This window comes from Aquicoccus sp. SU-CL01552, from assembly GCF_040365005.1.
GTDB lineage: Bacteria > Pseudomonadota > Alphaproteobacteria > Rhodobacterales > Rhodobacteraceae > Antarcticimicrobium.
In genome coordinates this window covers 111,808-158,570 of the sequence record NZ_BAABWV010000014.1, presented here as the reverse complement: position 1 = coordinate 158,570, position 46,763 = coordinate 111,808, and the positions used below count along the sequence as shown (strand labels likewise).

At 66.9% G+C, this 46,763-nt stretch carries 44 protein-coding genes, 1 other RNA gene and 2 pseudogenes; 22 read left to right on the top strand and 25 right to left on the bottom strand.

Annotation, left to right across the window (positions count from 1 at the left end; genetic code table 11):
• Positions 1 to 181 precede the first annotated feature (181 nt).
• Entirely contained in the window at positions 182 to 823 is a 642-nt protein-coding gene (locus ABWV23_RS16275) for a DsbA family oxidoreductase (protein ID WP_353349648.1), read from the bottom strand.
• 170 nt (positions 824 to 993) lie between these two features.
• Here ABWV23_RS16275 and ABWV23_RS16270 point away from each other — a divergent pair, with 170 nt between their 5' ends.
• From ABWV23_RS16270 to ABWV23_RS16260, 3 genes are all read left to right on the top strand, one after another.
• Positions 994 to 1,887: a LysR substrate-binding domain-containing protein gene (locus tag ABWV23_RS16270; RefSeq protein ID WP_353349646.1), complete on the top strand. Its 894-nt coding sequence runs from the start codon at positions 994 to 996 to the stop codon at positions 1,885 to 1,887.
• A gap of 107 nt (positions 1,888 to 1,994) precedes the next feature.
• Entirely contained in the window at positions 1,995 to 2,624 is a 630-nt protein-coding gene (wrbA, locus tag ABWV23_RS16265) for an NAD(P)H:quinone oxidoreductase (RefSeq protein WP_353349644.1), read from the top strand.
• A 58-nt stretch (positions 2,625 to 2,682) separates the two neighbouring features.
• The gene (locus ABWV23_RS16260) at positions 2,683 to 3,555 is read left to right on the top strand and encodes an EamA family transporter (protein ID WP_353349642.1); all 873 of its coding nucleotides are present in this window, start codon (positions 2,683 to 2,685) and stop codon (positions 3,553 to 3,555) included.
• A 40-nt stretch (positions 3,556 to 3,595) separates the two neighbouring features.
• Here ABWV23_RS16260 and ABWV23_RS16255 read toward each other — a convergent pair whose 3' ends face one another.
• On the bottom strand, positions 3,596 to 5,185 hold the full coding sequence (locus tag ABWV23_RS16255) for a GMC family oxidoreductase (RefSeq protein ID WP_353349640.1): 1,590 nt from the start codon (positions 5,183 to 5,185) through the stop codon (positions 3,596 to 3,598).
• A 139-nt stretch (positions 5,186 to 5,324) separates the two neighbouring features.
• Between ABWV23_RS16255 and lptF the strand changes: the two genes are divergently transcribed.
• The 4 genes from lptF to ABWV23_RS16235 all read left to right on the top strand — a co-directional run bounded on the left by lptF (position 5,325) and on the right by ABWV23_RS16235 (position 9,132).
• A complete protein-coding gene (lptF, locus tag ABWV23_RS16250) occupies positions 5,325 to 6,458 on the top strand; it encodes an LPS export ABC transporter permease LptF (RefSeq protein WP_353349638.1) in 1,134 nt (377 codons plus the stop codon).
• A gap of 160 nt (positions 6,459 to 6,618) precedes the next feature.
• On the top strand, positions 6,619 to 7,383 hold the full coding sequence (locus ABWV23_RS16245) for a glycosyltransferase family 2 protein (protein WP_353349636.1): 765 nt from the start codon (positions 6,619 to 6,621) through the stop codon (positions 7,381 to 7,383).
• The gene (locus ABWV23_RS16240) at positions 7,380 to 7,697 is read left to right on the top strand and encodes a lipid-A-disaccharide synthase N-terminal domain-containing protein (RefSeq protein ID WP_353349634.1); all 318 of its coding nucleotides are present in this window, start codon (positions 7,380 to 7,382) and stop codon (positions 7,695 to 7,697) included. The genes ABWV23_RS16245 and ABWV23_RS16240 overlap by 4 nt, the downstream gene beginning before the upstream one ends.
• Positions 7,663 to 9,132, top strand: a complete 1,470-nt coding sequence (locus ABWV23_RS16235; RefSeq protein WP_353349632.1) for an ArnT family glycosyltransferase — start codon at positions 7,663 to 7,665, stop codon at positions 9,130 to 9,132. The genes ABWV23_RS16240 and ABWV23_RS16235 overlap by 35 nt, the downstream gene beginning before the upstream one ends.
• 6 nt (positions 9,133 to 9,138) lie before the next feature.
• Here the strand turns inward: ABWV23_RS16235 and ABWV23_RS16230 are convergent, their stop codons facing one another.
• On the bottom strand, positions 9,139 to 10,794 hold the full coding sequence (locus ABWV23_RS16230; RefSeq protein WP_353349630.1) for an ArnT family glycosyltransferase: 1,656 nt from the start codon (positions 10,792 to 10,794) through the stop codon (positions 9,139 to 9,141).
• Positions 10,795 to 10,870: 76 nt separating this feature from the next.
• On the opposite strand from ABWV23_RS16230, the pseudogene ABWV23_RS16225 reads away from it, so the two are divergent.
• A pseudogene (locus ABWV23_RS16225) lies at positions 10,871 to 11,278 on the top strand (N-methylproline demethylase); the annotation flags it as partial.
• Between the two features lie 25 nt (positions 11,279 to 11,303).
• Here the strand turns inward: ABWV23_RS16225 and ccoS are convergent.
• The 5 genes from ccoS to ABWV23_RS16200 form a co-directional block, all read right to left on the bottom strand.
• A complete protein-coding gene (gene ccoS / locus ABWV23_RS16220; RefSeq protein ID WP_353349628.1) occupies positions 11,304 to 11,462 on the bottom strand; it encodes a cbb3-type cytochrome oxidase assembly protein CcoS in 159 nt (52 codons plus the stop codon).
• A gap of 4 nt (positions 11,463 to 11,466) precedes the next feature.
• Complete coding sequence (locus ABWV23_RS16215) at positions 11,467 to 13,650, bottom strand: cation-translocating P-type ATPase (RefSeq protein ID WP_353349626.1); 2,184 nt, start codon at positions 13,648 to 13,650, stop codon at positions 11,467 to 11,469.
• A gap of 2 nt (positions 13,651 to 13,652) precedes the next feature.
• Positions 13,653 to 14,111, bottom strand: a complete 459-nt coding sequence (locus ABWV23_RS16210) for a FixH family protein (protein WP_353349624.1) — start codon at positions 14,109 to 14,111, stop codon at positions 13,653 to 13,655.
• Between the two features lie 3 nt (positions 14,112 to 14,114).
• On the bottom strand, positions 14,115 to 15,545 hold the full coding sequence (gene ccoG, locus ABWV23_RS16205; RefSeq protein WP_353349622.1) for a cytochrome c oxidase accessory protein CcoG: 1,431 nt from the start codon (positions 15,543 to 15,545) through the stop codon (positions 14,115 to 14,117).
• A gap of 137 nt (positions 15,546 to 15,682) precedes the next feature.
• Complete coding sequence (locus ABWV23_RS16200; RefSeq protein ID WP_353349620.1) at positions 15,683 to 16,585, bottom strand: LysR family transcriptional regulator; 903 nt, start codon at positions 16,583 to 16,585, stop codon at positions 15,683 to 15,685.
• A 102-nt stretch (positions 16,586 to 16,687) separates the two neighbouring features.
• Here ABWV23_RS16200 and ABWV23_RS16195 point away from each other — a divergent pair, with 102 nt between their 5' ends.
• Positions 16,688 to 16,852, top strand: coding sequence for a hypothetical protein (locus tag ABWV23_RS16195; protein ID WP_353349618.1), 165 nt, complete (start codon positions 16,688 to 16,690; stop codon positions 16,850 to 16,852).
• Between the two features lie 182 nt (positions 16,853 to 17,034).
• Here ABWV23_RS16195 and ccoP read toward each other — a convergent pair whose 3' ends face one another.
• Genes ccoP through ccoN form a run of 4 tightly spaced genes read right to left on the bottom strand, consistent with a single transcriptional unit; the run spans position 17,035 to position 20,445 of the window.
• Entirely contained in the window at positions 17,035 to 17,904 is an 870-nt protein-coding gene (ccoP, locus tag ABWV23_RS16190; RefSeq protein ID WP_353349616.1) for a cytochrome-c oxidase, cbb3-type subunit III, read from the bottom strand.
• Complete coding sequence (locus ABWV23_RS16185) at positions 17,901 to 18,086, bottom strand: cbb3-type cytochrome c oxidase subunit 3 (protein ID WP_353349614.1); 186 nt, start codon at positions 18,084 to 18,086, stop codon at positions 17,901 to 17,903. Before ABWV23_RS16185 ends, ccoP begins: the two co-directional genes overlap by 4 nt.
• Before the next feature lie 11 nt (positions 18,087 to 18,097).
• The gene (gene ccoO / locus ABWV23_RS16180; protein WP_353349612.1) at positions 18,098 to 18,829 is read right to left on the bottom strand and encodes a cytochrome-c oxidase, cbb3-type subunit II; all 732 of its coding nucleotides are present in this window, start codon (positions 18,827 to 18,829) and stop codon (positions 18,098 to 18,100) included.
• A 14-nt stretch (positions 18,830 to 18,843) separates the two neighbouring features.
• Positions 18,844 to 20,445 (bottom strand): cytochrome-c oxidase, cbb3-type subunit I, encoded by a 1,602-nt coding sequence (gene ccoN, locus ABWV23_RS16175; protein ID WP_353349610.1) that lies wholly within the window; start codon positions 20,443 to 20,445, stop codon positions 18,844 to 18,846.
• 208 nt (positions 20,446 to 20,653) lie between these two features.
• On the opposite strand from ccoN, the gene ABWV23_RS16170 reads away from it, so the two are divergent.
• Positions 20,654 to 21,493 carry a universal stress protein gene (locus ABWV23_RS16170; RefSeq protein WP_353349608.1) on the top strand — a complete coding sequence of 280 codons (840 nt, stop codon included), beginning with the start codon at positions 20,654 to 20,656 and terminating at the stop codon, positions 21,491 to 21,493.
• A gap of 58 nt (positions 21,494 to 21,551) precedes the next feature.
• On the opposite strand, the gene glyA is transcribed toward ABWV23_RS16170, so the two are convergent.
• Both glyA and fnrL read right to left on the bottom strand, forming a co-directional pair.
• A complete protein-coding gene (glyA, locus tag ABWV23_RS16165; RefSeq protein WP_353349606.1) occupies positions 21,552 to 22,874 on the bottom strand; it encodes a serine hydroxymethyltransferase in 1,323 nt (440 codons plus the stop codon).
• Between the two features lie 208 nt (positions 22,875 to 23,082).
• Complete coding sequence (gene fnrL / locus ABWV23_RS16160; protein WP_353349604.1) at positions 23,083 to 23,826, bottom strand: transcriptional regulator FnrL; 744 nt, start codon at positions 23,824 to 23,826, stop codon at positions 23,083 to 23,085.
• A 63-nt stretch (positions 23,827 to 23,889) separates the two neighbouring features.
• Between fnrL and hemN the strand changes: the two genes are divergently transcribed.
• Positions 23,890 to 25,245, top strand: a complete 1,356-nt coding sequence (gene hemN / locus ABWV23_RS16155; RefSeq protein ID WP_353349602.1) for an oxygen-independent coproporphyrinogen III oxidase — start codon at positions 23,890 to 23,892, stop codon at positions 25,243 to 25,245.
• 17 nt (positions 25,246 to 25,262) lie between these two features.
• On the opposite strand, the gene ABWV23_RS16150 is transcribed toward hemN, so the two are convergent.
• The 5 genes from ABWV23_RS16150 to ABWV23_RS16130 all read right to left on the bottom strand — a co-directional run bounded on the left by ABWV23_RS16150 (position 25,263) and on the right by ABWV23_RS16130 (position 31,670).
• The gene (locus ABWV23_RS16150) at positions 25,263 to 26,840 is read right to left on the bottom strand and encodes an ABC transporter ATP-binding protein (protein ID WP_353349600.1); all 1,578 of its coding nucleotides are present in this window, start codon (positions 26,838 to 26,840) and stop codon (positions 25,263 to 25,265) included.
• On the bottom strand, positions 26,837 to 27,949 hold the full coding sequence (locus ABWV23_RS16145; RefSeq protein WP_353349598.1) for an ABC transporter permease: 1,113 nt from the start codon (positions 27,947 to 27,949) through the stop codon (positions 26,837 to 26,839). The genes ABWV23_RS16150 and ABWV23_RS16145 overlap by 4 nt, the downstream gene beginning before the upstream one ends.
• A gap of 3 nt (positions 27,950 to 27,952) precedes the next feature.
• Positions 27,953 to 29,035 carry a microcin C ABC transporter permease YejB gene (locus tag ABWV23_RS16140; protein ID WP_353349596.1) on the bottom strand — a complete coding sequence of 361 codons (1,083 nt, stop codon included), beginning with the start codon at positions 29,033 to 29,035 and terminating at the stop codon, positions 27,953 to 27,955.
• A gap of 19 nt (positions 29,036 to 29,054) precedes the next feature.
• Positions 29,055 to 30,992: an extracellular solute-binding protein gene (locus ABWV23_RS16135; protein WP_502901662.1), complete on the bottom strand. Its 1,938-nt coding sequence runs from the start codon at positions 30,990 to 30,992 to the stop codon at positions 29,055 to 29,057.
• A gap of 171 nt (positions 30,993 to 31,163) precedes the next feature.
• On the bottom strand, positions 31,164 to 31,670 hold the full coding sequence (locus tag ABWV23_RS16130) for a c-type cytochrome (protein ID WP_353349594.1): 507 nt from the start codon (positions 31,668 to 31,670) through the stop codon (positions 31,164 to 31,166).
• Between the two features lie 119 nt (positions 31,671 to 31,789).
• Between ABWV23_RS16130 and ABWV23_RS16125 the strand changes: the two genes are divergently transcribed.
• Complete coding sequence (locus ABWV23_RS16125) at positions 31,790 to 32,623, top strand: prephenate dehydratase (protein WP_353349592.1); 834 nt, start codon at positions 31,790 to 31,792, stop codon at positions 32,621 to 32,623.
• A gap of 36 nt (positions 32,624 to 32,659) precedes the next feature.
• Here ABWV23_RS16125 and ABWV23_RS16120 read toward each other — a convergent pair whose 3' ends face one another.
• Both ABWV23_RS16120 and nudC read right to left on the bottom strand, forming a co-directional pair.
• Positions 32,660 to 33,130, bottom strand: coding sequence for an SRPBCC family protein (locus tag ABWV23_RS16120; RefSeq protein WP_353349590.1), 471 nt, complete (start codon positions 33,128 to 33,130; stop codon positions 32,660 to 32,662).
• A 40-nt stretch (positions 33,131 to 33,170) separates the two neighbouring features.
• Positions 33,171 to 34,154, bottom strand: coding sequence for an NAD(+) diphosphatase (gene nudC, locus ABWV23_RS16115; RefSeq protein ID WP_353349588.1), 984 nt, complete (start codon positions 34,152 to 34,154; stop codon positions 33,171 to 33,173).
• A gap of 190 nt (positions 34,155 to 34,344) precedes the next feature.
• On the opposite strand from nudC, the gene ABWV23_RS16110 reads away from it, so the two are divergent.
• The 4 genes and pseudogenes from ABWV23_RS16110 to ABWV23_RS16095 form a co-directional block, all read left to right on the top strand.
• Positions 34,345 to 36,174: a 5'-nucleotidase C-terminal domain-containing protein gene (locus ABWV23_RS16110; protein WP_353349586.1), complete on the top strand. Its 1,830-nt coding sequence runs from the start codon at positions 34,345 to 34,347 to the stop codon at positions 36,172 to 36,174.
• A gap of 59 nt (positions 36,175 to 36,233) precedes the next feature.
• Positions 36,234 to 36,330: signal recognition particle sRNA small type (gene ffs, locus ABWV23_RS16105), an RNA gene on the top strand.
• A gap of 214 nt (positions 36,331 to 36,544) precedes the next feature.
• Positions 36,545 to 36,934, top strand: coding sequence for a bacteriohemerythrin (locus ABWV23_RS16100; RefSeq protein WP_353349584.1), 390 nt, complete (start codon positions 36,545 to 36,547; stop codon positions 36,932 to 36,934).
• 87 nt (positions 36,935 to 37,021) lie between these two features.
• Positions 37,022 to 38,791, top strand: a pseudogene (locus tag ABWV23_RS16095) (DNA polymerase III subunit gamma/tau); the annotation flags it as partial.
• Positions 38,792 to 38,921: 130 nt separating this feature from the next.
• Here the strand turns inward: ABWV23_RS16095 and ABWV23_RS16090 are convergent.
• Positions 38,922 to 39,470 (bottom strand): cysteine hydrolase family protein, encoded by a 549-nt coding sequence (locus ABWV23_RS16090; RefSeq protein WP_353349582.1) that lies wholly within the window; start codon positions 39,468 to 39,470, stop codon positions 38,922 to 38,924.
• An 88-nt stretch (positions 39,471 to 39,558) separates the two neighbouring features.
• On the opposite strand from ABWV23_RS16090, the gene ABWV23_RS16085 reads away from it, so the two are divergent.
• From ABWV23_RS16085 to ABWV23_RS16070, 4 genes are read left to right on the top strand one after another with little or no spacing between them, the layout of a single operon-like run.
• On the top strand, positions 39,559 to 40,542 hold the full coding sequence (locus tag ABWV23_RS16085; RefSeq protein WP_353349580.1) for a GlxA family transcriptional regulator: 984 nt from the start codon (positions 39,559 to 39,561) through the stop codon (positions 40,540 to 40,542).
• A gap of 34 nt (positions 40,543 to 40,576) precedes the next feature.
• Entirely contained in the window at positions 40,577 to 40,921 is a 345-nt protein-coding gene (locus ABWV23_RS16080; protein ID WP_353349578.1) for a YbaB/EbfC family nucleoid-associated protein, read from the top strand.
• Between the two features lie 33 nt (positions 40,922 to 40,954).
• On the top strand, positions 40,955 to 41,548 hold the full coding sequence (recR, locus tag ABWV23_RS16075; RefSeq protein WP_353349576.1) for a recombination mediator RecR: 594 nt from the start codon (positions 40,955 to 40,957) through the stop codon (positions 41,546 to 41,548).
• Positions 41,549 to 41,556: 8 nt separating this feature from the next.
• Entirely contained in the window at positions 41,557 to 41,970 is a 414-nt protein-coding gene (locus tag ABWV23_RS16070; RefSeq protein WP_353349574.1) for a hypothetical protein, read from the top strand.
• Between the two features lie 34 nt (positions 41,971 to 42,004).
• On the opposite strand, the gene ABWV23_RS16065 is transcribed toward ABWV23_RS16070, so the two are convergent.
• Entirely contained in the window at positions 42,005 to 42,772 is a 768-nt protein-coding gene (locus tag ABWV23_RS16065) for a DUF1013 domain-containing protein (RefSeq protein ID WP_353349572.1), read from the bottom strand.
• 130 nt (positions 42,773 to 42,902) lie between these two features.
• Here ABWV23_RS16065 and ABWV23_RS16060 point away from each other — a divergent pair, with 130 nt between their 5' ends.
• Positions 42,903 to 43,541, top strand: coding sequence for a ribonuclease T2 family protein (locus ABWV23_RS16060; protein WP_353349570.1), 639 nt, complete (start codon positions 42,903 to 42,905; stop codon positions 43,539 to 43,541).
• Between the two features lie 48 nt (positions 43,542 to 43,589).
• On the opposite strand, the gene ABWV23_RS16055 is transcribed toward ABWV23_RS16060, so the two are convergent.
• A complete protein-coding gene (locus ABWV23_RS16055) occupies positions 43,590 to 44,573 on the bottom strand; it encodes a quinone oxidoreductase family protein (protein ID WP_353349568.1) in 984 nt (327 codons plus the stop codon).
• Positions 44,574 to 44,799: 226 nt separating this feature from the next.
• On the opposite strand from ABWV23_RS16055, the gene ABWV23_RS16050 reads away from it, so the two are divergent.
• Entirely contained in the window at positions 44,800 to 45,657 is an 858-nt protein-coding gene (locus ABWV23_RS16050) for a DUF2189 domain-containing protein (protein WP_353349566.1), read from the top strand.
• A gap of 55 nt (positions 45,658 to 45,712) precedes the next feature.
• Here the strand turns inward: ABWV23_RS16050 and ABWV23_RS16045 are convergent, their stop codons facing one another.
• Positions 45,713 to 46,696, bottom strand: a complete 984-nt coding sequence (locus ABWV23_RS16045; protein WP_353349564.1) for an NAD(P)H-quinone oxidoreductase — start codon at positions 46,694 to 46,696, stop codon at positions 45,713 to 45,715.
• Between the last annotated feature and the right edge of the window lie 67 nt (positions 46,697 to 46,763).

Genomic DNA, 46,763 nt, shown 5'->3' with positions numbered 1-46,763 from the left:
CCAACGCCCCAGCAGGTGCAACGAGTGGTTAAAATTACGCCAGCCCCTGTCCGACGATAGGGGAGGAGCTCAGCTTTCTGCGGGGGGCGGTCGTCCGTTATGCCCCTGTTGCACTGGGCGCCTTCCGGGACGGTTCAACACATCCGGCAAGGGGCGGGCCGCAGGGTCCGCCCCCTTTGCGTCAGGCCTCGGCCAGCAACAGGTTCGCGCGGATCTGCGCCCGCAGGTCGGCCATCTGCGCATTGACCAGCCGCGCGCCGGTTTCCTGCACGATCACCGTGGGCACGGCGACCACCTGGTACCCCCGCGCCCGCTTGCGATCGGCCTCGACCGCCGTGCGGGTGGCGTCCTGCGCCATCAGCCGGGCGAACTCTGCCGCGTCGAAGCCAGCCTCCCGGGCCACGTCGTTCAGCACCGCGGGATCCGCCACGTTGCGCGCCTGGCTTATATGGGCGTGTTGCAGCGCGTCGAACATGCGCCAATGGCCGTCCTGCCCCGCCAACCGCTCGGCCGCCTTGCAGGCCAGCGCCGCCGGCAGCCCGTGCGGATAATCGAACCGCGCCGCGCGCATGCCCTCGGCGTTGAACGCCCCGGGCGTGTCGCTGGCCGCGCGGCAGGCCACCCAATGGCCGAGGATGGTGGTTTTCGCCCGCGCCATCGAGCCGAACGCCGCCACCATCTGGCCCTGGTTCTCCTGCAGCACAAAGCTGCGGTGCCGGACCGCAAGGTCGAACTCCTCGGCCAGGCGGCGCAGCCGGGGCGAAAGGTTGAAGCACCACCCACAGACAACGTCGTGGTAGAAATCAAGGGTCAGACGGGCCATTTTCGGTCTCCTGTTTCGAAAAGCTGCCTCGGAACATGGCCCGCTTGGTGCCCCCGAATAACCGGGGCGCGCGCAACTCACTCTTAACGCCGGTTGAGGAATGCCCTGTCGCGCCAGCCCCGCCGATCTGCTAGCCTCTGGCCGGACAGGGGACGGACGGGAACCGGAACATGGACAGGCTGTCGGTGATGAAAGCGTTCTGCCGCATCGTCGAGCGCGGCAATTTCACCCGTGCCGCCGAGGATCTCGGTGTCTCCGCCGCCCTGCTCAGCCGCGATATCAAGCTGCTGGAACAGGGGCTGGGCTGCACCCTGCTCACCCGCACCACGCGGACCATGTCGCTGACCGAACACGGGCGGCTTTACTACGACGAGGCGACCCGCCTGCTGGAGCAGATGGCGCAGATGGAGGACCGGGTGCGCGCCGGTGCAGGCACCGTGGCCGGGCGGATCAAGGTCAACGCGCCGCATTCGCTGGGCGCCACCGCGCTGGCTCCGATCCTGCCCGATTTCCTGGCCCGGCATCCGGAATTGAACCTCACGCTGGTGCTGGATGACCGCATGGTCGACATGATCGAGGGCGGTTTCGACCTGTCGATCCGGGTGCGACCGGACCTGCCCGATTCCGGGCTGATCGCGCGCCGCATCGCGCCTGTGCGCCAGGCGCTGTTCGCCGCGCCCTCCTATCTTGAGGCGCGCGGCACGCCGAAGACCCCCGGCGCGCTGGCCGATCACGACACGCTGGAGTTCCTGCACTCCTCTGCTGCCGGCCAGTGGGAATTGACCGGCCCCGAGGGGATGACCCCGGTCACGCCGCATGCGCGCCACCTGATCGGGTCGAGCCTGGTGCTGCGCGACATGCTGATCGCCGGCATGGGCATCGGCTCGCTGCCCGATTTCATCTCGGATTCGCCGGAGGCGGCGGGCCGGCTTGTCCGGGTGCTGCCCGCCCATGAATTGCCGCCGCGCCAGATCTATGCGGTCACCGCCTCGCGACTGTCGGCGGATGCCAAGACGGCGGCCTTCCTCGATTTCCTGCAGGACGCGCTGCGCCGGCCCGCCTGACATTCTTCAACACCCGTTAAGAGTGACTTGCGCCTGGGCCGGTTATTCCCGCACCCGCCCCGGCGCATCCTTGTGGCAGTCGCATTTCACTGCCGCAGGAGGCTCCAATGACCAAGGTTCTCGTTCTTTACTATTCCAGCTACGGCCACATCCGCCAGATGGCCGAGGCCGAGGCCGACGGCGCGCGCAGCGTGCCCGGCGTTCAGGTCGACATCCGCCGCGTGCCGGAAACCGTCCCCGCCGAGATCCGCGCCAAGGCGGGCTTCGTCGAGGATGACTGCCCCGAGGCGCAGGTCGCCGACCTGCCCGGTTACGACGCCATCATCCTCGGCACCCCGACCCGTTTCGGCACCATGGCCGCGCAGATGAAACAGTTCCTCGACATGGCCGGCGGGCTCTGGGCGCAGAACGCGCTGGTGGGCAAGGTCGGCGCCGTCTTTACCTCGACCGGGTCGCAGCATGGCGGGCACGAGGCCGCCGTGCTGTCGACACAACTGCCGCTGATGCATTTCGGGATGCTGGTGACCGGCCTGCCCTACAGCTTTGCCGGGCAGACCCGCATGGACGAGATCGTGGGCGGCTCGCCCTATGGTGCGGGCACCATCGCCGGCGGTGACGGAACGCGTCAACCCAGCGCGACCGAACTTGACGGCGCCCGGTTCCAGGGCCGTCACGTCGCGCAGATCGCGGCGCGGCTGGCCGCCGCCGAGGCGCGACCCGAAACCGAGGCTGCCTGACCTGACGGCGGGGCGGGCCGATCCGCCCCGCGCATTCCCTGTCACCGGAGGCTGTCACATGTCCCGCACCACCGATTTGATTCTCACCGCGCTGGCCCCGGCAATCTGGGGCAGCACCTATTACGTCACCACCGAGTTCCTGCCGCAGGGTTACCCGGTGACGCTGGCAGTGCTGCGCGCCCTGCCCGCCGGGCTGCTTCTGCTGCTGCTGGTCCGCCAGCTGCCGCCGCGTGCCTGGCTGGGCCGCGTGTTTCTGCTGGGGGCGTTCAACTTCGCGATCTTCTGGGTGCTGCTGTTCATTGCCGCCTATCGCCTGCCTGGCGGGGTCGCCGCCACGCTGGGGGCAACACAGGCGCTGATCGTGCTCGGGCTGGCGCGGTTGGCGCTGGGTTCCCCGGTGCGCCCGCTTGCCGTTTTGGCCGCGCTGGCCGGGCTTGGCGGCGTGGCGCTGCTGTTGCTGCGGCCCGGCGCCGCGCTCGATCCGCTGGGGGTGGCGGCGGGGCTTGGCGGCGCCGTCTCGATGGCCGCCGGCACGGTGTTCAGCCGAAAATGGCAACCGCCGGTGCCGCCGCTGACCTTCACCGCCTGGCAATTGACCGCCGGCGGGCTGCTGCTGGTGCCGGTGGCCCTGTTAAGCGAACCGGCGCTGAGCGCGGGCAACATCGGCGGCCTGCTCTACCTCGGCCTGATCGGCGCGGCGCTGACCTACATGCTGTGGTTCCGGGGCGTCGCCCGGATCGAACCGGGCGCCGTCGCGATGCTTGGCATGATGAGCCCGGTGACCGCCGTGCTGCTGGGCTGGGTGCTGCTGGGGCAGGCGCTGAGTCCGGTGCAGATGACCGGCGCGGCGACGGTGCTAGCCTCGGTCTGGCTGGGCCAGCGGGCAGCGCGCGGCAAGCTGCCCCGCCCGCTGCGCGCGCGTCCCGCCTGAGTCCCGGCCTGAACCTCGCCTGAACCTCGCCTGTCCCCACTCAGGCCCGGCCGCGGATCATGTCCGCGGCCTTTTCCGCGATCATGACGGTGGGCGAGTTGGTATTGCCCGAGATGATCCGCGGCATCACCGAGGCATCCACCACGCGCAACCCCTTGACCCCGTTCACCCGGCATTGCGGATCGACCACCGCGCCCGCGTCCGCCCCCATCCGCGCAGTACCGACCGGGTGAAAGATCGTCGTGCCCACGTCACCGGCCGCATGCACCAACTCGGCGTCGCTCTGGTAGTTCGGGCCCGGGCGGATTTCCTCGGGGCGATACTTTGCCAGCGGCTCTGCCGCCATCACCTGCCGCGTCAACCGGATCGCGCGCGCCGCGACCTGTCTGTCCGTCTCCTCGGAGAGGTAATTGGGCGCGATCTCCGGCGCGGCGGAGGGGTCCTGCGACACGATCTCGACATGGCCCCGGCTTTCCGGGCGCAGGTGACAGACACTGGCGGTCACCGCCGGGAAATCATCCAGCGCCTCGCCGAAGGCCGGCAGCGACAGCGGCTGGACGTGGAATTCCAGGTCCGGCGTCTCCAGGTCGGGCGAGGAATAGGCGAACCCGCCCATCTGGCTGGGTGCCATCGACATCGGCCCCGAGCGGAACAGCGCGTATTCCAGCCCGATCTTGGCCTTGCCCCAGACGCTGGCCGAGAGCGTGTTCAGCGTCTTGGCCCCCGTCACCTTGTAGGCACAGCGCAGTTGCAGGTGGTCCTGCAGGTTGCGCCCCACCTCGGGCACCTCCTGCACCATCTCGATTCCGTGAGTCTGCAACAGCTCTCCCGGCCCCACGCCGGAAAGTTGCAACAGCTGCGGCGACCCGATGGCCCCGGCCGAGAGGATCACCTCGCGCCGCGCGTGCAACCGCTCGCCGCCGACCAGCTCGACGCCCGTCGCCCGGATCCCGTCAAAGGTGACGCGGGCACATTGCGCCTTTGTGCGCACCGTCAGGTTATCACGGTCGCGCACCGGCGAGAGGAACCCCTTGGCGGTGGTCCAGCGCCAGCCGCGACGCTGGTTCACCTCGAAGTAATTGACCCCGAAATTGTCGCCGGTGTTGAAATCGTCGCTGCGGGGAATGCCGGTCGCCTCGAAGGCCTCTGCCACGTCATCGAGGATATCCCACCTCAACCGCTGCTTTTCGACCCGCCATTCGCCGCCCGCGCCGTGATCGTCGCTGGCGCCGGCGTGGTGATCCTCGGACTTCAGGAAATAGGGCAGCACGTCGTCCCAGCCCCAGCCGTCGCAGCCCAGCTGCCGCCAGGTGTCGTAATCGCGGGCCTGCCCGCGCAGGTACAGCATGCCGTTGATCGAGGAACAGCCACCCAGCACCTTGCCGCGCGGATAGCCCAGCGCGCGCCCGTTCAGCCCCGGTTCGGGCCGGGTCTTGAAACACCAGTCGGTGCGCGGGTTGCCGATGCAGTGCAGGTAGCCGACCGGAATGTGAATCCAGTGATAGTTGTCGCGCCCGCCCGCCTCGAGCAGGAGCACGCGCACATCGCGGTCCTCGCTCAGTCGGTTCGCCAGCACGCACCCCGCGCTGCCCGCGCCCACGATGATATAGTCGAAGTCCTGCCCGTCCATTCCGGTCCTCCCGCCGCCCGATCTCGACCCCGTTTCTGAGCCACAAAGCCGGCGGGGTCCACCCCGATCGTGGCAGATTGCGGTTCCCACGGTACAACATCTACCATATGCTCCTTTACGCGCCGCCGCAGGGAAAGCCATGTCGAGATTTGACGGATACGTATTGCGCCAGCTTCTGGTGCTGTTCCTGTTCTTCCTTCTGGTCCTGGTGGGGGTGCTGTGGATTTCCCGCTCGGTCAGCCTGTTCGACAGGCTGATCGGGGGCGGCCAGTCGGGGCTCGTGTTCCTCGAGTTCACCGCGCTGTCGCTGCCCACGCTCATTCGCACGGTGATGCCGATGGCTGCCTTTGGCGCGGCAGTCTACGCGACCAACCGGCTGAACCGGGACAGCGAATTGACCGTGATGCTCGCCACCGGGTCCAGCCCGACGCGGTTGGGGCGCCCGGTGTTCTACTTCGGGTTGGCCGCTGCGCTGATGATGGGGGTGCTGACCACCTACCTGCGCCCGGCCTCGATCCTGCAGCTCGAATTGCGCCAAGCCGAGGTCTCGCGCGATCTGACCGCGCAGCTTCTGAACGAGGGGAGCTTCATGCACCCGGCGGACGGGGTGACCTTTTACATCGGCACCATCGCGGCGGACGGCACGTTGCACGACGTGTTCCTGTCGGACCGGCGCGACCCGGACAGCACGATCACCTATACCGCCTCGCGGGCTTTCCTGGTGCATGACGACGCGCGAATGAACCTGGTGATGGTTCAGGGCATGGCGCTGCGGTTCGACGCCCAGAACAACAAGCTGTCGACCACGGTGTTCGAGGATTTCTCGTATGATATCAGCGCGCTGGCCGCAGGGCGCGACACGACGGCGCATAACATCCGTGGCGTTCCGACCATCGACCTTGTCAGCCCGTCCAGACAGGCGCGGATCATCCGCGATGACGGCTATTCCAGCGGCCAGATCGCCGAAGAACTGCACGAGCGACTGGCCTGGATCTTCATCTGCATCGCCACCCCGCTAGTGGGTTACGCCACGTTGATGCTCGGCGGATTCTCGCGCTTCGGCCTCTGGCCGCAGGTGCTGGGCGCCTTCGCCATCCTGCTGGTTCTCGAGGCGCTGCGCGGCTTCGCAACCCCGATGGTGGTGGATCGGCCGCAGATGTGGTGGCTGCTCTACCTGCCCAGCCTGGCCGGGCTGGCACTGTCGCTGCTGTTCCTGCGCATGGCCGGCCGGCCGCTGCGCCTGCTGGTCGGCGGCAACCGGTCCCCGGCGTGACGCCCCTCCACCGCCGACACCGCCAACGCGGGCATATTCCCGTTGAACAATTGCCGCGAAGGTGTATTGAGGCGCGGCGCCGGGCCAGTTCGTGCAATCGCCCGAACCGCCCGCTATACTGGCCCGGACTTCTGAAACACGACGCGGTGGACCCGTGACCATGCAGCTCTCAATCGTGATCCCGATGCATAACGAGGCGGAAAACGTCGTCCCGCTGGTGCGCGAGGTCGATGCCGCTTGCGCCGCGCTGCCCGACAAGGAACTGATCCTGGTCGACGACGGCTCTTCCGACGACACCGCCCGGCTGATCCGCGGGATGCAGGATGAATTTCCCTGGGTCCGCCTGTTGCAACATGCCACCGCCGGTGGCCAGTCGGCGGCGGTGCACAGTGGCGTGCTGGCGGCGCGCGGCCGGGTGATCTGCACGCTGGACGGCGACATGCAGAACCCGCCGTCGGAGATCCCCAAGCTGGTCGCGCCGCTGCTCGATCCGCAGGCCCCGGCGCGGCTGGGGCTGGTGGCCGGGCAACGGGTGCGCCGGCAGGACACATGGTCCAAAAGGCTGGCCTCGAAACTGGCCAACGGGCTGCGCGCCTGGATGCTGTCGGACAACACCCGTGACACCGGCTGCGGGCTCAAGGCGTTTCGCCGCGATGCCTTTCTGGCATTACCGTTCTTCAACCACATGCACCGCTACCTTCCGGCGCTGTTCTCGCGCGACGGCTGGCAGGTGGCACATGTGGATGTCAGCCACCGCGAGCGCGGCGGCGGCACCTCGAAATACAACAACCTCCAGCGCGCGCTGGTCGGCATCTACGACCTGATCGGCGTGGCCTGGCTGATCCGGCGGGCCAAGACCGTGCGGGCCACCGAGGACGCCACCGAGGCCGATGCGAACGGCCCCGACCGGGAGGCCGCCGGGTGATCGACGCCGCGCTGGAATTCTTCAAGGTCGAAACCCGGGCCGAACTGATCTGGGTCGTCATCGGGATCGGGGCGCAGTTGCTGTTCTCGATGCGCTTCATCATCCAGTGGATCGCCTCGGAAAAACAGCGCCGCTCGGTGGTCCCGGAACTGTTCTGGTGGTTCTCGATCACCGGCGGGCTGACGCTTCTGGCCTATGCGATCCACCGGCAGGACCCGGTCTTTATCCTCGGCCAGTCGCTGGGCGTGGTGATCTACCTCCGCAATCTCTGGCTGATCTATGCAGAAAAACGCACCACGGGCGAAAACTCCTGACCCGATCTGGACCGGGGTCGCAGTCATCGCCGCGCTCACCCTCTATCGCGTGGTCATGCTGAGGCTTTCCACGGCCGAACTGTTCGTCGACGAATCGCAATACTGGCAATGGGGACAGGACCTGGCCTGGGGGTACTACTCCAAGCCGCCGCTGATCGGCTGGGTGCTGCGCGCCTTTTCCGAGCTGTCGGGCAGCGACAATGCCTTCTGGGTGCGGCTGCCCGGCGCACTGTTCCACGCCGCCACCGCGCTGCTGCTGATGGGCGCCGCGCGCGAGGTGACCGACCGGCGCGCCGCCATGATGGTGGGGGTGAGCTATGCCACCCTGCCGGTGGTCGCGGTGGGCGCGCTGCTGATCTCGACCGATACCATCCTGATGCCGTTCTTTGCCGGGGCACTCTGGCTGTACCTGACGCTGGTGCGCCGCCCCTCTGGCGCGCGGGCGCTGGCGCTGGGGCTCTGCCTCGGGCTGGGGATGCTGGCCAAATACGCCGCGATCTACTTCGTGATCGGGGCCGGCCTGGGTGCGGCGCTGCTGCCGGCAGCGCGGATCACCTGGCGCGACGCCGCCCTCGCCACGGCGGCCTTTCTCGCGGTGATCGCGCCCAACATCGTGTGGAACCTGCAAAACGACCTGACCACGCTGTCGCATACCGCCGACAACGTCGACTGGGTCCGCCGTCCGGGGGTTCACCTCAACCCGCAGGGCGCGCTGGAGTTCCTCGCCGCGCAGTTCATGGTGATGGGGCCGGTCCTGTTCGGCGCCTACCTGCTGACCGCCGTGCGCGCGCTGACCCGCCCCGACTGGCAGGGGCGCTGGCTGGTGTGGATGTCGGCGCCGACGCTGGCGCTGGTAACGCTACAGGCGCTGCTGTCCAAGGCCTATGCCAACTGGGCGGTCACCGCCTGTGTCGCGGCGCTGCTGTTGGTGGTGCCGGTGCTGTGGCACCGGGCGCGCATGTGGCTCTGGGTCGGGCTGACGCTCAACCTCGCGGTCAGTGTCTTTCTGCCCTATGCCGCGACCCAGGCCACCAGTTGGACCCGCGCAAGCGACGGGCGGCTACTGATGCGCCGCTATGTCGGGGAAGGCGCCATGAGCGCGCGCATCCTTGACGAGGCCCGGCGGCAAGGCGTTACCGCCGTGGTCTCGGGCAACCGCCTGCTGCTGGCCGATCTGTTCATGGCCGCCAAGGGCAGCGGGATCGAGATCTTTGCCGTGCCGGTCCCCGAGCATCCGCCGCATTTCTACGCGCAGGAACACCCCTATCCGGCCGAACGTCCGGGTCCGTTCCTCTTTGCCACGCTGGGCGATGAGCCGCCCTGCCCCGGCCCGCTGCCGGTCGCCACGTGGAAACCGGGGCCGGGCATCTACGCCCCCAACACCCTGTCGCTTTACCTGCGTGAAGGCACCTGCTGGCCCGCCGCCGGGAACTGATCCCGCCTAGCGGAACAGGTAGGCGGTGATCCCGACCTCGTCGGCGCCGCCCAGCGCAAAGCCCTCGACCCGGCCGATCACCTCGCCCGGGCGTGGTGCGGCGATGTCGAATGCGGCGCGCATGTGATCCTCGACGAAGACCAGCGCGCAACCCGCATCGCCCACCGCCTGCGCCGCCGCTTCCGGCCCGGCGAACCGCGGCAGTTGCGGGGTCAGCAGCATCAGCGAGGGTTCCTCGTAACCGACCGAGAAGAAACCCGGATCGTCGCACATCTGCTGCGCCTCGCGGTGCAGCGCGGCCAGAGCGTTCGACGGCCAGATGTGATCGAACCGCGCCAGGTGCCCGAACAGGCTGGTCGTCAGGCCCAGCGACAGCAGGCCAAGGCCCAGAACCGGGCTCAGCCGGTCGCCCGCCTGCATCCGGGTCCAGACCGCCCAGATCCCGGCCAGCGACAGCGCCATGCCCAACGCCCAGACCAGGCTGGGACCCATGCCGTATTGCAGTGAAAAGATCAGCGGTGCCGCCCCCAGCGCCAGCGCCAGCAACAGCGCCGCAGCAAGGAACAGCCGATAGGGACGGCGCAGCGGCCCATCGGGGCGCGCCAGCCAGCCCGCCGCGCTGAGCACCGCCAGCGCCGGGAAGGTCGGCAGCACGTAGTGGATCAGCTTCGTCGCGGTGGACTCGAACACCAGCCAGCTGGGGATCAGCCAGGCCAGACAGAACAGCACGGCGGGCATACGCCGCGCGCTCCAGCCATACCACAGCCCAAAGGGCAGCAGCACCGAGGCCGGCCAGAAGGTCAGCCAGACCGCCAGCGCATAGGCGCCAAAGGGGGCGCCGTGGCTTTCCTGCCCCTCGCCGATCTTGCCGATCAGGTCACGGCCCAGCGCCTCGGCCCAGAAGGCATCGCCGGTTTTAAGCGTGATCGCCACGTACCAAGGCAGCACGATCACCACGAACAGCAACAGCCCCGGCCCCCAGCGCAGCGGCGCCAGCCAGCGCACCCCGCGTCGCAGCGCGATCAACGCAAGGATCGTCAGCCCCACTACCATCGGCCCGATCGGCCCCTTGATCAGCATCGAGACGCCCATCGCGCCCCAGAACAGCCAGGGCCAGCCACCGCGCAGCGCCGCGCCGCCGCGCATGTGCAGCCGTGCCAGCACCAGTTGTGCCGCCAGCACCGTGGTGAGCAGCGTCGCGTCGGTCTTGGCCAGCCGTGCCTCGCCGTTCAGCACCACACAGACCGCCATCAGCAGCGCCGCCAGCAGCGCCGCCTGCGCCCCCGCCAGCGACAGCGCGATCAGGTAGGTCAGCAGGCAGGCCGCCACCGCCATCGCCAGCGACGGCAGCCGATAGGCCCAGATGTCGTTGACATGGCTTTTGCCGACCAACGTCACCGCCGCCGATTGCAGCCAGTAGATGCCCACCGGTTTCTTGTACCGCGTCCCCTCGCCCAGCCGGATGTCGATCAGGTCGCCGGTTTCGGCCATCTGCCGCGAGGCCTGGGCAAAGCGGGTCTCGTCCCGGTCGATCGGCGGCACGGTGAAAAATCCGGGCAGGAACATCACCAGCGCGAACAGCGCGACAAAGATCATCGGCCGCGCGGGCCGTTCCGCCGCCAGTCCCGCCAGGGCCAGCTCTATGCGATCGCGCCAATTCACCTGCGTCTCCCGCCTTGGGTTTCGCCCTTCTCTCTGGCCGAAACCGCCCGGCATTGCAATCCGGGGCGCCTGCCGCTTTGCCCCCGAGGTCATGGGCATGAACCTGGTACCCTACATGCGGGTGTTGCAGGACAAGGAGGTGCTGTTCACCGTGACCTACCGGCCCAAGGCGGTACAGCGCGACGGCAACGCGTTGCGCGCGGTGATCGGCACCGATTACTCCCCCCATCGGGAAGAGCGCAGCTTTGACCAGGTGGTGGTCAACCACGGCACCCGGCCGCTGGACGAGCTTTACTTCGAGCTCAAGCCGCAATCGCGCAACCGGAGCGCGGTGGATTACGACGCGTTGATCGCCGGGGCGCCGCAACCGGGCCATGACGGGGCGCAGGGGGATTTCTTGCTGTACCGGATCGGCGATGCGGTCTCGGCGCGCAACACGCATGCGGCGATCTATGATGCACTGCGGCTAGTTCGTACGATTTGAGGGGGAAATCCTACGATTTCACGCCTCACGGTTTCGGGTGGTCGTCCCATTCGTCGCTGAGAATGCGGCGGCTGTCCCCCTCGGGGTCGTCGTACTGCCCCGAGCGGACCGTGTAGAGGAACCCCGCCAGGCCGACCCCGCCCAGGATCAGGGAGATCGGGATCAGGTAGGAAAGCACATCCATCGGGTTACCTCAGCCGCAGCGCGTTGAGCGACACCGTAATCGACGAGGACGACATCGCCAATGCGGCAATCAGCGGCGTGGCGAATCCCGCAACCGCCAACGGCACCGCGATCAGGTTGTAGACGGTGGCGATGCGGAAATTCTCGCGAATGCGGCGGGTCGCCTTTTGCGCCGTCACGCAGGCATCGGCGATCGGCGTAAGATCCTGTCCCAGCAAGACAATATCCGAGGCCACCCGCGCGGCGTCCAGCGCCGAGGCTGGCGAGATCGAGACATGCGCGGCGGCCAACGCGGCGGTGTCGTTCAGCCCGTCGCCCACCATCAGCACCTTTTTGCCGTCTTCGGTCATCTGCGCGATACGCGCCGCCTTGTCCTGCGGCAGCGCCTCGGCCACCCATTTCGAGATGCCCAGCCGTTGCGCCAGCGCCTCGACCGCGCCGGCGGTGTCGCCCGAGATCAGCAGAACCTCCTTGCCGCTCTCGCGCAGGGCCGCCACCGCCTCGGCGGCGCCGGGACGCAGCGCGTCCGAGAAATAGAACGGATGCGGATCGCCCTCGCCCACCGAGAGCCAGGCGGCGGTGCGCGCGCCCTGCTCGGCCCCGACCCAGCTGGCCCGACCCAACCGCACGGTGCGCCCGCGCCAGGTGCCTTCGGTGCCGAAGCCCGGCACCTCGGTCACATCCGTCAGCGTGGCGGGCTTGAGCCCGCTTTCGCGGGCCGCCTTGACCAGCGCCACCGACAGCGGGTGCGACGAGCCCTCGGCCAAGGCCAGCGCGATCTCCAGATCGGCGCGGGTGTGGTCGCCCATGTTGGTCAGTTCCGGCGTGCCGGCGGTCAGCGTTCCGGTCTTGTCGAACACGACGGTATCGACCTGCGCCAGCCGCTCCAGCGCGGTGGAATGCTTGATCAGCATCCCCTTGCGGAACAGCCGCCCCGAGGCGGCGGTGGTCACCGCCGGCACCGCGAGGCCCAGCGCACAGGGGCAGGTGATGATCAGGACGGCGGCGGCGATGTTCAGCGCGGTGCGCAGGTCCCAGGAATAAAGGAACCACCCGACGAAGCTGAGCGCTGAAAGGATATGGACCCCCGGCGCATAAAGCCGCGCCGCCTTGTCGGCCAGCGAGGTATAGCGCGACCGCCCGGACTCGGCGATGGCGACCAGGTCGGCGATCCGGTGCAGCGAGGTATCCTCGCCCACCGCCGTGGCCCGCACGGTCAGCGGGCCGGTCAGGTTGACCTCACCCGCCGAAACGCCAAGGCCCGGCTCGGCATAGACCGGCACGGTTTCCCCGGTAAGCAGCGAACGGTCGAGTTCCGAGCGCCCCTCGGCGATCTCGCCGTCGACCGGCATCCGTCCGCCGGGACGCACCCGGATCAGGTCACCGATCCGCAGGTCCGCGACCGAGACCTCCTCTTCCGCGCCGTCATCGGTCAGCCGCAGGGCGCGCGGCACCTCCAGCGCGGTGAGCTCCTCGGCTGCCGAGCGCGCCACGGCGCGGGTGCGGTAATCGAGGTAACGGCCCGCCAGCAGGAAGAAGGTGAGCGTCAGCGCGGCATCGAAATAGGCGTGTTCACCCGAGAGCGAGGTTTCCCAGAGCGAGGTCGCCAACGCCAGCAGGATCGCCAGCACGATGGGCACATCCATGTTGAGCCGCCGCACCGAGAGCGCCGCCCAGGCGCTGCGGAAAAACGGCTGCGCCGAAAAGGCGATTGCCGGCAGGGTGATCGCGGCGGAAATCCAGTGGAACATGTCGCGCGTGGCGTCCGTCGCCCCGGACCAGACCGAAACCGACAGCAACATCACATTCATCGAAGCAAAGCCGGCCACCGCCAGCCGCATCAGCAGATCGCGCCCGGCGCGGTCGGTCTGGGTCGCCTGCAGCGTGCCGGCGTCCAACTCGTGCGCCTCGTATCCGGCGCGTTCCAGCACCGGGATCAGGTCGGCCGCGCGCACCTCTGGATCGGCCTCGATCATCGCGCGCTTGAGGGTGAGGTTGACCCGCGCCGAATGCACGCCCGGGGTGGCGTCCAGTTCCCGTTCGACAGTGGCGATACAGGCCTGGCAATGGATGCCGGGCAGCGACAGCGCGATCCTCGCGTCCTTGGGTGCCTCCTCGACCGGCTGCGGCGGGGCGGCCAGGCAGCCGGGGCAGGCGGCGGCCGAGGGGGGACGGAGTTCGGCGGTCATGGTCAGCCCTCTACGAAAAACACCAGGCGTTGGGTAAAGCCGGTGCCGTTACCGGCCACCGCCTTGAGGCGCAGGTCCCATTTGCCCGGGCGCAGTTCCACCGGCGCGACATATGCGGCGCCGTCAAAGGCGAACTCCGGGGTCACGTCGCTCTTGCGTTCGGTGGCGCGCCCGATGGTGGCGTCGATCTTGGCGGCCCGCACCGGGGCGCCGTCGGCATCCGTGATCGCCATGATTACCAGCCCGCCGGTGTGTTTGACCCCCACGGTCCAGCCCAGCGATTCCTGCGCGGCGCGGCGCTCGTTGAACTCCTGGCTCGCGACGTAGGAATTCTTGACCTCGAGCCCGGGAAAGGTGCTGATCGCGTTGTAGGCCAGCGCGAGGTTGACCGCGATGATCACACCGAAGGCTCCGACAAACACCATCAGCGCATGGCGCCCGGTGAATTTGCGTTCCGTCACGGCTCAGTTCCCCCGGCCATTGAAGGTGCTGTCCTTGTGGGTGCGCTCGCCGCTGGCCAGATCCTCGACCCAGAAGCGAACATCGGTCGCCTCGGCGTTCGAGGGAGCGGAGCCTTTCGGCGAAACCACGTAGACCCGCTGAAGATAGGCGGTGTCGGCAGGAACTTCCACCGTGTCATAGGCCGTGCCTTCAAGCTGGATGCGCAGGGTCGGATCGCCCACCACCGAGAGTTTGAAGGGCCGCGGTTCGCCATGCTTGTTGCGCAGCCGGACGTCATAGGTGTTGCGGATCGAGCCGTCGGACATGGTCACATAGGTCGGGTTGCGCACCGGCGCGACGGTCATGTCGATATCGGGACGGATGAACAGGGCGAACACCAGCCCGATCCCGACCAGCGACCACAGGGTGGTGTAAAGGATCGTGCGCGGCCGCAGGATGTGTTCCCAGATGCTGCGGGGGGCGTTGCCGGAGCGTTCGGAAGATTCGTCGCTGAGCGCCATGTAGTCGATCAACCCACGCGGCTTGCCGACCTTGGCCATCATGTCGTCGCAGGCGTCGATGCACAGCCCGCAGGTGATGCAGGCCAGTTGCTGGCCGTCGCGGATGTCGATCCCCATCGGGCAGACGTTGACGCAGGCCGAGCAGTCGATGCAATCGCCCAGCTTTTCCGCGCCGTCGGCCTTGCGGTGCTTGCCGCGCGGCTCACCGCGCCATTCGCGGTAACCGATTGTGATGGTGTCCTCGTCCATCATCGCGGCCTGAATCCGCGGCCAGGGGCAGGCATAGATGCAGATCTGTTCGCGCGCGAAGCCGCCGAAGAAAAAGGTCGTGCCGGCCAGCACCGCGATGGTGGTATAGGCGACCGGATGCGCCTTGAGCGAGAACAGATCGACAACCAGCGTCGGCGCATCGGTGAAATAGAACACCCAGGCGCCGCCGGTGGCCACGCCGATCGCCAGCCAGGCCAGCCATTTGGTAAGCCGCAGCCGGGCCTTGCGAAAATCGAGCTTTTTCTGGCGGTGCAGGCGCAGCCGCGCGTTGCGATCACCCTCGACCCAGCGTTCGACCAGGATGAACAGGTCGGTCCAGACCGTCTGCGGGCAGGCATAGCCGCACCACACCCGGCCCAGGGCCGAAGTGAACAGGAACAGCCCCAGACCGGCCATGATCAGCAGGCCGGCGACGAAATAGAACTCATGCGGCCAGATCTCGATCCAGAAGAAATAGAACCGGCGATTGGCCAGGTCGAGCAGCACCGCCTGGTCCGGCAGGCTGGGGCCACGATCCCAGCGAATCCATGGGGTGATGTAGTAAAGCCCCAGCATCAGGGTGAGCAGAACCCACTTCATGCTGCGGAACTTGCCGGACACGCGGCGCGGATAGATCGGCTCCCGTGCGGCATAAAGGCTGGGGGCGGGGTTGGAATCGCTCACGGACATACTCCGGCTGGTCTTGGGGGGTTGCGGCCTTGTCACACTTGGCGCGGCCGGTAACTTTGATTTGGGTCAAAATGCGCACCGGTCAAACAGGTTTGGAATGCGATTTTGTGACGCGTGTAGTATCCGGCATTTCATCCTGTGTTTGATCCGCATGCAAGGGGGGCCGCCCGCACCTCGCGCCGCAGCCAGGCGATAAAGGCGCGGGCGGTGGGGCGCAGGGGGGCGGGCCGGGTGACGATGTGATAGGCGGCCTCGGCGCGCATCTCGAAGAGTTCGACCAGCCGGCCGGCGGCCAGGTCAGGCTCGACGAAAAGCCGCACGGTGATCATCACCCCCTGCCCTTGTCGCGCACTTTCGAGAATCAGGTTGCCGGGCAGCTGGATCCGACGCCGCGCCCCTTCGGGCGCCGCGCCGTGGGTTTCCAGCCAGGCGCTGGCCTCGTTGGTGCCCAACTCCTCGATCCAGGGCAGGCCGATCAGGTCGGCGGGGGTGTCGATCCGGCGCCCCTCGACCAGGGCCGGTGCGGCGGCCACGATCAGCGGTGCGGGAAGCAGAGCCTCGCTCGCCAGCCCCGGCCAGGCCCCGTCTCCGTGGCGCAGCGCCAGGTCGATGCCGCCCGGAGCCAGCTCGATGAGGTGCGGCGTGGGGTCGACGCGCAGGCTGATGTCCGGGTGAGCCTGCGAAAACCCGGCCAGCCGGGGCAGCAGCCAGTAACTGGCAAAACTGGGCGTGACGGAAACATGCAACGGCCGGTCGGCATCGCGACCCGACAGTTCCTGCACGGTGGCGGAGATGGTGCCGAAACCCAGGCTGAGCGAATCGGCCAGGTGCTGGCCATCGGGGGTCAGCCGCAGCGCCCGGCCGGAACGGTCCAGCAGGGAAACGCCCATGTGCCGCTCCAAGGCGCGCAACTGCTGGCTTACCGCCGCGTGGCTGATGTTCAGCGCCGCGCCGGCGCTGGTCAGGTTGCCCGCCTCGGCAAAGGCCGCAAAAGCCCGGAGCGCCGCCAGAGGCGGCATCGAACGCCAATCCATTTGTAAGCCCAGCTTTCAAGATGCAATTCCAATTGAGTCGCATTTACGTCCCGTCCCCGTCAAGTCTGGTGCCGGATCACAAGCACAACGGAGGATGCGACGATGTTGACGATCTATGCCCGGAGTTTCATGACGGCCACCCGCACCGGCTGCGTCCAGATGAAAGACGCCGCCCCGGTCAAGCCAGCCGTCGAGCCCCGCCGCTGGCGGCTGCTGAGGCGTTGGGGACGTGCCCCGAGCCGCAGCATGGTCCCGGCGCAGCCGTAATGGCAGCCCCGAAAAAGCAGACCCCGCCCATATCCGGGGATATGGACGGGGCCGTGGGTTCAACTATATTGAACCTGTGAACTTGTCGGCGCCGGCTTCTCAGGAAACGCGCGAACAGATCGAAAAGCCGGCGCCTTCCCCCCGGGCCGCAGGGACGGCCCGAAGGTAACTCATTGCCGCGACTACTCGCCGCCGCCCAACTGGTGGACGTAGAGCGCGGCGGACCGGATCTCGGCCTCGGTGAGACGTGCGTTCCAGTTCGGCATCACCCCGAAGCGGGCGTTGGTCACGGTTTCCTTCACGGTCGCGTAATCACCGCCATAGAGCCAGATCGCGTCGGTCAGGTTCGGCGCGCCCTGGGTCCGGTCTCCGGTCCCGTCCTCCATGTGGCAGGAGGCGCAGTTGTCCTCGAAGACCACCTTGCCGTCCTCGACCAGCGAGGCATCCTGCGGCTCGCCCGACAGCGACATCACGAAGTTGACCACCTGGTCGATCTCATCCTCGGCCAGCAGTTCGTCACGACCGAAGGCGGGCATCTGCGAATAGCGCGCGTCCTCGTCGTCCTCGTTGCGGACACCGTGGGTGATGGTGGTGTGGATCGCCTCGATGTCGCCGCCCCAAAGCCAGTCGTCGTCCAGCAGGTTGGGATAGCCCTTGGCACCGGCCGCACCGGAACCGTGGCACTGCGCGCACCAGGTCTTGAACACTGCGGCCCCGGCCGAAACCGCGTAGCCGTTCAACTCCGGATCGCCGGAAATCTCGGTCAGTTCGGCCGAGACAAGCTGTGCGTTGATCGCGGCGTTGGCTTCGTTCGCCGCCTCGATTTCAGCGGCGACATTGGCCCGTGTCGACCACCCCAGAACCCCCGAGGTCGCCGATTTGATCCCCGGCCAGGCCGGGTAGGCGATGGAATAGCCGATCGCCCAGATGATGCAGACATAGAAGGTCCACAGCCACCAGCGCGGCAGCGGATTGTTGAACTCTTCGATGCCGTCCCAGCTGTGGCCGGTGGTTTCCGGATCGCCCTTTTGCCGTTGCGGTGCCTTGCTCATGTCCGGGCCTCCTTGTCCGTCGCCGGTTTGTCGTCATGCCGGAAAGGAATATCCGCCGTGTCGCGATAGGTCTTCTTGCTGCCCGGGCGGAATACCCAGACAACGATACCAACGAAGAAGGCAAACAGCGCAAGCAGCATCCAGCTATCGGCGAATTGCCTGAGAAGCGTGTAGATTTCCATTTCTCCCCTCCTCAACGGCTGGCGTCGGGGGTAAAGGTCGAAAAGTCGACCAAGGTCCCCAGCATCTGCAAATAGGCAATTACGGCATCCATCTCGGAAACGCCGGGCTGCCCGTCGAAGTTGCGGACATTCACGCTGCTTTCGCCATACCGTTCGATCAACCCGTCATAATCGCTGTCCGGGTCGGCCTGGGCCAGGAAATCGGCCTGTCCGCTTTCCAGCATGTCATCGGTATAGGGCACGCCGACCACCGCATGGGTTGTCATCACGTCCTCGATGTAGCGACCGTCAATCATCGTGTTCTTGAGGAAGCCGTATTTCGGCATCACCGATTCAGGCACGACCGATTGCGGGTTGGTCAGGTGATCCACGTGCCATTCGTCCGAATAGCGCCCACCGACTCGGGCCAGGTCCGGCCCGGTCCGCTTGGAGCCCCACTGGAACGGGTGGTCGTACATCGACTCGGCCGCCAGCGAATAGTGGCCATAGCGTTCGACCTCGTCCCGCATGGGGCGGATCATCTGGCTGTGGCACACGTAGCAGCCTTCGCGCACGTAGATCTCGCGCCCGGCCAGTTCGAGAGGGGTGTAAGGGCGCATGCCCTCCACCTTCTCGATGGTGTTTTCCAACCAGAACAGCGGTGCGATCTGCACGATGCCACCAATGGTCACGACCAAAAAGCTGAACACCAGCAGGAGGGTCGCGTTGGTTTCGATGATCTTGTGCTTGTCAAGAATTGCCATTGCTCCGACCCTCCTTATTCAGCCGGGACCGCAGTGGCGAGGCTTTCCTTAGCCGGCGCCCGCTTGACGGTCATCCACAGGTTATAGGCCATGATCAGACCGCCAGTGAGGTACAGAACCCCGCCCAGACCGCGCACCACGTACATCGGGAACTTGGCAGCCACGGTATCGGCGAACGAGTTCACCAGGAAACCGTTGGCATCCACTTCGCGCCACATCAGGCCCTCCATGATACCGGTCACCCACATCGACGCCGCGTAGAGCACGATGCCGATGGTCGCCAGCCAGAAGTGCCAGGACACCATCTGCAGGCTGTAGAGGCGTTCACGCTTCCACAGAACGGGCACCAGGAAGTAGAGCGCGCCGAAGGTGATCATGCCGTTCCAGCCCAGCGCACCGGAGTGCACGTGGCCGATGGTCCAGTCGGTGTAATGCGACAGCGAGTTCACTGCGCGGATCGACATCATCGGCCCCTCGAAGGTGGACATGCCGTAGAAGCCGACCGAGATCACCATCATGCGGATGATCGGATCGGTGCGCAGCTTGTCCCAAGCGCCCGACAGGGTCATCAGACCGTTGATCATGCCGCCCCAGGAGGGCATCCAAAGCGTGATCGAGAACACCATGCCCAGCGTCGAGGCCCAGTCGGGCAGCGCAGTATAGTGCAGGTGGTGCGGACCGGCCCAGATATAGATGAAGATCAGCGCCCAGAAGTGGATGATCGACAGTTTATAGCTGAACACCGGACGTTCGGCCTGTTTCGGGATGAAATAGTACATCATCCCCAGGAAACCCGCGGTCAGGAAAAAGCCCACGGCGTTGTGGCCGTACCACCATTGCGTCATCGCATCCTGCACGCCGGACATCACCTGAACCGAGCGCGAGCCCCAGATCGAGATCGGCAGCGACACGTTGTTGACCACGTGCAGCATGGCGACGGTGACGATGAAGGACAGGTAGAACCAGTTGGCCACGTAGATGTGCGGTTCCTTGCGCTTCATGATCGTACCGAGGAAGACCGCGAGATAGGCCACCCAGACGATGGTCAGCCACAGGTCCACATGCCATTCCGGCTCGGCGTATTCCTTGGATTGGGTCGCGCCGAAAAGGTAACCGGTGGCCGCCAGCACGATGAACAGCTGATAGCCCCAGAACACGAACCAGGCCAGGTTGCCACCCCAAAGCCGCGCGGCGCTGGTGCGCTGCACGACATGCAAGGAGGTGGCGATCAGCGCGTTGCCGCCAAAGGCAAAGATCACCGCACTGGTGTGCAGCGGCCGCAACCGGCCAAAGTTGCCATGCCCGTTCAGCCACTCGAAATTGAGCTGCGGAAAGGCGAGCTGGAACGCGATGAAGGTACCGGCCAGGAACCCGACCACCCCCCAGAGAACCGTGGCGATCACCCCGGCGCGCACCACGCTGTCGAAATATTCATTCTGCGGAATCGCGGGCACCGGCTCGCCCGTTCTGCGCAGGGTGTAAAGAAACAGCCCACCGGACACCAGCAACACAATGGTTGCGTGCACCAGGTAAGCCGTATCGCGTGCGTAATTCATTGCCATTGCCGCAAACAAGGCAATCAAGCCATACGCGATGAGCTTGAGAGTGTTAGACATGTTTCGTCCCTTTTCCTTGTCCTTGCCCCGCGCGATTCTATCGCCGCGCCAGACGGATTCAGACCGCAGTTTAGATGCAGGAGGCCCCGGTTAACCGCTTTGATCTGCATCAAGACGCCCTTGCCAAATCTGTGACAGGCATCGATTGTACCCGATAAAAGGCTTCCGGAACCGGCCGGGGCCACTTGAAAATATATACGAGGTTCCAATGGCTTACAAATCCCTTCTGACCGTCCTGACCGACCCGAAGGTTTCCGATTCAGCCATGGCGCAACTTGTTGCGCTGGCGGCGGCGCAGGACGCCCATGCCGAGGCGCTTTGCCTGGGCGTGGACCGGACGCAAACCGGCTATTACTACGCCGGGGCGAACGCCATGATCCTGCAGGAAACGCTGGAGCGGGCCACCGCCGAGGCCGAGGCGACGCTGGCCTATGCCAAGGAAAAACTTGGCAATTCGGGCGTGCGCTGGTCCGCCGAGGACGGGGTCGCCCAGATCGCCGACCTGGGCCGGCACGTGGCCTATCGCGCGCGTTTCTCGGATCTGGTGGTGCTGCCGCTCCCCTATGGTGAGGGGCACGGCGCCGAGGCCGAGCCGATCGTCGAGGCGGCGCTGTTCGATGGTCATGCGCCGGTGCTGGTCGTTCCCGACGGGTATGAGCCCAAGGGCCAGCCGAAAACCGTGCTGGTGGGCTGGAACGAAAGCGTCGAGGCAATGACCGCGATCCGCAAGGCGCTGCCGTTCCTGGTCGCGGCCGAACAGGTGCGCATCGTGGTGATCGACCCGCCGCAGCACGGGCCGGAACGCTCGGACCCTGGCGGACTGCTGTCGCAACTGCTGGCGCGCCACGGCGTTGCCTGCGAGATCGACGTGCTGAGCAAGACCATGACGCGGGTGTCCGACATCCTGAACCGGCACGCCGAGGATACCGGCGCCGACATGATCGTGATGGGCGCCTATGGGCATTCGCGCTTCCGCGAGGCGATCCTCGGCGGAGCTACCCGCAACATGCTGGAAAAATCCAGGATCCCGGTGTTCATGGCACACTGATCCGGGACTGATCCGAAACCGGGCGGGGCGCGGGCCGATGGCCGCGCCCCGTTTCCGTTCAGGCGTTGACGTAATGCATGCCCTGGAACCGCGCCCGCAGCGCCTTGGTCTCGGGCGCCACGGCCTCGGGATCGTTGCCGCGCAGCGCCCGGGCGATCAGCGCGGCCAGTTCCGGCGCATGGTCGGGGGTCACCCCACGGCGCACCAATTCCGGCGTGCCGATGCGCAGCCCGTTCATGTCGCCCTCGACCGGGGCGATGGGCAGACCGATGCCACAGGCCAGGAACCCCGCCCGGCGCAGCGTCTTCGACGCCGCCTGCCCGCCGCCGAACGCCGCCGCCTCGACCGCGAACTGGTGCGACTGGGTCGCCCCGCCGGCACCGTGGAACACCGGCAGCCCCTCGGCCTCGAGCGCGCGGGCCAGGGCCTGGGCCAGATCGACCATCGCCGTCGCGTAGGCCGGCCCATGATCGACCCAATCCAGCAACGACAGCGCCAGCGCCGCCGATTTCGCCGCGTCGAAATTGGCCGTCATGCCGGGAAAAGCGATGGCGTCGAGCCGTTGCGCGATCTCTGCCTCATTGGTCACGATCAGCCCGCCGGCGGGCCCGCCGAGGCTCTTGTAGGTGCTCATCGTCATCAGATGCGCCCCCTCGTCCAACGGGTTGGCCCAGGCGCCGCCGGCGATGATGCCGCATTGGTGGGCGGCATCGAACAACACATGGGCGCCGACCTCGTCGGCGATCTCGCGAACCTTGTGAACCGGATGCGGGTAAAGGTTCAGGCTGCCGCCGATGGTGATCACCTTGGGCTCCACCTTGCGCGCCAGATCGCGCAGCGCGCCCAGATCCACGGTGTAGCCGTCGGCATTGACCGGCGCATCGTGGGTTTGCAACCCGTAGAGTCCGGCGCAGCCGTCGTGGTGGTGGGTGACATGGCCGCCGATCGCGGGGGGCGGCGCGATGATCGAATCGCCCGGTCGGGCCAGTGCCATGAAGCCGTAGAGGTTGGCCAGCGCCCCCGACCCGACGCGGATCTCGGCATGGCAGGCATTGAAGACGCGCGCCGACAGTTCGGCGGCGATCACCTCGATCTCCTCGATCGCCTCCAGCCCCATCTCGTACTTGTCGCCGGGATAGCCCAGCGAGGGACGGCTGCCCAGCCCCGCCGCCAGCGCCGCCTCGGCGCGCGGGTTCATCACGTTGGTTGCCGGGTTCAGGTTGAAGCAATCCTCGTCGTGAATGCGCCGGTTGTCGTCGATCAGCGCCTCGATCCGGTCAGCGATCCGGGCGGTCGAATCGCCCGTCAGGCTGGCGGCGATGTTCTGCACGTAATCTTCGGAGAATTCCGGCACCCAAGGCCGGCGGGCAAGGTGGGTCATGGCGGTCTCTTTGCTGCGTGTTTGTCCCATCCAACCCCGGACATGCCCCCGACCGCAAACCGGAAATGAAAAACCGCGTCAGAAAGACCACGTCACGACGGCGGCGCCCGCCCTGCCATCGGCCGTCGCAAATCGGATGTGCGGAAAGGAGGGCGCGACCAGCCAGTAAAACGTCTGAAACCGGGCCGGGGCCGGTCCGGTCGGACCGCTAGCCCAGCATGCCGCCGTCGGCGTCGTCGCCAGCCTCTTCCATGAGGCGGCCCATGTCGGGGACGGTCACCTTGCGCTTGCCCTCGAGCTGGATCACCCCGTCCTTCTTCAGCGCCGACATCTGGCGACTGACGGTTTCCAGCGTGAGCCCGAGGTAATCCGCCATCGCCTCGCGCGTCAGCGGCAGGTCGAACATCATCGGCCCCGACGGGCCGTGCGGGGTGAGCGAGGCATCGCGCCGGGCGATGATCGACAGCAGCGAGGCGATCTTCTCGCGCGCGGTCTTGCGGCCCAGCACCAGCATCCATTCGCGCGCCGCGTCCAACTCGTCCAGCGTCATTTCCAGCAGGCGATGGGCGATATGGGGGGTCCGGATCATCATGTCTTCGAACGGCTTCTTGCGGAAACAGCACATCACCACATCGGTGGTGGCGGTGACATCATAGGGCGACCCCTCGCGTCCGGGACGTCCGACGAAATCGCTGGGCAGCAACAGCCCGACCATCTGCGTGCGCCCGTCCTCCATGGTCTGGGTCAGCGATGCGATGCCCGAGACGACCGATCCGACGAATCCCATCTTGTCGCCCGACCAGATGATGGTCTGGCCGGCCTCGAAATTCCGGTAGTACTTGATCTCTTCAAGCCGTTCGAGTTCGTCGCGCTCGCAATGCGCGCAAACCGCCCGGTGCCGGATCGGACACTCGGAACAGGCCCCTGCAGAAAATTGCGTTTGCGCCGACATCGCGTAACCCCGGTTGATCTAGGTCAAGGAAAAACCCGTTCCTGTCTTATTTAGCTTAAGCCCATGCAGGTTAATTCTCAATTGGCCAAACTGGGATTATTTGACGCGAAAGTGCCGCGTTACACAAGTTATCCCACGGCCCCGCACTTCGGCTCCGGCGTTGGACCGAAACAGTTTGCCAGCTGGATTTCGGCGATTCCGGCTGGGGCGTCAATCTCGCTCTATATTCATGTGCCGTTCTGCCGCAGGCTCTGCTGGTTCTGTGCCTGCCGCACGCAGGGCACCAAGTCGGACGACCCGGTGAACGCCTATGTCGAGATGCTCAAGTCCGAGCTTGCGCTGCTGGGCGAACACCTCCCCGAGGGGGTAACGCTGTCGCGGCTGCACTGGGGCGGCGGCACGCCGACGCTGCTGCAACCGGCACGGATGACGGAACTGGCCGAGGCGATCTTTGCCATCGCGCCGCTGGGGCCGGAGGCCGAATTCTCGGTCGAGATCGACCCGAACGAGATCGACGGCGCCCGGCTGGATGCACTGGCGGCGGCCGGGATGAACCGGGCCTCGATCGGGGTGCAGGATTTCGATGATCGGATCCAGCAGACCATCGGCCGAATCCAGAGCTACGAGCTGACCCGCGACGCGGTGGAGATGATCCGCGCCCGCGGCATCAAGAGCCTGAACGCCGACATCCTGTTCGGCCTGCCCTACCAGGACAAGGCGCGAATCACCGAAAGCGTGCAGAAGCTGCTGTCGCTGAACCCCGACCGGGTGGCGCTCTACGGCTATGCGCATGTGCCGTGGATGTCCAAGCGGCAACAGCTGATTCCCTCGGATACGCTGCCCACGCCGCAGGCGCGGCTGGCGCTGTTCGATACCGCGCGGCGATTGTTCCTGTGGGATGGCTATGCCGAGATCGGGATCGACCATTTCGCGCGCGCCGAAGACGGGCTGACCCGGGCGCTGAAGGCCGGCACGCTGCGGCGCAATTTCCAGGGCTATACCGACGATCAGGCCGAGGTGCTGATCGGCGTCGGTGCCTCGTCGATCTCGCGCTTTCCGCAAGGCTACGCGCAGAACGCCCCGGCGACCTCGGCCCATACCGGCAAGATTCGCGACGGGCAGTTCTCGACCAGCCGTGGCCATGCGTTCAGCGACGAGGACAAGATGCGCGGGCGCATGATCGAGATGCTGATGTGCGAGTTTCGCATCGACGCCGAGGAAATCCGCAGCCGGTTCGGGATTGGCGCGGACCAGCTGAACGCCATGTTCGCCGATGCCGAGCAGGCCTTTCCGGGGATGCTGACGGTCAGCAACGCCGGCCTTGCGATCAAGCCCGAGGCGCGCCCGCTGACCCGCATGGTCGCCCGCCGTTTCGACGCCTATGACCTGAGCAAGGCGGGCCACAGCTCGGCGATCTGACAGGGCGCGGCAGGTGCCTAGCCCGCCGCCGCCACCAGCGTGCGGGTATAGTCCGTCTGCGGCGTATCGAACAGGCTGTCGGCCGGTCCGGCCTCGACCACATCGCCCTGTTTCATCACCATCACCTTGTGCGACATCGCCCGCACCACCCTCAGATCGTGGCTGATGAAAAGATAGGCCAGCCCGTGCCGCCGTTGCAGGTCGCGCAGCAGGTTCACGATCTGCACCTGCACGGTCATGTCCAGCGCCGAGGTCGGCTCATCCAGCACCAGCAGCCGGGGCCGGAGCACCATGGCGCGGGCAATGGCGATGCGCTGGCGCTGGCCGCCGGAAAACTCGTGCGGGTAGCGGTCCATCGCCGCCGGGTTGAGCCCGGTTTCCTCCATCACCTCGGCCACCAGTTCGCGCGGGGCGCGATGCGGATCGACCCGGTGGATGGCCAGCCCCTCGGCGATGATCTGGGCGCAGGTCATGCGCGGGCTGAGCGATCCGAACGGGTCCTGGAACACGATCTGCATGTCCTTGCGCAGCCGCCGCAACTGGCGCGTGGACCATTGCCGGATGTCCTGCCCGTCAAAGGTGATCCCCCCGTCAGAGGCGATCAATCGCATCAAGGCCAGCGCCAGCGTCGTCTTGCCCGAGCCGCTTTCCCCGACGATGCCCAGCGTTTCGCCGGCCCGGACCGAGAGCGTCGCGTCGTTGACCGCGCGCACGTGGTCCACCGTCTTGCGCATCAGCCCACGCTGGATCGGAAACCACACCTTCAGATGGTCGGTGCGGACGATCTCTTCGGCCCCGTCGGGCACCGGATCGGGCGCGCCCTGGGGTTCGGCTGCCAGCAGCTTGCGCGTGTAAGGATGCTGCGGGTCGGCGAACACGGTTTCGGTCGGGCCGGCCTCGACGATCTCGCCGTCCTTCATCACGCAGACCTTGTCGGCGACCCGGCGCACGATCCCGAGGTCATGGGTGATGAACAGCAGGCCCATCCCCTCCTCGGCTTTCAGGTCGGCCAACAGGTCAAGGATCTGCGCCTGGATCGTCACGTCGAGCGCGGTGGTGGGTTCGTCCGCGATCAGGATGTCGGGCTTGTTGGCCAGCGCCATCGCGATCATCACCCGCTGCCTCTGCCCCCCCGACAACTGGTGCGGATAGGCACCCAGCCGGGTCTCGGGGTCGCGGATGCCGACCTTGTGCAGCAGGTCGAGGATGCGCGCCCGCGCCGCCGCCCCGGTCAGCCCCTGGTGCAGGGCAAGGCTTTCTCCCAGCTGCTTCTCGATGCTGTGCAGCGGGTTGAGCGAGGTCATCGGCTCCTGGAAGATGAAGCTGATGTCGTTGCCACGCACCTGGCGCAGCCGCGCCTCGTCGGCGCCGATCATCTGTTGCCCGTCATAGGTGACCGAGCCCTGGACCTCGGCGCTGGAGCCCAGCAGCGACACGGTGGAGAGCGCGGTGACCGATTTCCCCGAGCCGCTCTCGCCCACCAGCGCCACGGTCTCGCCGCGGTCGACGGTAAAGGACACACCATGCACCGCGCGTACGCTCTGCCCGTCCTGCCGGAAGGCGACCGTCAGGTTTTCGACCTCGAGCAGGCTCATTGAAACGTCTTTCTGGGGTCAAAGGCGTCGCGCACCCCTTCAAAAATGAAGACGAGCAGCGACAGCATGATGGCAAAGGTGAAAAAGGCCGTGAAGGCCAGCCAGGGCGCCTGCAGGTTCTGTTTCGCCTGCAGCGTCAACTCTCCCAGCGACGGCGCCGAGGACGGCAGGCCGAAGCCCAGGAAATCGAGGCTGGCCAGCGCGCCGATGGTGCCGGTGACGATGAAGGGCAGCATGGTCAGCGTCGCCACCATCGCGTTGGGCAGCATGTGGCGGAACATGATGGTCAGGTTCCCCACGCCCAGCGCCTTGGCCGCGCGCACGTATTCCAGGTTGCGCGCGCGCAGGAACTCGGCCCGCACCACCCCCACCAGCGAGGTCCAGGAAAACAGCACCATCAGCGCCACCAACAGCCAGAACCCCCGCCCCAGGATCGCGAACATGATGATGATGACGTAAAGCGAGGGCGTCGCCGACCAGATCTCGATCATCCGCTGAAAGATCAGGTCGACCCAACCGCCGAAGAACCCCTGGATCGCGCCGGCAAAGATCCCGATCAGGCTGGCCGCACCGGTGACCAGCAGGGTGAACAGGATCGACAGGCGGAACCCGTAGATCACCCGCGCCAGCACGTCGCGCTTGGTATCATCGGTGCCCAGCAGGTTCTGCCCGTTCGGCGGCAGCGGCGCCGCGCCGGGCCGGTCCACCGTGGTGTTGAAGGAATAGGGGATCGGCGGCCAGAGCGCCCAGCCGCGTTGGAAATCCTCGATACTCTCGTCGAAAGACCCCCGGTCGATCGCGACGATGATCTCCTCGGGGTCGTCGAAACAGGACTCCAACCCGCCCGAGGCAATCAGGCATTGCACCTCGGGGTCGCGATAGATCGCCTCGGTCTGGAAATCGCCACCGAACGCGGTCTCGGGATAGAATTTGAACACCGGCATGTAATAGCCGCCCCGGTACTGCACCAGGATCGGCTTGTCGTTGGCAAGGAACTCGGCGAACAGCGACAGGCCGAACAGGACCGCGAAGATCCACAGGGACCACAGCGCGCGGCGGTTGCGCTTGAAGTTGCGCCAGCGTCGCTGGTTCAGCGGGGAGAGTGCCATCCCTCAGCCCTCCCGCTTTTCGAAGTCGATGCGCGGATCGACCAGAACGTACATGAGATCGCTCAGAATCCCCACCACGAGGCTCATCAGGCCAAAGATGAACAGGGTTCCGAAGATCACCGGGTAATCGCGCGCCACCGCCGCCTCGAACCCCAGCCGGCCCAGCCCGTCGAGCGAAAAGATCGTCTCGATGATCAGGCTGCCGGAAAAGAAGATGCCGATGAACACCGCCGGGAACCCGGCGATCACGATCAGCATGGCATTGCGGAACACGTGGCCGTAAAGCACGCCGCGTTCGCTCAACCCCTTGGCACGGGCGGTCATGACATAGTGTTTCTTGATCTCGTCGAGAAAGCTGTTCTTGGTCAGCAGCGTCAGCGTCGCAAAGGCCGAGATCGTCGAGGCGATGACCGGCAGCGCGATATGCCAGAAGTAATCGGCGGCCTTGCCGATCAGGCTGAGATCCTCCCAGTTGTCCGAGGTCAGGCCGCGCAACGGGAAGATCTGCCAATAGGAGCCGCCGGCCAGCAGCACCAGCAGCAGGATCGCGAACAGGAAACCGGGGATCGCATAGGCCACGATGATCAGCCCGCTGGTCCAGGTGTCAAAGCTGGTGCCGTCCTTGACTGCCTTGCGGATGCCCAGCGGGATCGACACCAGATAGGCGATGATGGTGGACCACAGGCCAAGGCTGATCGACACCGGCATCTTTTCCAGCACCAGGTCGGTCACCCCGATCGAACGGAAATAGCTCTGCCCGAAATCGAGCCGGACATAGTTCCACATCATGTTGAGAAAGCGTTCCAGCGGTGGCTTGTCGAAACCGAACTCGCGCTCCAGCTCCTCGATGAACTCGGGCGGCAATCCGCGCGCGCCGACATAGCGATCATTGGCCGCCGCCTGGGTTTCCACGTCGGCACCGCCGCCGGCGAATCCCTCGAACACGTCGCCGCCGCCCTCCATCTGGGCGATGATCTGTTCCACCGGGCCACCGGGCACGAATTGGACCAGCACGAAGTTGATGATCATGATGCCCAAAAGCGTCGGGATCACCAGCAGCAGGCGGCGAAGGATATAGGCTCCCATCGGGGCGGCGGACCTTTCGTTACTGTCTCAGCGCGCCGGACGAGACCAGCGCGGCGGCCTTGTCGGCATCGGCCCACCACAGATCCTCGATCCCCAGCGCATAGGGCGGCAGGGTCTCGGGATAGGCGTACTTGTCCCAATAGGCCACCCAGTATTTGCCAAGGTACCAGGTCGGCACCATGAATCGCTTGGCCCGCAGCACCCGGTCAAGCGCACGGGTATTGGCGCTGAGCTCCTCCCATTCGCGGGCGGCGACGATATTGTCGATCAGGGCCTCGATATCCGGGCCGTGGATGCCTGCGGGGTTGAACACGCTGTAGGCGGCGGCCTCGGTGCCGTATTGCTGATAGAGCCCGGTCGAAGGCTGCAGCGAGGTGCGATAGCCCGAGGAGATCATGTCGAAATCCCGGTCGCGCCGGCGCAGGGTGAACTGCGCGTTGTCGATCCGGTTGTAACTGGCGTCGATGCCCATGACCTGCAGGTTGTCGACGAAGGGCATGACGATGCGGTCCATCACCGGGTCGTCCGACAGAAACTCGATCTTCAGGGTGTCGCCCTGCGCATTGCGGCGCACGCCGTCATCGCCCACCGCCCAGCCGGCGGCGTCCAGCAGTTTCATCGCGCGGCGCAGGTTGCGCCGGTCGGTCTGGCGGTCGGCGCGGCTGGTATGGGCCATCACCGGTTCGGCCTCCAGCAGACCGGGGTCAAGGTCATCGCCCAGCGCCGCCAGCACCTCGCGCTCGCGGCCCTCGGGCACGCCCTCGGCCTCCAGCGGGCTGTTCTGCCAGAACGAATTCCTTTGCCGGAACAGCCCGTATTGCAGGCTCTCATTGGTCCATTCGAAGTTATAGGCCAGTTGCACCGCCTCGCGCACGCGGATGTCCTGGAACTGCGGCCGATCCATGTTCATCACGAAGCCGGTCGCGCTTGGCACGTTGCCGTCCTCCAATTCCTCGCGCCGCACCCATCCTTTCTCGATGGCCGGGAAATCATAGGCGCTGGCCCAGCTTTTCGAGTTGTTCTCCTGCCGGAAGGTGAACTCCCCTGCCTTGAACGCCTCCAGCGCGGCGATGGAATCCGAGAAATACTCGATCCGGATGGTGTCGAAATTGTTGCGCCCGACGTTCACGTTCACATGGTCACCCCAGTAATCGGGGTTACGCTTGTAGACCACCCGCCGGTTGATGTCGTAGCTGTCCAGCACATAGGGGCCGCTGCCGATGCCCGGCTCCATCCGCGGCTTGTCGAGGCGGCGGTTCTCGGGATCGGCCTCGAACCATTTTTTCGAGAACACCGGCGTGCCGCCGACCTGGGTGATCAGTGCGCGGCGCGGGATGTCGGGGGCGAAATAGAACTTCACCCGGTGCGGGCCCAGCGCCTCGGCCTTGGGAATACGCTTGCGCACCGCCTCGGCATAGGATTGCAGCCCCTGGTCCAGCAGGATGTTGTGGGAGAACACCACGTCCTCGGCGGTGACCGGGGTGCCGTCCGAGAACCGGGCCTCGGGCCGCAGGTTGAAGATCACCCAATCCTGGCTCTCGGGATACTCCAGGCTTTCGGCGAGCAACCCGTAATAGGCCGCCGGCTCGTCGTAGGAGGGGTAGAGCAGCGATTCATACTGATCCGCCGCGCGCGCCGCAGCGCGCCCCTGACGGGTAAAGGGATTGAAGCTGTCAAAGGTGCCCTGCGCGGCATAGGACAGCTCGCCGCCCTTCGGCGCGTCCGGATTGACATAGTCGAAATGGGCGAACCCCTCGGGGTACTTCAGCGTGCCGAACTCCGAGAACCCGTGGCTCTTGATGATCTTTTCCTGCGCCGCCAGCAGCGAGGCAAAGCAGAACAGGAACACCGCCGCCAACATAATCTGCGCCAACGGGCGCATCCGGGACAGGGCAAGCGCGCGGGATTGCTGACGGGCGCGCGCCGGGGCGCGCTGGGGGCCGCGTGGTGGGATCATCTGGCGCATCCTCATCTGGAACGGGCAGCTCTGCCTCATGTCGTTGCGACCTAAGCTAATGGTCCGCCACGGCAATGTTCAAGTTGCGATTGCGTGAAGAAAAGCCGCGAGAAACAAGAAAGCCGCTGCGCGAGGGCAGCGGCTTTCGAAATACACGCGATATTGAACGGCTCAGTCGTCCAGGCTGTCGAGGTAGGCGATGACGTTGACCCGGTCCTTCTGCTTCTTCAGGCCGGCAAAGCTCATCGCGGTCCCCGGAACGGCGGCGGACGGCTTGGTCAGGAATTCGTCCAGCGCCTCGGGCGTCCATGCGCCGCCATGATCGGTCATCGGGGCGGAATAGCCGAACCCGTCAACCGCGGCGACGGTACGGCCAACGACGCCGTACAGATACGGACCGGTCGAGTTGGCCCCTTCCTCGAGCTTGTGGCAGGCTTGGCATTTCTTGAACACCTTGGCGCCCTTGCCGATATCGGCCGAGGCCAGCATCTCTTCGAAGCTGACTTCGACGACGTCCTCGGCGGCGCCCTCGTCCTCGGTTTCGATCACGTAGGACGCAACTTCGCCGTGGCCTCCCGTGTGATAGATCCCCTCAGCCGCCCATTTTGCCAGAAGGAGAACCAGGAATGCACCCAGGAACCCGGCAGCGGCTTTGGTTACTGTCATCGTGTCAAACATTGATCGCACGTCCATTCTAGCTGTTTGCGGCGTTGTCTAAGGGTTCCCCTTGCCGCTGGCAAGGTATAGACCGCGCGACCAATCGACCAATTCGTCAATGTTGCACGGAATCCGAACCCATGACCAACCGCATCGCCTTCCAGGGGGAACCCGGCGCCTACAGCCACGAGGCCTGCCGCAAGGCGCGCCCCGAGATGGAGGCGCTGCCCTGTCGCACCTTCGAAGACGCGATCGAGGCGGTCCGCTCCGGCGCCGCCGACCTGGCGATGCTGCCGGTCGAAAACTCGACCTATGGCCGGGTGGCCGACATCCACACGCTGCTGCCGCAATCCGGGCTGCACATCATCGAAGAGGCCTTCGTGCGGGTGCGTATCAGCCTTCTGGGCGTGCCGGGCGCGCAGCTGGGCGACATCACCCACGCGATGAGCCACACGGTGCTGCTGGGCCAGTGCAAGGAATTCCTGCAACAGCATGGCATCCACCGCATCACCGGCGCCGATACCGCCGGCTCGGCGCGGCAGGTGTCCGAACGCGGCGAGAAAAGCACCGCCGCGCTGGCCAGCGAACTGGCCGGCGAGATCTACGGGCTGGACATGCTGGCCCGCCATATCGAGGACAATTCCAACAACACCACCCGGTTCCTGATCATGTCGCGCGAGGCCGATACCACGCGCCGGGGCCGGCACGGGATGATCACCACCTTCGTGTTCCAGGTGCGCAACATTCCCGCCGCGCTCTACAAGGCGATGGGCGGCTTTGCCACCAACGGGGTCAACATGACCAAGCTGGAAAGCTACATGGTCGACGGCTCGTTCACCGCGACCCGGTTCTATGCCGACATCGAAGGCCATCCCGACGACGCCAACGTCAAACTGGCGCTGGACGAACTCGACTATTTCACCACCGACGTGAAGATCCTCGGGGTCTATCCGGCCGCTTCCGAGCGCGGCTAGGCCTACGTCGAAAAGGGCGCCGGCACCGCGCCGGCGTCAGGCCGTGCGGGTTGTCCGCTTGTCCTCGATCGACTTGGCAAACTCGGCCACCTTCAGCTTGAACCGCTTGGTCAGAGAGGTCTTGGCCAGCTTCAGCGACTGCAGGAACAGCCGCGCCGAAAGCGTCTTTGGCGCCAGGTTCAGGACAATGGCCATACGCGTCCGCTGGGGCGAGAGCGCCACCAGTTCGACGGTCATGACCCCGGTCAGGCCGGAGGACTCGGATTCAAACTGCATTTCCTCCGGTGCGGTCATCTTGGACAGGACCAGGTGCAGATCACGGCGCTTGCCCCGCAGTTGAAAGGCGGCGTCCCACGCCATGCCCGGCGCGACCGGGGCGGCCTCGTCCACCCGCCCGACCTCGACCCCGCGCCGGATCGCCGACCGCTCGAAAGCGTCGAAATCGCTGATCGCGGCGAACACCTCTTCGATGGGGACGTCGATATCTTCCTTGCTCGAAAACTGCATGCCTGGTTCAACCTCTCTCAACGCGCCCGCGAGTTTCCCTTCAATCCAGGGTATCCGCAAGCCAGTTTTGCAAAAGAAAATGCGCAATTGCGCCTTTTCGCGCCGGCTTCAACACCGGGTGCTCACCGGCAAAGGCGGTCATCATGTCGGCGCGCGTGACCCAGATCGCGTCCTCGATCTCGACCGGGTCGATGGTGATCTCGCGCGCCAGCGCCTCGCCCGCGCAGCCGAACATGAGCGACGCCGGAAACGGCCATGGCTGGCTGGCGAGATAGCTGACCCGCCCCACCGGCACGCCGGCCTCTTCCATCACCTCGCGGCGCACCGCGGCCTCCAGCGTCTCGCCCGGCTCGACGAAACCGGCCAACAGCGAATACATCCCCTCGGGCCAACCGGGCGAGCGCCCCATCAGCACCGACTCGCCATGGGTGATCAGCATGATCACCACCGGGTCGGTGCGCGGGAAATGATGACCGCCGCAGTCCAGGCAGATGCGCTGCCAGCCGGCCTGCTCAATGGCGCTTTCCGCGCCGCAGCGGGCACAGAACCCATGCGTTTCATGCCAGCCGATAATCGCCTTGGCGGTGGCGGCAAGCTCGGCATCGCGCGGGTCGAGGCGGGTCATCACCCGGCGCAACTCGGCAAAGGCGGTGTCCTCCGGCAGGTCCGGATGGCGCTGTTCCGAGCGGTCCACGAAACTGCCCAGCGCGCCATAGTCCAACGCCTCCGGCTCCCATCGTGACAGGTCGCGGGCGAACAGCGGTGCGCCCGCCTCGTCCAGCCCCAGCAGGATCGGATCGCGAACCGCCTTGCCCATCCCCGCCGACAGGACAGGGTGATCCATTTCGATCATCCCGAGCCTATCCAGGCCCACGCCCCGCACCAGCGGCTTGCCCCGCCACATCGGCAGGCAGCGCGCCGCCGGATCGGCCATCGCCCGCGCCAGCGCCTCGGCGTCACCGCGAATCTCAGCCGCCCGGTTCAGTCCGGATCCCCCGAAGGTCACCTGTTCCGCCGTTCTCATCGCCCGCCCCTTTTCCGGTCCATCGCGCCCGAACCTGCGGTGCCACGCGACGCGATGCAACTCAACCGCTTTCGGGCGCGACGTGGCATCATCGACACGGGCAGGTTGCAACCGAAAGCGGGTTTCACCGGCCCGGGCTTCGTGCTTGAAAGGGAGAAACCGCCCTGCCCTCACCGAACGGAGCCGCCCCATGCCCGGCGCAGACGCCCGCTTGCGCATCCTCGCAACCAGCGACCTGCACATGCATCTGACCGGCTTCGATTATGGCGCCGACCGGCCCGACCCGGCGCGGGGCCTGACCCGAATCGCCAGCCTGATCGCCACCGCGCGGGACGAGGCCGCGCGCGACAGCGCGCTGGTGCTGTTGTTCGACAACGGCGACGGCATGCAGGGCACACCGATGGACGAACCCGCCGCCGCGCCAGGGGCCGGACCACACCCGTTGATGCGGGCCTTCGACCATTTGCGCTATGACGCCATCGGGCTGGGCAACCATGATTTCGATTTCGGGTTGGAGGCGCTGGAGCGCGCCTTGGCCGCCGCCCCCTGCCCGGCGCTCTGCGCCAACCTGCGCCCCAAGGGCACCGCGCTGCCGGCCGGGCTGCGGCCCCGCGCGATCCTAGACCGCCGGACACCGGACGGTGCCCCGCTGCGCATCGGCGTCTTCTCGGTGCTGCCGCCGCAAACCGGCATCTGGAACCGCGCCCTGTTGGCGGGGCGGGTCGGGTTCGACGACATCGTGCAAAGCGCCGCACGCGAGGCCGACGCGTTGCGTCAGGCGGGCTGCGACCTGGTCATCGCGCTGGCCCACACCGGCCCCGAGCCCGACAACGCCGCCGCCAAGCCCATGGCCGAGAACGCCCTGCGCACACTCGCCGCCCTGCCCGGTGTCGACGTGGCGCTGGGTGGCCACAGCCACGAGGCGCAAACCTGGGACGACCCGGACCGGCCCGCGGTGATGCCGGGCTATGCCGGGTCGCACCTCGGGGTGATCGACCTTGCCCTCGCACGGACCGCCGGAGGCTGGACCGTGGCCCGCGCCACCGCCGCACTGCGCCCGGTGACCCGGCGCGATTCGGGCGGGCATCTCCAACCGCTTGCGGCAGAGGACCCCGCGCTGGCCCGGCTGATCGCCCCCGCCCATGAGGCCACCCGCACCGCCCTGCGCACGCCGATAGGCCAGAGCGCGCATCCCCTGCACAGCTATTTCAGCTTCTTCGCCCCCGACCGGGCGCTGGCCCTGGTCGCGGCGGCGCAGGCGGCGGCGCTGCGCCCGCATCTGGTCGGAACCGAGGCCGAGGGGCTGCCGTTGCTCTCGGCCGCCGCGCCGGGCAAGACCGGCGGGCGTGGCGGCCCGACGCATTACACCGATGTCCCCGCCGGGCCGCTGCGGTTGCGGCACCTCTGCGACCTGTCTCCGTTCCCCAACACGCTGGCCGGGGTGGTGCTGACCGGAGCGCAGATCCGCGACTGGCTCGAACAGGCCGCCGGGCAGTTCCACCAGATCGCACCGGGCAGCACGGATGCGCCGCTGACCGATCCCCTGCTGCCGGGCCACGGGTTCGACGTGCTGCATGGGCTCAGCTATGCGGTGGATGTCACCGCCGCACCGCTCTACACCCCCGATGGAACGCCCCGCCCGGATGGTGCTGGGCGCATTCGCGACCTTGCCTGGAACGGCCGGCCGCTTGCGCCCGACCAGCGCTTTGCCGTCGCGCTCAACGGCTACCGCGCGGCCGGTGGCGGCGCCTTTGCCGCGCTGCGCGGGGTCCGGCCTATTCCGCTCCCTTCGCTGCGAATCGGCGATGCCCTGCGCGACTACATCGCGGGCGAGTTGCCCCGCGACCCGCTTGAAACCGCACCGCCGCCCTGGCGCCTTGCCCCGGTGCCGAAGACCACCGCGATCCTGCAAACCGGCCTCGGCGCCCGCACCCACCTGGGCGAATTGGCCGGACGCGGCATCATCGACCTCGGGCGCGATCCCGACGGATTCCTGCGGTTGCGGCTGCCGCTCGGCTGATCCGGAAACCGCGCCTCCCTCCCTTGTCATTCGGAGGACAACTGCCTATGTTGCGCGTCGAGAGGTTGGCGCGGGCAGGCGCCTCGCCAACCCGGTCAGATCCGGAAGGAAGCAGCCGTAACGAGCCCCGCTTGGGTCGTTGTCCAGCCTCTCACCTGACGCAACCGCGTGCCCATGATTTCCGGGCCGTCGGTCTGCCCTCGGGCGATGGCAGTCGCCACATCCCGTCGGGCAAGGTGGTTCCGAGCATCCGCCCTCCCCTCACCCTGTCCAGCCCCCTGTTTCCCCCGCAACCTTGACGCGCGCATCCTTGGGCGTGTTCAATCTGACATCTGCGCCGGCAGGGCGTGAGTCGGAGTAGGTAACGATCATGAAATGGGAACCCCGGTTCGCGACCGGCGACGCAAAGATCGACGATCAGCACAGGATGCTGTTCACCGCCTCCGAACAGTTTCGCCACACGCTCGAGGCGGGCGAGGGGAAAAAGACCTACGACCTGTTCCTGGATTTCCTGACCAGCTACTGCGAAATGCACTTCGCGGTCGAGGAAAACTGCATGTTCATGCACAAATGCCCGGTTGCGACCCAGAACAAGCACGAGCATGGGCTGTTCCTGCGCCTCGTGGACAAGGAAAACGTCCGGTTCCGGGATGAGGGGTTTGACGCCGCCCTTGCGACGAAGCTGCTGGACACGCTCGACCACTGGCTGGAAAGCCACATCTGCAGGATCGACACCCGGCTGAACGAGGTTCTGGTTTGAGCGCATCCCGCCAACCCGACGCCGCGCCGCCACTGGACCTCGCGCCGCCCAGACAATAGGTTCGGCACGCAACCCCTTCATGCGCAGGTAGCCCCCTTGTCCGACAGCCCCGCCTATCAGGTTCTCGCCCGCAAGTACCGTCCCGAGACCTTTGCCGACCTGGTCGGGCAGGAGGCGATGGTGCGGACGCTGAAAAACGCCTTTGCCGCCGACCGCATCGCCCAGGCCTTCATCATGACCGGCATTCGCGGCACCGGGAAAACCACCACCGCGCGGATCATCGCCAAGGGCATGAACTGCATCGGCCCCGACGGCACCGGCGGGCCGACAACGGAACCTTGCGGCGTCTGCGAACACTGCAAGGCGATCATGGAGGGCCGCCACGTCGACGTGATGGAGATGGACGCCGCCAGCCGCACCGGCGTCGGCGACATCCGCGAGATCATCGATTCGGTGCGCTACCGGGCCGCCAGCGCCCGCTACAAGATCTACATCATCGACGAGGTGCACATGCTCTCGACCAGCGCCTTCAACGCGCTGCTCAAGACGCTCGAAGAGCCGCCCGAGCATGTGAAATTCATCTTTGCCACCACCGAGATCCGCAAGGTGCCGGTCACCGTGCTGTCGCGCTGCCAGCGATTCGACCTGCGCCGGATCGAGCCCGAGGATCAGATCGCCCTGCTGCGCCGCATCGCCGATGCCGAGGGCGCGCAGATCGCCGAGGATGCGCTGGCGCTGATCACCCGCGCGGCCGAGGGGTCGGCGCGCGATGCCACCTCGCTGCTGGACCAGGCGATTTCCCACGGCGCCGGCGAGACCACGGCAGAGCAGGTCCGCGCCATGCTCGGGCTGGCCGACCGCGGGCGGGTGCTGGACCTTCTGGACCTGATCCTGAGGGGCGACGCGGCCGGCGCGCTGGCCGAACTGTCCTCGCAATACGCCGAGGGCGCCGACCCGATGGCGGTGCTGCGCGACCTGGCCGAGATCACCCACTGGATTTCCGTGGTCAAGATCACCCCGGACGCCGCCGAGGACCCCACCGTCTCGCCCGATGAGCGGGCCCGCGGCCAATCCATGGCCGAGGCGTTGCCGATGCGGGTGCTCAGCCGGATGTGGCAGATGCTTCTCAAGGCGATGGAAGAGGTGGCCGCCGCACCCAACGCGATGATGGCGGCCGAGATGGCGGTGATCCGGCTGACCCATGTGGCCGACCTGCCCAGCCCCGAGGAACTGCTGCGCAAGCTGCACGACAGCCCGCCGCCCCCCGCCGGCGGCCCCAATGGCCCCGGCGGCGGGGGGCGCTCAGGCGGCGCACCGATGGCGCAGGCCGGCGCGGCCCCGGTTCAGGGCCGGACCATCTCCTCCGGCGCCCCGGGCGGCGCGCCGCAGGCGGCGCTGGCGCAGGAGGTGGCGCAATCTCTGGCCCGCTATCCCACCTTTCACCACGTGGTCGAACTGATCCGCGCCAACCGCGACGGCAAGCTGCTGATCGAGGTGGAAACCGGCGTCCGCCTTGTCAGCTATCAGCCCGGACGGATCGAATTCGAGCCCGCCCCCGGCGCCGCCCGCGACCTGGCCCAGCAACTGGGCCAGAGACTGCAGGCCTGGACCGGCAACCGCTGGGCGGTCACTGTCGTCAACGACGGCGGCAGCCCTACCATCGCCGAGGAGCGTGACGCCGCCGAAAACGCCCTGCGCGCCGAGGCCAGCGAGCATCCGATGGTGCAGGCGGTGCTGGCCCGGTTCCCGCAGGCCAAGATCACCGAGATCCGCACGCCGGAACAGATCGCCGCCAGCGCCGAGGCCGAGGCCCTGCCCGAGGTCGAGGACGAATGGGACCCGTTCGAGGACGGGTGATTTGCGGAGCAAATCGCCCGAACGCGACAGAGCGAAAACCCCGTTTTCGCGGAGTCGCGCCCGGCTACTCTTCCGGACGCCGGTCTCCCCCCTTCCCTGTCCTCCCGGCGATGACGGGTTGATCCGCCCCCTACCCCGCCAGAACCTCATCCGTTGTCATCACCTTGGCATAGCTCATCGCCAGTGGCGCCATGAAGGCCGCATGGACCTGTTCGGCGGTCAGCGTCACCCCGCCGAACTCGACCTCTTTCGCACCGCAGGCATCCTGGGCCACCGTCACCGCAAAGCCGTGATCCACTGCCGCCCGGGTGGTGGCGTCGATGCACATCTGGCTCATCGCGCCGCAGATCGTCACCCTCTCTATTCCCGCGTCGCGCAAACGGTCGAGCAGGTCGGTGCCCTGAAAGCTGTTGGGGCGGGCCTTGACGATCACCGCCTCGCCGTCCTGCGGCGTGACCGCCGGGTTGATCGCGGCGCCTTCGCTGCCAGGGCGAAAGAACGGGGCCTGCTCCGACGGCATCTCGTGCCGCACATGGATCACCAAGCTGCCGGCCGCCCGCGCCGCCGCCAGCAGCCGGGCAGCCTTCGCCGCGACCGCCGCCATCTTCGCCACCGGCCAAAGGCCGCCCTCGAAGTAATCGTTCTGGATGTCCACAAGGATCAGCGCGTGTTTGGTCATCTGTTCGGCCCTTTCCCATCTTGTACGAAACAGGGTTCAAACTGCCCGATCTTGACCGGGATGAGCATTGGCGCTTATGACAATTTTAATGCAGAAACCGCCAATCTCCCCGATCCGCCTCGCACTGGCCGCCTATCCCGGCGTACAGCGCTCGGCGCTGGAGGGGCTGGCCGACGTCTTTGCCCTGCTGCCCCGGCTGGCGCGCGGCGAAGACCGGCCGCCAACGGTGGAGACCGTCACTGTCTCGGAGGCCCACCTGCCGGACGGGCCATTCGATGCCGTCCTCTTCCCGCCCTCGCTGGAGCCGACCCGGGCGCACCCCGACCACCCGTTGTGCCATTGGGCCAAGGCACAGCACGATACCGGCGCGCTGGCCACCTCGGTCTGTGCCGGGGCGTTCTGGCTCGGGCATGCGGGGCTCCTGAACAATCGCCCCGCCACCACGCATTGGGCACTGGAGCCGGCGTTTCGCGCCGCCTTTCCACTGGTCGACCTGCAACCCGAACACATCCTTGTCGACGATCTGGACGTCATTACCGCCGGCGGGCTGATGGCCTGGCTCGACCTCGGCTTGCACCTGACCGGGCTGTGGTTCGGTCCCGACATGGTTTCGCGCCTCGCGCGGCATCTGCTGGTCGATCCCGCCGGGCGGGAACAGCGGCATTACTCGGGCTTTCGCCCGTCCCGCGACCACGGCGATGCCGCCGTTTTGCGGGCGCAGCGGGCAATGGACAGCGACTATGCCGAACAGCTGAGCGTTGCGACCCTTGCCTCCCATGCCGGGCTGAGCGAACGCAGCCTGTTGCGCCGGTTCCAGGCCGCGACCGGCCTGACCCCGGCGGCTTACCTGCAACGGCTACGGGTGGAAAAGGCGCGCGGCGCGCTGGAGCGGAGCGCGGACAGCACCGCCGCGGTCGGCTGGGCTGTCGGCTACCGGGATGCCTCGGCCTTTTCCCGCGCCTTCAAGGGCTGCACCGGGCTTACTCCCGGCGCCTATCGCGCCCGGTTCAGGGTCAGAGCGGAACGCCCGCAACCGGCGCCCTTGTGCGAACCCGTCGCCCCCCGTATTTAGGGTCCAACGAACGCATTCCTCACAGGAGATAACGATGCTGAAAGGTTTGGGCGGACTTGGCGACATGGCCAAGATGATGAAATCCGCACAGGAACTGCAGACCAAAATGGCCCAGATGCAGGACGATCTGGCCAACCTGAGCGTCACCGGCGAATCCGGCGCTGGCCTGGTCAAGGCCACCGCCACCGCCAAGGGCGAGCTGACCGCGCTGGACATCGACCCGTCGATCTTCAATGGCGACGACAAGGAGGTGGTCGAGGACCTGATCCTGGCCGCCATCAAGGACGCCCAGACCAAGGCGGCGGAAAAGGCACAGCAGGAAATGGCCGCCCTGACCGAAGGCATGGGCCTGCCCAAGGATATCAAGCTGCCGTTCTGAACGGTGGCTTGACCTGAACGGACGGCACCGCGCGTGAGTTCCACCGGCGAAATCGAGGCCCTGATCGACCTGATGGCCAAGCTGCCGGGTCTCGGGCCGCGCTCGGCCCGGCGCGCGGTGCTGCACCTGATCCGCAAGCGCGCGCTGCTGCTGACGCCGCTGGCCGACGCGATGCAGACGGTCGCCGCCACCGCCCGCGAATGCCTCAACTGCGGCAACGTGGGCACCGGCGACATCTGCGACATCTGCAACAGCGAGAAACGCGCCACCGGCGAGCTTTGCGTGGTCGAGGACGTCGCCGATCTCTGGGCGATGGAGCGCGCTGGCGTGTTCAAGGGCCGCTATCACGTGCTGGGCGGCACGCTCTCGGCGCTGGATTCGGTCGGGCCGGAAGAATTGCGCATTCCCCGTCTGATCGACCGGATCGCCTCCGAGCAGATCTCCGAGGTGATCCTGGCGCTGAACGCCACCGTCGAGGGGCAGACCACCGCCCATTACATCGCCGACCAGTTGGAGGGGCAGGTCAGGCTGACCTCGCTGGCGCAGGGGGTGCCGATCGGGGGCGAGCTGGATTATCTCGACGACGGCACCATCAGCGCGGCGCTGCGCGCCCGCAAGGAGCTGTAGGGCCGGCAATGGCGCGCCCAGCCCTCTCCCCGGTCGGCGCGGGGGTGCTTTATTTCCTGATCCTCTTCGCCTGCGGCGTGGTGCTGGGCACGATCCGCACGCTGATCCTTGCCCCGACCGTCGGGCCGGTGGCCGCCGTGGCGCTGGAACTGCCGGTGATGCTGGGGCTGTCCTGGATCGTTGCCGCGCGGCTCACGCGGGGGCGCCCGGCGCTGGCGGGCGCGGGCCGCCGGCTGGTCATGGGCGGGCTCGCGCTGATCCTGCTGTTGGTGGCGGAACTGGCGCTGGCCGCACTGGCGTTCGGCCAGACACCCGGCGCCTTTCTGGCGACGCTGGCAACCCCTCAGGGCGCGCTGGGGCTGGCCGGGCAGCTGGGGTTCGGGCTGATCCCCTGGCTGCAACGGGTGGTCGCGCGGGGCTAGACGGCGCGGGTTTCCCCGCGCCGCAAGACCGGTCTCAGAAACGCGGATCTTTGTCGTCCTCGTCCTCGTCGTCCTCATCCGCATCCGGCAGGTTGAAGAAGCTGTCGGCGTCCGGCACCGGATCGGAGTTGCCCGGCCTGTCGTCCGAGCCGGACAGGGAAAAGGTTTCCAGCCCCTCGATCGCGGTCGGGATCTTGGGTTCGGCTTCCATGCCCAGCGATTGCTCGGTGCTGACCAGCTTGCGGCGCTCGTCGTCGCTCATCACTTCGCCATCGGCGGCCTTCTTGGCGGCGGCCTTCTGCACGGCGGCGTCAAGCTCGGACTGCTTGCACAGGCCGAGTGCCACCGGGTCGATCGGCTGGATGTTGGCGATGTTCCAGTGGGTACGCTCGCGGATCGCCTGGATCGTCGGCTTGGTCGTGCCCACCAGCTTGGAGACCTGGCCGTCGCTCAGCTCGGGGTGGAATTTCACCAGCCACAGGATCGACGCCGGGCGGTCCTGCCGCTTGGACAGCGGGGTATAGCGCGGACCACGGCGTTTTTCCTCGCCCTGGGCGGCCGGGTTGTACTTCAGCTTGAGCTTGTACAGCGGGTTCTTCTCGGCGTTGTCGATCTCTTCCTGGGTCAGCTGGTTGTTGGCGACCGGGTCGAACCCCTTCACCCCGGCGGCAACATCGCCGTCCGCGATCCCCTGGATCTCCAACTCGTGCATGCCGACGAAATCGGCGATCTGCTTGAAGCTGATCGTCGTGTTGTCCACCAGCCACACGGCGGTTGCTTTCGCCATAAGGGGTTTTGCCATGTGTACATCTCCTTCAAACAAAACTTCCCCGTCGCCTGAAATCGGCGGTCCCGGAGGGTCCGGAACGAGTTACCATTGTCGGGGAACTTGGCGCCTATATAGTGGCGCGGAACGCATAAGGAAAGAGTGAATGCGCTGGATCGTCCTGTGGCTGCTGGCCTGCCTGTCCCCCCTGCCCGCGCTGGCCGACGGTGAAAAGGCCGGCGAATTCGACTACTACGTGCTCAGCCTGAGCTGGTCGCCGAACTGGTGCGCCACCGAGGGCGACGCGCGCGGATCGGACCAATGCCACCCGCGCCACGATCACGGCTGGGTGCTGCACGGGCTGTGGCCGCAATACCACCGCGGCTGGCCGGCCTACTGCCGCACGGTCGAGGCGCCCCCCACCCGTGGCATGACGGCGGAAATGGCCGATATCATGGGCAGCCCCGGCCTCGCCTGGCACCAGTGGAAGAAACACGGCACCTGTTCCGGCCTCTCGGCGCGCGATTACTTCGCCCTGTCGCGCCGCGCCTACGCGACGGTGAACCGCCCCGAGATCTTCCGCAAGCTCGACAAGCCGGTGAAACTCCCCGCCAGCGTGGTGGAACAGGCGTTTCTGCAGGCCAACCCGGGCTGGAGCCGCGACATGCTGACCATCACCTGCAAGGACGGCCACATCCACGAGGCCCGGCTGTGCCTGTCGCGCGACCTCAAACCGGTCCCCTGCGGCCGCGACACCATCGCCGACTGCCCGCTGAAGGACGCCGTCTTCGCGCCGGTGCGATAGGGGCGGCAGGCCAAGGGGCCCGCCGCCTGTCTTCGGTCTGCGCGGCGCTCAGAGTTCCAGCACCGTGCTCCCGGTGGTCGCCCGCGCCTCCAGCGTGCGATGCGCCTCGACGACCTGTTCGAGCGGAAACCGCTGGTCGATGCGGATCGAGACGTCGCCATCCAGCACCTTGGTGAACAGGTGCCGCGCCATTGCCTGGCAGGCCTCGGGATCGGCGGTATGGGCGAACAGCGTGGGCCGGGTGATCTTGAGCGATCCCTTCTGCGCCAGCACGGCAAGGTTGAAGGGCGGCACCGGCCCCGAGGCATTGCCAAAAGAGATCATCATGCCCAGCGGCTTGAGGCAATCAAGCGAGCCTTCGAAGGTGTCCTTGCCCACGGAATCCATCACCGCGTCCACCCCTTTGCCGCCGGTCAGCTCGCGCACGCGGGCGGCGAAATCCTCGGTCCGGTAGTTGATGCAATGGCTCGCGCCGTGGTCCAGCGCGAGGCGGCATTTCTCGTCGGTCCCGGCGGTGCCGATCAGGGTGATCCCCTCGGACCGGGCCCATTGACAAGCGATCAGCCCGACGCCCCCGGCGGCGGCATGAAACAGCACGGTATCGCCGCGTTTCAGCGGCGTGGTGCGGTGAAACAGATATTCCACCGTCATCCCCTTGAGCATCATCGCGGCGGCGGTCTCGAACCCGATGGCATCGGGCAGCGGACAGACCTGCGCGGCCGGCATCACCCGGGCCTCGGAATAGGCGCCCGGCGGCATCGCCGCATAGGCGGCACGGTCACCCGGCTTGAGGTGGCTCACCCCCTCGCCCACCGCCTCGATCACGCCGGCGGCCTCCATGCCCAGCGCGTGCGGCAATTCCATCGGGTAAAGCCCGCTGCGCTGGTAGACGTCGATGAAGTTCAGCCCGCAGACCCGGTGCCGGATGCGGACCTCGCCGGGGCCGGGATCGCCCAGCGGGCGGTCCTCGATCCGCATGACCTCGGGCCCTCCGGCCTCGTGAAACATGACGGTGCGTGCGGTTTCGGTCATCGCGTCCCCTTCCCTATGCTGTTCTTTTCCGGTGCCGATCATGCCGCAATCCGCGCCGGTGTCCATGGCCCTTTGACCGCGCCCGGCGCCCCTCCCGAAGGCGTGACTGCGGGAGGGGCGAATTCATGCTAGACTACTCTCGCAAGTTGCCGCCCTGTCTGGCCGTCGGCGATGTCAGGCCAGGATCCGGGCCCACGGCGCAGCACATCGCCATGGAGGAGGAGAAATGGCACAGACAATCGGAAACCCGCTGAGCTGGGCGGCGCGGAACCTGGGCGCGGCGGGGCGACACCTGGGCGCGGCGACAGAGCAACTGGGCGGGGATGACAGCTCCGCAATGCCGCGCACCCGCAAGCTGGAGATCGCGGATATCGGCCACGCCCTGCGCGCAGGCTGGCGCGATTTCCTCGCCGGACGTACCGACGTGATGTTCCTGGTGCTGGTCTACCCAACTGCGGGGCTGGTGCTGATGGGGGTGGCGCTGCACATGCAGCTCCTACCGCTCCTGCTGCCGCTGGTTCTGGGCTTTGCCCTGCTGGGTCCGGTGGCGGCGGTCGGCCTCTACGAGATGAGCCGCAGGCGCGAAGCGGGTCAAAGCGCCAGCTGGCTCGACGGGCTGGGGGTGGTGCGCCATCCCCGCTTCGGCGCCGTGCTGGTGCTGGGGGGCTACCTCTCGGCGCTGTTCGTCGGCTGGATGATCGCGGCACATACGATCTATGGCTGGACCCTGGGACCGGCCGCGCCAACCTCGATCCCCGGCTTCCTGCGCGACGTGGCGACGACCCCGGCGGGCTGGATCATGGCCATCGCGGGAACCCTCGTGGGGTTCTGTTTCGCGCTGGCGGCGCTGGCGATCAGCGTGGTCTCCTTCCCGCTGCTGCTGGCGCGCGACGTGGGCGTGCCGGTGGCGGTGGCGACCTCGGTCCGGCTGCTGCGCGACAACCCGCGCGTGGTGCTGAGCTGGGGCGCGCTGATCGGCGGCGCCCTGGTGCTCGGGGCGCTGCCGCTGCTGCTGGGGCTGGTGGTGGTCCTGCCGGTTCTGGGCCACGCGAGCTGGCATTTCTACCGCCGCGCGGTGGAGTGACGGGAGGGCCGGGTGTTGCGCCCGGCCCTTTGTCACTCGGTCTGCGTCGGGCGCCTCACGCCACCTTCAGCACCACCTTGCCGATATGGCCCGCGCTTTCCAGACGGGCATGGGCGGCAGCGGCCTCTGCCAGCGGGAACTCGCTGTCCATCACCGGGGCGACACGGCCCGCGTCCAGCAGCGGCCAGACCTTCTCGGCCAGATCCTGCGCGATGCGCGCCTTGGCCAGGTCGCTCTGCGGCCGCAGGGTCGAGCCGGTGATCGTCAGCCGCCGCGCCATCACCTGGGCAAAGTTCAGCTCGACCTTCGGCCCGCTCAGAAAGGCGATCTGCACCAGCCGCCCATCGTTGGCCAATGCCTTGACGTTGCGCGGGATGTAATCGCCCCCCACCATGTCGAGGATCAGGTCGGCCCCGCCCGCCGCGCGCAGCACCTCGACGAAATCCTCGTCGCGGTAGTTGATCGCGCGCTCGGCGCCCAGGTCGGTGCAGACCTTGCATTTCTCGTCCGATCCCGCCGTCGCGAAGACCCGCGCGCCAAAGGCGTTTGCCAGCTGGATCGCCGTGGTGCCGATCCCCGAGGTGCCGCCATGGACAAGGAACCGCTCGCCGCCGGTCAGCCCGCCCCGGTTGAACACGTTGGTCCAGACGGTGAAAAAGGTTTCGGGCAGGCAGGCGGCCTGTTTCAGCCCCATCCCCTCGGGCAGGCGCAGGCAATGGGCGGCAGGGGTAGCGACATACTCGGCATAGCCGCCGCCGGGCAGCAGCGCGCAGACCTGGTCCCCGACGGCCCATTCACTGACCCCGTCGCCCAGCGCCACCACCTCACCCGAGGCCTCCAGCCCCGGCAGGTCGCTGGCCCCCGGCGGCGGCGCATAGGCCCCCGCCCGTTGCAGCGCGTCGGGCCGGTTGACACCGGCATAGGCCACCTTGATCACCACCTGCCCATGACCCGGCTGCGGCACCGGGCGCTCGGCCAGTTTCAGAACCTCCGGCCCGCCCGGTTCGCTGATCTCGACGGCTCGCATGGTTTCGCTCATCTGGTCGTCCTTCCTGCTTGGCGCGGCCCCGCGCCCTGTTCGATTTGCCCCCGGCATACACCGAAAT

Bases quoted from the DNA above. Each gene is read 5' to 3' on its own strand.
- ABWV23_RS16275 (WP_353349648.1), bottom strand. From the start codon at position 823: ATGGCCCGTCTGACCCTTGATTTCTACCACGACGTTGTCTGTGGGTGG.
- ABWV23_RS16270 (WP_353349646.1), top strand. From the start codon at position 994: ATGGACAGGCTGTCGGTGATGAAAGCGTTCTGCCGCATCGTCGAGCGC.
- wrbA (WP_353349644.1), top strand. From the start codon at position 1,995: ATGACCAAGGTTCTCGTTCTTTACTATTCCAGCTACGGCCACATCCGC.
- ABWV23_RS16260 (WP_353349642.1), top strand. From the start codon at position 2,683: ATGTCCCGCACCACCGATTTGATTCTCACCGCGCTGGCCCCGGCAATC.
- ABWV23_RS16255 (WP_353349640.1), bottom strand. From the start codon at position 5,185: ATGGACGGGCAGGACTTCGACTATATCATCGTGGGCGCGGGCAGCGCG.
- lptF (WP_353349638.1), top strand. From the start codon at position 5,325: ATGTCGAGATTTGACGGATACGTATTGCGCCAGCTTCTGGTGCTGTTC.
- ABWV23_RS16245 (WP_353349636.1), top strand. From the start codon at position 6,619: ATGCAGCTCTCAATCGTGATCCCGATGCATAACGAGGCGGAAAACGTC.
- ABWV23_RS16235 (WP_353349632.1), top strand. From the start codon at position 7,663: ATGCAGAAAAACGCACCACGGGCGAAAACTCCTGACCCGATCTGGACC.
- ccoS (WP_353349628.1), bottom strand. From the start codon at position 11,462: ATGGATGTGCTTTCCTACCTGATCCCGATCTCCCTGATCCTGGGCGGG.
- ABWV23_RS16215 (WP_353349626.1), bottom strand. From the start codon at position 13,650: ATGACCGCCGAACTCCGTCCCCCCTCGGCCGCCGCCTGCCCCGGCTGC.
- ABWV23_RS16200 (WP_353349620.1), bottom strand. From the start codon at position 16,585: ATGGATTGGCGTTCGATGCCGCCTCTGGCGGCGCTCCGGGCTTTTGCG.
- ABWV23_RS16195 (WP_353349618.1), top strand. From the start codon at position 16,688: ATGTTGACGATCTATGCCCGGAGTTTCATGACGGCCACCCGCACCGGC.
- ccoP (WP_353349616.1), bottom strand. From the start codon at position 17,904: ATGAGCAAGGCACCGCAACGGCAAAAGGGCGATCCGGAAACCACCGGC.
- ABWV23_RS16185 (WP_353349614.1), bottom strand. From the start codon at position 18,086: ATGGAAATCTACACGCTTCTCAGGCAATTCGCCGATAGCTGGATGCTG.
- ccoO (WP_353349612.1), bottom strand. From the start codon at position 18,829: ATGGCAATTCTTGACAAGCACAAGATCATCGAAACCAACGCGACCCTC.
- ccoN (WP_353349610.1), bottom strand. From the start codon at position 20,445: ATGTCTAACACTCTCAAGCTCATCGCGTATGGCTTGATTGCCTTGTTT.
- ABWV23_RS16170 (WP_353349608.1), top strand. From the start codon at position 20,654: ATGGCTTACAAATCCCTTCTGACCGTCCTGACCGACCCGAAGGTTTCC.
- glyA (WP_353349606.1), bottom strand. From the start codon at position 22,874: ATGACCCACCTTGCCCGCCGGCCTTGGGTGCCGGAATTCTCCGAAGAT.
- fnrL (WP_353349604.1), bottom strand. From the start codon at position 23,826: ATGTCGGCGCAAACGCAATTTTCTGCAGGGGCCTGTTCCGAGTGTCCG.
- hemN (WP_353349602.1), top strand. From the start codon at position 23,890: ATGCAGGTTAATTCTCAATTGGCCAAACTGGGATTATTTGACGCGAAA.
- ABWV23_RS16150 (WP_353349600.1), bottom strand. From the start codon at position 26,840: ATGAGCCTGCTCGAGGTCGAAAACCTGACGGTCGCCTTCCGGCAGGAC.
- ABWV23_RS16145 (WP_353349598.1), bottom strand. From the start codon at position 27,949: ATGGCACTCTCCCCGCTGAACCAGCGACGCTGGCGCAACTTCAAGCGC.
- ABWV23_RS16140 (WP_353349596.1), bottom strand. From the start codon at position 29,035: ATGGGAGCCTATATCCTTCGCCGCCTGCTGCTGGTGATCCCGACGCTT.
- ABWV23_RS16135 (WP_502901662.1), bottom strand. From the start codon at position 30,992: ATGATCCCACCACGCGGCCCCCAGCGCGCCCCGGCGCGCGCCCGTCAG.
- ABWV23_RS16130 (WP_353349594.1), bottom strand. From the start codon at position 31,670: ATGTTTGACACGATGACAGTAACCAAAGCCGCTGCCGGGTTCCTGGGT.
- ABWV23_RS16125 (WP_353349592.1), top strand. From the start codon at position 31,790: ATGACCAACCGCATCGCCTTCCAGGGGGAACCCGGCGCCTACAGCCAC.
- ABWV23_RS16120 (WP_353349590.1), bottom strand. From the start codon at position 33,130: ATGCAGTTTTCGAGCAAGGAAGATATCGACGTCCCCATCGAAGAGGTG.
- nudC (WP_353349588.1), bottom strand. From the start codon at position 34,154: ATGAGAACGGCGGAACAGGTGACCTTCGGGGGATCCGGACTGAACCGG.
- ABWV23_RS16110 (WP_353349586.1), top strand. From the start codon at position 34,345: ATGCCCGGCGCAGACGCCCGCTTGCGCATCCTCGCAACCAGCGACCTG.
- ABWV23_RS16100 (WP_353349584.1), top strand. From the start codon at position 36,545: ATGAAATGGGAACCCCGGTTCGCGACCGGCGACGCAAAGATCGACGAT.
- ABWV23_RS16090 (WP_353349582.1), bottom strand. From the start codon at position 39,470: ATGACCAAACACGCGCTGATCCTTGTGGACATCCAGAACGATTACTTC.
- ABWV23_RS16085 (WP_353349580.1), top strand. From the start codon at position 39,559: ATGCAGAAACCGCCAATCTCCCCGATCCGCCTCGCACTGGCCGCCTAT.
- ABWV23_RS16080 (WP_353349578.1), top strand. From the start codon at position 40,577: ATGCTGAAAGGTTTGGGCGGACTTGGCGACATGGCCAAGATGATGAAA.
- ABWV23_RS16070 (WP_353349574.1), top strand. From the start codon at position 41,557: ATGGCGCGCCCAGCCCTCTCCCCGGTCGGCGCGGGGGTGCTTTATTTC.
- ABWV23_RS16065 (WP_353349572.1), bottom strand. From the start codon at position 42,772: ATGGCAAAACCCCTTATGGCGAAAGCAACCGCCGTGTGGCTGGTGGAC.
- ABWV23_RS16060 (WP_353349570.1), top strand. From the start codon at position 42,903: ATGCGCTGGATCGTCCTGTGGCTGCTGGCCTGCCTGTCCCCCCTGCCC.
- ABWV23_RS16055 (WP_353349568.1), bottom strand. From the start codon at position 44,573: ATGACCGAAACCGCACGCACCGTCATGTTTCACGAGGCCGGAGGGCCC.
- ABWV23_RS16050 (WP_353349566.1), top strand. From the start codon at position 44,800: ATGGCACAGACAATCGGAAACCCGCTGAGCTGGGCGGCGCGGAACCTG.
- ABWV23_RS16045 (WP_353349564.1), bottom strand. From the start codon at position 46,696: ATGAGCGAAACCATGCGAGCCGTCGAGATCAGCGAACCGGGCGGGCCG.